This is a genomic window from Helicobacter pylori (genome assembly GCA_008032935.1).
GTDB lineage: Bacteria > Campylobacterota > Campylobacteria > Campylobacterales > Helicobacteraceae > Helicobacter > Helicobacter pylori_CX.
In genome coordinates this window covers 1,496,111-1,553,781 of sequence record CP032039.1, presented here as the reverse complement: position 1 = coordinate 1,553,781, position 57,671 = coordinate 1,496,111, and the positions used below count along the sequence as shown (strand labels likewise).

Annotated in this window: 41 protein-coding genes and 10 pseudogenes (2 of these 51 running past the window's edge); 47 read left to right on the top strand and 4 right to left on the bottom strand. The window is 40.0% G+C overall.

Annotated features, from left to right (window positions below):
* The 17 genes and pseudogenes from D2C78_07660 to D2C78_07580 all read left to right on the top strand — a co-directional run.
* Positions 1–1,476, top strand: a pseudogene (locus D2C78_07660) (AAA family ATPase); it begins 1,094 nt to the left of the window's first position.
* A gap of 53 nt (positions 1,477–1,529) precedes the next feature.
* Entirely contained in the window at positions 1,530–2,252 is a 723-nt protein-coding gene (locus tag D2C78_07655) for a cytochrome c biogenesis protein CcdA (protein QEF35724.1), read from the top strand.
* 9 nt (positions 2,253–2,261) lie between these two features.
* Positions 2,262–3,397 (top strand): annotated as a pseudogene (locus tag D2C78_07650) (dihydroorotase).
* Positions 3,382–4,611: a metal-dependent hydrolase gene (locus tag D2C78_07645; GenBank protein ID QEF35723.1), complete on the top strand. Its 1,230-nt coding sequence runs from the start codon at positions 3,382–3,384 to the stop codon at positions 4,609–4,611. The pseudogene D2C78_07650 and the gene D2C78_07645 overlap by 16 nt, the downstream one beginning before the upstream one ends.
* Before the next feature lie 60 nt (positions 4,612–4,671).
* The gene (locus D2C78_07640) at positions 4,672–4,914 is read left to right on the top strand and encodes a hypothetical protein (GenBank protein ID QEF35722.1); all 243 of its coding nucleotides are present in this window, start codon (positions 4,672–4,674) and stop codon (positions 4,912–4,914) included.
* Between the two features lie 9 nt (positions 4,915–4,923).
* Complete coding sequence (gene miaB, locus D2C78_07635; GenBank protein ID QEF35721.1) at positions 4,924–6,237, top strand: tRNA (N6-isopentenyl adenosine(37)-C2)-methylthiotransferase MiaB; 1,314 nt, start codon at positions 4,924–4,926, stop codon at positions 6,235–6,237.
* A 38-nt stretch (positions 6,238–6,275) separates the two neighbouring features.
* Positions 6,276–6,929, top strand: coding sequence for a DUF374 domain-containing protein (locus tag D2C78_07630; protein ID QEF35720.1), 654 nt, complete (start codon positions 6,276–6,278; stop codon positions 6,927–6,929).
* Positions 6,922–7,902 carry a hypothetical protein gene (locus D2C78_07625; protein QEF35719.1) on the top strand — a complete coding sequence of 327 codons (981 nt, stop codon included), beginning with the start codon at positions 6,922–6,924 and terminating at the stop codon, positions 7,900–7,902. The genes D2C78_07630 and D2C78_07625 overlap by 8 nt, the downstream gene beginning before the upstream one ends.
* Positions 7,892–8,424 (top strand): annotated as a pseudogene (locus D2C78_07620) (hypothetical protein). Before D2C78_07625 ends, D2C78_07620 begins: the two are co-directional and overlap by 11 nt.
* Entirely contained in the window at positions 8,421–8,960 is a 540-nt protein-coding gene (locus tag D2C78_07615; protein QEF35718.1) for a hypothetical protein, read from the top strand. Before D2C78_07620 ends, D2C78_07615 begins: the two are co-directional and overlap by 4 nt.
* Positions 8,961–8,975: 15 nt before the next feature.
* Positions 8,976–9,374, top strand: a complete 399-nt coding sequence (locus D2C78_07610; GenBank protein QEF35717.1) for a YkgJ family cysteine cluster protein — start codon at positions 8,976–8,978, stop codon at positions 9,372–9,374.
* A 36-nt stretch (positions 9,375–9,410) separates the two neighbouring features.
* The gene (locus D2C78_07605; protein QEF35716.1) at positions 9,411–10,706 is read left to right on the top strand and encodes an ATP-dependent nuclease subunit B; all 1,296 of its coding nucleotides are present in this window, start codon (positions 9,411–9,413) and stop codon (positions 10,704–10,706) included.
* Positions 10,694–11,236 (top strand): indole-3-glycerol phosphate synthase, encoded by a 543-nt coding sequence (locus tag D2C78_07600; protein ID QEF35715.1) that lies wholly within the window; start codon positions 10,694–10,696, stop codon positions 11,234–11,236. Before D2C78_07605 ends, D2C78_07600 begins: the two co-directional genes overlap by 13 nt.
* 70 nt (positions 11,237–11,306) lie before the next feature.
* Entirely contained in the window at positions 11,307–11,561 is a 255-nt protein-coding gene (locus D2C78_07595) for a 4Fe-4S dicluster domain-containing protein (protein QEF35714.1), read from the top strand.
* Between the two features lie 9 nt (positions 11,562–11,570).
* Positions 11,571–13,024: pseudogene (locus D2C78_07590) on the top strand (Ppx/GppA family phosphatase).
* A complete protein-coding gene (waaC, locus tag D2C78_07585; protein QEF35713.1) occupies positions 13,021–14,031 on the top strand; it encodes a lipopolysaccharide heptosyltransferase I in 1,011 nt (336 codons plus the stop codon). Before D2C78_07590 ends, waaC begins: the two are co-directional and overlap by 4 nt.
* Positions 14,028–15,014 (top strand): lipid A biosynthesis lauroyl acyltransferase, encoded by a 987-nt coding sequence (locus D2C78_07580; GenBank protein QEF35712.1) that lies wholly within the window; start codon positions 14,028–14,030, stop codon positions 15,012–15,014. Before waaC ends, D2C78_07580 begins: the two co-directional genes overlap by 4 nt.
* Before the next feature lie 173 nt (positions 15,015–15,187).
* Here D2C78_07580 and tgt read toward each other — a convergent pair whose 3' ends face one another.
* Positions 15,188–16,303 (bottom strand): tRNA guanosine(34) transglycosylase Tgt, encoded by a 1,116-nt coding sequence (tgt, locus tag D2C78_07575; protein ID QEF35711.1) that lies wholly within the window; start codon positions 16,301–16,303, stop codon positions 15,188–15,190.
* 50 nt (positions 16,304–16,353) lie between these two features.
* On the opposite strand from tgt, the gene D2C78_07570 reads away from it, so the two are divergent.
* From D2C78_07570 to D2C78_07510, 13 genes and pseudogenes are all read left to right on the top strand, one after another.
* Positions 16,354–17,796, top strand: a complete 1,443-nt coding sequence (locus D2C78_07570) for a potassium transporter TrkA (protein ID QEF35710.1) — start codon at positions 16,354–16,356, stop codon at positions 17,794–17,796.
* 4 nt (positions 17,797–17,800) lie between these two features.
* Positions 17,801–18,832, top strand: a complete 1,032-nt coding sequence (locus D2C78_07565; protein ID QEF35709.1) for a 3-dehydroquinate synthase — start codon at positions 17,801–17,803, stop codon at positions 18,830–18,832.
* Positions 18,823–20,393 (top strand): annotated as a pseudogene (locus D2C78_07560) (mechanosensitive ion channel family protein). The gene D2C78_07565 and the pseudogene D2C78_07560 overlap by 10 nt, the downstream one beginning before the upstream one ends.
* Positions 20,390–21,646, top strand: a complete 1,257-nt coding sequence (gene mtaB / locus D2C78_07555; protein ID QEF35708.1) for a tRNA (N(6)-L-threonylcarbamoyladenosine(37)-C(2))-methylthiotransferase MtaB — start codon at positions 20,390–20,392, stop codon at positions 21,644–21,646. Before D2C78_07560 ends, mtaB begins: the two are co-directional and overlap by 4 nt.
* Positions 21,633–23,285 (top strand): ATP-dependent metallopeptidase FtsH/Yme1/Tma family protein, encoded by a 1,653-nt coding sequence (locus D2C78_07550; protein QEF35707.1) that lies wholly within the window; start codon positions 21,633–21,635, stop codon positions 23,283–23,285. The genes mtaB and D2C78_07550 overlap by 14 nt, the downstream gene beginning before the upstream one ends.
* A gap of 2 nt (positions 23,286–23,287) precedes the next feature.
* Entirely contained in the window at positions 23,288–23,806 is a 519-nt protein-coding gene (locus D2C78_07545) for a hypothetical protein (protein ID QEF35706.1), read from the top strand.
* A 12-nt stretch (positions 23,807–23,818) separates the two neighbouring features.
* Positions 23,819–24,292 carry a DUF4149 domain-containing protein gene (locus D2C78_07540; GenBank protein ID QEF35705.1) on the top strand — a complete coding sequence of 158 codons (474 nt, stop codon included), beginning with the start codon at positions 23,819–23,821 and terminating at the stop codon, positions 24,290–24,292.
* Positions 24,293–24,354: 62 nt separating this feature from the next.
* A pseudogene (locus D2C78_07535) lies at positions 24,355–33,068 on the top strand (toxin).
* 47 nt (positions 33,069–33,115) lie between these two features.
* Entirely contained in the window at positions 33,116–34,333 is a 1,218-nt protein-coding gene (gene lysA, locus D2C78_07530) for a diaminopimelate decarboxylase (GenBank protein ID QEF35704.1), read from the top strand.
* A gap of 4 nt (positions 34,334–34,337) precedes the next feature.
* A complete protein-coding gene (locus D2C78_07525; protein QEF35703.1) occupies positions 34,338–34,628 on the top strand; it encodes a chorismate mutase in 291 nt (96 codons plus the stop codon).
* Positions 34,629–34,640: 12 nt separating this feature from the next.
* A complete protein-coding gene (locus D2C78_07520) occupies positions 34,641–35,513 on the top strand; it encodes a DUF2156 domain-containing protein (protein ID QEF35702.1) in 873 nt (290 codons plus the stop codon).
* Positions 35,514–37,192: pseudogene (locus D2C78_07515) on the top strand (bifunctional aminodeoxychorismate synthase component I/aminotransferase).
* 195 nt (positions 37,193–37,387) lie between these two features.
* The gene (locus D2C78_07510) at positions 37,388–38,407 is read left to right on the top strand and encodes an aliphatic amidase (protein ID QEF35701.1); all 1,020 of its coding nucleotides are present in this window, start codon (positions 37,388–37,390) and stop codon (positions 38,405–38,407) included.
* 97 nt (positions 38,408–38,504) lie between these two features.
* On the opposite strand, the pseudogene flgL reads toward D2C78_07510, so the two are convergent.
* Positions 38,505–40,990, bottom strand: a pseudogene (gene flgL / locus D2C78_07505) (flagellar hook-associated protein FlgL).
* A 241-nt stretch (positions 40,991–41,231) separates the two neighbouring features.
* Here flgL and rplU point away from each other — a divergent pair.
* From rplU to D2C78_07420, 17 genes and pseudogenes are all read left to right on the top strand, one after another.
* On the top strand, positions 41,232–41,546 hold the full coding sequence (gene rplU, locus D2C78_07500; protein ID QEF35700.1) for a 50S ribosomal protein L21: 315 nt from the start codon (positions 41,232–41,234) through the stop codon (positions 41,544–41,546).
* Between the two features lie 14 nt (positions 41,547–41,560).
* Positions 41,561–41,827: a 50S ribosomal protein L27 gene (locus D2C78_07495; GenBank protein ID QEF35699.1), complete on the top strand. Its 267-nt coding sequence runs from the start codon at positions 41,561–41,563 to the stop codon at positions 41,825–41,827.
* Positions 41,828–41,941: 114 nt separating this feature from the next.
* Positions 41,942–43,590: pseudogene (locus tag D2C78_07490) on the top strand (ABC transporter substrate-binding protein).
* A gap of 10 nt (positions 43,591–43,600) precedes the next feature.
* Complete coding sequence (locus tag D2C78_07485) at positions 43,601–44,605, top strand: ABC transporter permease (protein QEF35698.1); 1,005 nt, start codon at positions 43,601–43,603, stop codon at positions 44,603–44,605.
* On the top strand, positions 44,605–45,393 hold the full coding sequence (locus tag D2C78_07480; GenBank protein ID QEF35697.1) for an ABC transporter permease: 789 nt from the start codon (positions 44,605–44,607) through the stop codon (positions 45,391–45,393). The genes D2C78_07485 and D2C78_07480 overlap by 1 nt, the downstream gene beginning before the upstream one ends.
* Positions 45,394–45,472: 79 nt before the next feature.
* On the top strand, positions 45,473–46,336 hold the full coding sequence (locus D2C78_07475) for an ABC transporter ATP-binding protein (GenBank protein QEF35696.1): 864 nt from the start codon (positions 45,473–45,475) through the stop codon (positions 46,334–46,336).
* Positions 46,333–47,139, top strand: a complete 807-nt coding sequence (locus tag D2C78_07470) for an ABC transporter ATP-binding protein (protein ID QEF35695.1) — start codon at positions 46,333–46,335, stop codon at positions 47,137–47,139. Before D2C78_07475 ends, D2C78_07470 begins: the two co-directional genes overlap by 4 nt.
* Before the next feature lie 18 nt (positions 47,140–47,157).
* Positions 47,158–48,239 (top strand): annotated as a pseudogene (obgE, locus tag D2C78_07465) (GTPase ObgE).
* Positions 48,240–48,275: 36 nt separating this feature from the next.
* Positions 48,276–49,271: a hypothetical protein gene (locus tag D2C78_07460; GenBank protein QEF35694.1), complete on the top strand. Its 996-nt coding sequence runs from the start codon at positions 48,276–48,278 to the stop codon at positions 49,269–49,271.
* Positions 49,272–49,511: 240 nt separating this feature from the next.
* A complete protein-coding gene (locus D2C78_07455) occupies positions 49,512–50,066 on the top strand; it encodes a polyisoprenoid-binding protein (protein QEF35693.1) in 555 nt (184 codons plus the stop codon).
* A gap of 9 nt (positions 50,067–50,075) precedes the next feature.
* Positions 50,076–51,368 (top strand): glutamate-1-semialdehyde-2,1-aminomutase, encoded by a 1,293-nt coding sequence (hemL, locus tag D2C78_07450; GenBank protein QEF35692.1) that lies wholly within the window; start codon positions 50,076–50,078, stop codon positions 51,366–51,368.
* Positions 51,365–51,637 carry an AtpZ/AtpI family protein gene (locus D2C78_07445; GenBank protein ID QEF35691.1) on the top strand — a complete coding sequence of 91 codons (273 nt, stop codon included), beginning with the start codon at positions 51,365–51,367 and terminating at the stop codon, positions 51,635–51,637. Before hemL ends, D2C78_07445 begins: the two co-directional genes overlap by 4 nt.
* Before the next feature lie 15 nt (positions 51,638–51,652).
* Positions 51,653–52,054, top strand: coding sequence for a hypothetical protein (locus tag D2C78_07440; GenBank protein ID QEF35690.1), 402 nt, complete (start codon positions 51,653–51,655; stop codon positions 52,052–52,054).
* Positions 52,055–52,137: 83 nt separating this feature from the next.
* Positions 52,138–53,022 carry a carbon-nitrogen hydrolase family protein gene (locus tag D2C78_07435; GenBank protein QEF35689.1) on the top strand — a complete coding sequence of 295 codons (885 nt, stop codon included), beginning with the start codon at positions 52,138–52,140 and terminating at the stop codon, positions 53,020–53,022.
* 12 nt (positions 53,023–53,034) lie between these two features.
* Complete coding sequence (locus tag D2C78_07430; protein ID QEF35688.1) at positions 53,035–53,916, top strand: polysaccharide deacetylase; 882 nt, start codon at positions 53,035–53,037, stop codon at positions 53,914–53,916.
* 46 nt (positions 53,917–53,962) lie between these two features.
* Positions 53,963–54,328 carry a hypothetical protein gene (locus D2C78_07425; GenBank protein QEF35687.1) on the top strand — a complete coding sequence of 122 codons (366 nt, stop codon included), beginning with the start codon at positions 53,963–53,965 and terminating at the stop codon, positions 54,326–54,328.
* Positions 54,328–55,290, top strand: a complete 963-nt coding sequence (locus D2C78_07420) for a GTP-binding protein (GenBank protein ID QEF35686.1) — start codon at positions 54,328–54,330, stop codon at positions 55,288–55,290. Before D2C78_07425 ends, D2C78_07420 begins: the two co-directional genes overlap by 1 nt.
* Before the next feature lie 5 nt (positions 55,291–55,295).
* Here D2C78_07420 and D2C78_07415 read toward each other — a convergent pair whose 3' ends face one another.
* Both D2C78_07415 and hugZ read right to left on the bottom strand, forming a co-directional pair.
* Positions 55,296–56,441, bottom strand: a complete 1,146-nt coding sequence (locus D2C78_07415; GenBank protein ID QEF35685.1) for a YbfB/YjiJ family MFS transporter — start codon at positions 56,439–56,441, stop codon at positions 55,296–55,298.
* Positions 56,442–56,951: 510 nt separating this feature from the next.
* On the bottom strand, positions 56,952–57,671 hold the 3' portion of the coding sequence (gene hugZ / locus D2C78_07410) for a HugZ family heme oxygenase (protein ID QEF35839.1). The gene runs 36 nt beyond the window's last position; the window shows 720 of its 756 coding nt (coding positions 37–756); its start codon lies off the right edge, out of view; it ends in the stop codon at positions 56,952–56,954.

Here is a 57,671-nt window from a genome sequence, read left to right as displayed (position 1 = left end):
GCGCTCATAGCGAGCGCTAAACTCTCTAGCCGTTATATCACCGATAGGTTTTTACCCGATAAAGCGATTGATTTGATTGATGAGGGTGCGGCTCAATTAAAAATGCAAATGGAATCAGAGCCGGCCAAACTCTCTAGCGTGAAGCGCTCCATTCAAAGACTAGAAATGGAAAAACAAGCCCTTGAAATGGAAAAAAAAGAGAGCAATGCCAAACGCATGCAAGAAATCCTTAAAGAATTGAGCGATTTGAAAGAGGAAAAAATCCAATTAGAAGCGCAATTTGAAAACGAAAAAGAAGTGTTCAAAGAAATTTCACGCTTGAAAATGGAAATGGAGGGCTTGAAAAAAGAGGCTGAAAGGTTTAAGCGCAATGGGGATTACCAGCAAGCGGCTGAAATTGAATACTCTAAAATCCCTGAAAAGGAAAAGAAAGAAAAAGAATTGCAGCATAAATGGGAAGCGATGCAGCAAAACGGGGCGTTGTTGCAAAACGCTTTAACCGAAAACAACATCGCTGAGATCGTGAGCCAATGGACGCACATCCCGGTCCAAAAAATGCTCCAAAGCGAAAAAAATAGGGTTTTAAACATTGAAAGCGAATTGCAAAAAAGGGTGGTTGGGCAAGAAAAAGCAATCAAAGCGATCGCTAAAGCGATTAAAAGGAATAAGGCTGGGCTTAGCGATAGCAACAAGCCCATAGGGAGTTTCCTCTTTTTAGGGCCAACAGGCGTGGGTAAAACCGAGAGCGCTAAAGCTTTGGCGCAATTCTTGTTTGATAGCGATAAAAATCTGATAAGAATTGACATGAGCGAATATATGGAAAAGCATGCCATAAGCCGTCTTATTGGGGCCGCTCCTGGGTATGTGGGCTATGAAGAAGGCGGGCAATTGACCGAAGCGGTGCGCAGAAAGCCTTATAGCGTGGTGTTGTTAGATGAAGTGGAAAAAGCCCATCCAGATGTGTTTAACCTCTTGTTGCAGGTTTTAGATGAAGGGCATTTAACCGATAGTAAGGGCGTGAGGGTGGATTTCAAAAACACGATTTTGATTTTAACCAGCAATGTGGCTAGCGGCGCGCTTTTGGAAGAAGATTTGAGTGAAGCCGATAAACAAAAAGCGATTAAAGAGAGCTTGAGGCAATTCTTCAAGCCGGAATTTTTAAACCGCTTAGATGAAATCATCTCCTTTAACGCCCTAGATAGCCATGCTGTCATTAATATCGTGGGGATACTCTTTGAAAACATTCAAAAAAAAGCGCTTGAAAGGGGCATTAATATAACCCTAGACGAAAAAGCAAAAGAATTGATCGCTGAAGCGGGATTTGACAGATTTTATGGCGCTAGACCCCTAAAACGCGCGCTCTATGAAATGGTAGAAGACAAGCTCGCTGAACTCATTTTAGAGGATAAAGTTAAAGAGAATGACAGCGTGGCGTTTGTGGTAGAAAATAACGAGATTGTGCCTAAGATTAAGTGAGGTTTGGTTATCCTAAAAAAGATAAGAAATGGTTATTTTTAAAAAAGGATTGAATGATGTTTGATAACACGCTTGTTAATCTCTTTGACACAGCGCCTCTTTTAACTTCGCTTTTAGCTGGGATTTTAACTTTTTTAAGCCCTTGCGTGTTGCCTTTAATCCCGGCGTATATGTCTTATATTTCTCAAATTTCTTTAGAGGATATTAAAGATGGTAAGGCTAAAAGGGTTTCGGTTTTTTTAAAATCCTTGATGTTTGTGGTGGGGTTTTCGCTCGTGTTTTTGGGCGTGGGCATGTCTATGGCCAAGCTTATCCATAGCTTTTCGTTTTCCTGGGTGAATTATATCGCTGGGGGGATTGTGATCCTTTTTGGTTTGCATTTTTTAGGCGTGTTTCGTTTTTCATTTTTGTATAAAACTCAAAGCGTTCGTTTAGCGAGCAAATCTAATAGCATGCAGCGCTTTTACCCCTTTCTTTTGGGCATGAGTTTCGCTTTGGGCTGGACGCCATGCATCGGGCCGATATTCACTTCTATTGTGATCATGAGCGCGAGTAAGGACGCTTATGGTCTAATCCTTATGGTGGTGTTTGTAATGGGCTTGGCGATCCCTTTTTTATTAGTGGCTTTAATGCTAGAAAGAGCGCTTTTGTTTTTAAAATCCTTAAAGAAATACAACCGCACGATTGAAATCGTTTCAGGGTTGGTGCTTATTTTAATGGGAATATTGATCATGACAAATTCTTTAGAAAGCCTGACTAACTTCTTGCAAAAATAGGAGGGTTTGATGCTGTTAAAAAACGCTTCGTTTTATGATGGTGAGGTTTTAAAAAGAGCGGATATCCGCTTAAAAGATTCCCTCATTATAGAGATTGAAGAAAACTTAAGCCCTATTAATAATGAAGAAGTGATTGAGTGCGGCAATTTGTTCGTGCTGCCAAGCTTCATTGATTTGAGCGTTACTGGTTTGGAGGGTTATGAAAATTTGAAACAAAAGGCTTTTAAAGGGGGGTAGGGTTACTCAATGTTTTTAATTGCGACAAAAGTGGCATTAAAAATATTATGGCAATTAAAAACAACCAACTAGCCGACATCGCCACGCTTAAAAACAAAGGGGGGGAAATTTTAATCGCGCCATCTGACGCTTTTTTAGAACTCATCAGCCACTACGCCAAATCCTACAACTTGCCTCTTTTAGTCTCTTTAGAAAATTCTTTTGAAGCCCTAAATAGTGGGGAATTAGCCTATGAATTGGGGCAAAATTTTGTAGAAAATGCGTTTGAAAACACGCGCTTGGTGCGTTTCATGGAAGTTTCTAGAGCGTTACAAATCCCCATGCTTTTAGATAAAGTAAGTAGCACCGCCACGCTCAAACTCATCAAAGCCTTTAATGATTTAGGAGCGAAATTACAAGCCCAAACGCCCTTAAGCCATTTGATCTTAGATGAGAGCGTGTATGAAGATTATGAACCCAGATTTAAAATCGCCCCTCCTTTAAGGGATAAAGAAAGCCAAAACGCCCTAAAAGAAGCCCTAAAGAATGATGAAATTACCATGCTCACAAGCCTTCATGTCTTTAAAAATTCTAACGCAGAGCTTTTTGAAGAAAGCGCTTTTGGGTGTGAGAGCATAGAGGACGCTTTTAGCGTGGCTTATACTTTTTTAGTTCAAAAAAAGGTTATCAGCTTCCAACAGCTCATTAAAGTCATGGCGACCAATCAAGCGAGATTTTTAAAACTCAATGCAGGCGAGGTTAAAGAAAATCAATTGGCCAATCTCATGATTGTGGATTTGAACGCTCAAACAAGAGTTAATAATAAAAATTCGCCCTTTTATGGTTTAGAATTATATGGCGAAGTTCAAAGAATGATCTTAAAAGGGCAAACCACATTGATTAAGGAGAATATATGCAAGAAATCATAGGAGCGTCTTTAGTTTTTTTATGCAATGAAAAATGCGAAGTGTTAGAAGATCATGGCGTGGTCTTTGATGAAAAGATTGTTGAAGTGGGCGATTATAAAAGTTTAACGCTTAAATACCCCCATTTAAAGGCGCAGTTTTTTGAAAATTCCGTTCTGTTGCCCGCTTTTATCAACGCGCACACCCATTTTGAATTTTCCAACAACAAAGCGAGTTTTGATTACGGGAGCTTTTCTGGCTGGTTAGGGAGCGTGTTAAACAATGGGGGGGCGATTTTAGAAAATTGCCAAGGGGCTATCCAAAACGCTATCAGCGCACAATTAAAAAGCGGGGTGGGGAGCGTGGGAGCGATTTCTAACCACCTGATAGAAGTTAATTTGTTAAAAGAAAGCCCTTTGAGTGCTGTCGTGTTTTTAGAGTTTCTAGGGAGTAGCTATTCTTTAGAAAAACTAAAAGCGTTTGAGGCAAAATTCAAAGAGTTAAAAGATTTAGAAGACAAAAAGCTTAAAGCCGCTCTTGCTGTGCATGCCCCTTATTCGGTCCAAAAAGACATGGCTTTAAGCGTGATCCAATTGGCCAAAGATTCACAAAGCCTGCTTTCTACGCATTTTTTAGAATCGTTTGAAGAATTAGAATGGGTAGAAAACTCTAAAGGGTGGTTTGAAAATTTTTACCAACATTTTTTAAAGGAGTCTCATTTCAAATCGCTCTATAAGGGCGCGAACGATTACATTGACATGTTTGAAGACACGCACACTTTATTTGTGCATAACCAGTTCGCTTCTTTAGAAGCGTTAAAAAGGATCAAGTCTCAAGTCAAAAACGCTTTTTTAATCACATGCCCCTTTTCTAACCGCCTATTGAGCGGGAAAGCGTTGGATTTAGAGAGAGCTAAAGAAGCCGGTTTGAGCGTGAGCGTGGCCACTGATGGCTTGAGTTCTAACATTTCGCTGAGCCTTTTAGACGAATTAAGAGCGTTTTTGCTTTCCCATAACATGCCGTTATTAGAATTAGCTAAAATAGCCCTTTTAGGGGCGACTAGGCATGGGGCTAAAGCTTTAGCTTTGAATAATGGCGAGATAGAAGCCAACAAAAGGGCGGATTTGAGCGTGTTTGGTTTTAATGAAAAATTCACTAAAGAGCAAGCGGTTTTGCAATTTTTATTGCATGCTAAAGAAGTGGAACGCTTGTTTTTAGGGGGGAAAAGGGTGATCTAATTTGTTTTAAAGACAGAATGCGTTAAAATGAGAAATCTAAATCAATTAAGGAAAGAGTCAATGAAATTAGTTTTAGCCAAGAATACAAGAAAATCAGACGCTAAGAGCGTGGAATTAGAGGATTTGTATCGCAAATTCAGTGAAGACAAGCGTTCTATTTTCTATTTTGCCCCCACAAACGCCCATAAAGACATGCTCAAAGCGGTGGATTTTTTCAAAGAAAAAGGCCATACGGCTTATTTAGATGAGGTGAGGGTCAGCACTGATGAAAAAGATTTTCTTTATGAATTGCACATTATTTAAAGGCTTGTATTGAAAGTTTATATTGAAACCATGGGTTGTGCCATGAATTCTAGGGATAGCGAGCATCTACTAAGCGAACTATCCAAGCTAGATTACAAAGAGACTAGCGACCCTAAAATGGCGGATTTGATTTTAATCAACACTTGCAGCGTGCGCGAAAAGCCTGAACGGAAATTGTTTTCAGAAATCGGTCAATTCGCTAAAATCAAAAAACCCAACGCCAAAATCGGGGTTTGCGGGTGCACCGCAAGCCACATGGGAGCGGATATTTTGAAAAAAGCCCCAAGCGTGAGCTTTGTGTTAGGGGCTAGGAATGTGTCTAAAATCTCTCAAGTGATCCATAAAGAAAAAGCGGTTGAAGTGGCGATTGATTATGATGAAAGCGCGTATGCGTTTGAATTTTTTGAAAAAAAGGCTCAAATCCGATCGTTACTCAACATCTCTATAGGTTGCGATAAAAAATGCGCTTATTGCATCGTCCCGCACACTAGGGGAAAAGAAATTTCTATCCCTATGGATTTGATTTTAAAAGAAGCTGAGAAATTAGCGAATAACGGCACTAAAGAGCTCATGCTTTTAGGGCAGAATGTGAATAATTACGGCGCGCGTTTCAGTAGCGAGCATGCGAAAGTGGATTTTAGCGATTTACTGGATAAATTGAGCGAAATTCCAGGCATTGAAAGGATACGATTCACTTCGCCTCACCCCTTGCACATGAATGATGCATTTTTAGAACGCTTTGCCAAAAACCCTAAAGTGTGCAAGAGTATCCACATGCCCTTACAGAGTGGATCTAGCGCGGTGTTAAAGATGATGCGAAGAGGTTATAGTAAAGAGTGGTTTTTAAATCGGGTGGAGAGGTTAAAAGCCTTAGTGCCTGAAGTGGGCATCAGCACGGATATTATCGTAGGCTTCCCTAATGAGAGCGATAAGGATTTTGAAGACACGATGGAGGTGCTAGAAAAAGTGTGCTTTGACACGCTCTATAGTTTTATTTATTCCCCACGCCCTTTCACTGAAGCGGGAGCTTGGAAAGAAAGAGTGCCATTAGAGGTTTCATCTTCAAGGTTAGAGAGGTTGCAAAACAGGCACAAAGAAATTTTAGAAGAAAAAGCCAAGTTGGAAGTGGGTAAAACGCATGTGGTGTTGGTGGAAAATAGGCGTGAAATGGATGATCAAATCGTGGGTTTTGAAGGGCGCAGCGATACGGGGAAATTCATTGAAGTAACTTGTAAGGAAAAAAGAAACCCGGGCGAGCTTGTAAAAGTGGAGATTGTTTCTCATTCCAAAGGGCGCTTGATAGCGGCCATTAAAGGCAACTAATCAAAATAACCAATGAAGAGCGGGTTTAAAGGCGAGAATTGAGCTTAAAATTTTTCAGGAAAAATATCGTTTTAAAGGTTGTCCCTCGTTTGGCGTTTGGAGTCCTTTGGTTGTTGCATAAGACTTGTAAAAACCGCTATTTTTTAGCTCAAAATTTAAAAGAAAAACCCTTTATTGTAAGCTGTTGGCATGGGGAGCTTGGCATGATCGGGTTTGCGTATTTAAGGCTTGAAAAACCTTCTGTTTATGTGATCGCAAGCCAGCATTTTGACGGCTCTATTGCGGCGGGTTTGTTTGAAAGCTTTGGTTTTAAAAACATTAGAGGCTCTAGCAAAAAAGGGGGGGTTAAGGTTTTGATAGAGGGGCTTAAACGATTGAAAGAAGGTTGCGATGTCGCTATCACTCCTGATGGCCCCAAAGGCCCACGACACAGCATAGCGGATGGGGTGATCGCTTTAGCTCAAAAATCAGGCGTGGGGATTAGCGCTTGTCGGGTGGTTTGTAAAAACGCATGGCGGTTGAACACTTGGGATCAATTTGAAATCCCTAAGCCTTTTAGCGAAGTGCATTATCACATGCTAGAATCGGTAATCATCCCTAAAGAATGGGAGCTTTCAAAGGCTAAAGAATATTTAAAGACGCGCATGGATTCTGTTGAATTTGAAGAATCTCAAAGGGGTTTGGGTGCTTAAAGGGTTAAAAAAAGCGTTTAAGGAGAGGTTTTGCTCTCAAGTGTATATCTCTTTTAATGTGGATCACAATCTTTTATCCACTCAAGTCATAAGGATCAAAAACGATCGCATTAAAGAGAAATTTTTTAAAACTTTTGAGACTAAAGTGGAGACTAAAAATGGTGAAGTCCCTATTCAAGCCTTAAAAATCGCCAGAACTTATAGCCAAAAATACCCCTACACTTATTTTAGCGCGATGAGTAAGGCTAAAGAGGTTTTATGCGAAAAACAGGCGTTTGAACAAATCAAACAAGAAAATCAAGATTATCATGCTTGTGAAGTCAATCAAAAGTATTGCGTTTATGTGGAATCTAAGGATTTTTTAAAGGATTTCAAGCGTTTTAAAATCCAGGATGTGGATTTTTTGTTTTCGCCTTTTAGCCTTATTTATGATTTTGTGCGCGATCATTTAGAAAATAAGCCGTTGTTGTATTTGCTTTTGGAGCGTTCAAGATTTTATTTTTTGATTGCGGATAAAAAAGAGATTTTTTTAGCCAAATCCGTGTTTTTAGAAGAACAACCTGAAGAGTTTATAGAGAGCAAGGAAGAGGATTCTATGGAAATGGATAATGAGGCTGTGAATTTGTTTTTGAGTGAAATCCAAGAAGATATTGACAGCCTTGAAGAAGCGATGGGGCTAGATAGCAGTAAGGATAATAAAGAAAAAAATGAGGACGCTTATAGTTTGATTGAAGGCATGACGAATATCCCTTTGATTGCAAACGCCTTGCAAGAGGGATTGCGTGGCGTCTATCATTCTAGGGATATAGACTTTGTAGAAAAAGTGGTTGTTTTAGACAGCTGTCAAATCCACCACAAAGCGTTAATGCATTTGCAAGAAACTTTGATGATAGAAGTGGATAGGCTTGATTTTTCTTTAGTGGAGCGCTTGAACATTTTAGCGCGCATGGAGAATGAAAAGCATGCGTTTTAGCTATATTGAGCCAAGAGCGAAATACCTTATCAGCAAGCTTTCTAAAATTTGGGTTTTTTACATTTTTTTATCTTTTGTGGTGATAGGGGGTTAGTGTGGTTTATGCACAACGCCATTAAAAGCACTCAAGACAACGCGTCTGATTTGACGATCCAAGAAAGGCTCTACCGCCATGAAATCAGCCGCTTGCAGGTTAAGACTGATGAAACCTTAAAACTCATTAAAGAAGCCAAAAAGCGTTTGAATTACAATGATGATATACGAGATGTTTTGCAAGGGCTTTTGAATATTGTGCCGGATTCCATCACTATTAATAGCATTGAAATAGACCAGCAAAGCGTGGTGGTTAGTGGTAAAACCCCTTCTAAAGAAGCTTTTTATTTTTTGTTTCAAAACAAATTAAACCCCATGTTTGATTATTCTAGGGCGGAATTTTTCCCCTTAAGCGACGGGTGGTTTAATTTTGTCTCCACCAACTTTTCTAATTCCTTACTGATAAAAAACCCGGAGTCTATTAAATGAAACCATTGCATTTTTCACACTTAGACAGAGAACAATCAGGCGATGTAGGGTTTATCACCAAAAACCTTATTTTTTTAGGGGTTTTTTCCTTATTGGGTTGGTTGAACACCGAGTATTTTCTATGGCCTAGCATGCTGGAATTAAAAAAAATCCTTTTAGAAGAAAATCGTAAAAAAAGCGTTTTAGAATACGCGCAAAGGCATTTTGAAACAGCCCTAACAAACTATCGCAATCAAAAAGAAACCAGCGAATCCTTATTAAAGATTTTTAATGATGAAGAGTCCAGGCGGATTTTAGAAAAGATCTTAAAAAAATGTTTTGATGCCTATAAAATCAAACCCTTGCTCTCTCAAAATCCCTCCCAAAAAACCCAATTTTTTATCATGGCCAGAGCGAGCGAATTGGAAAAAACCTATCTTTTTTTCACCTTAATCAACAAGTATTTACCGAGCGCTCAAAGCCAATTGCCCTTAAAAATTTCTAAAGATGATGAAGGGCTGTTGGTGCAATTTAGCGTGAGTATTGATCTCCAATAGGATAGGGGTAGTTTGATGCAAGATTTTGATTTCAGTTTTAATCCTAAGGCATGCGAGGGTTGTGGGGCAAAGTGTTGCGTGGGGGAAAGCGGGTATATTTTTTTAAATATCCAAGAAATGCAAAAAATTAGCGCTTTTTTAAAATTAGAATTAGAAGAATTCAGTCAAAAATACGTTAAAAAGGTGGGGTATAAGTTCTCTTTACTAGAAAAAGACGCTAAAGAGTTGGGTTTGGCGTGCGTGTTTTTGGATTTGGAGACGAAAAAATGCCAGATTTATAGCGTGCGCCCTAAGCAATGCCAAACTTTTCCTTTTTGGGAGAGCGTGAAAACTTTCTCTAAAGAGCAAAAAGAAGCTTTTTGTCAAAGCTGTCCGGGCATCACACAAAAAACCAAAGAAACTAAAGTGCGCTAAAATTCACTTTAGTTACACAAAAAAGGAAATAAAATAATGGATATTCCAATAAAGAAAAGATTTTTAGCAAATATATTGCTTTTTAGCTTGTTTTCTTGCCTTAAGGCTGAAACCCTTTCAGAAGATCATCAAATCCTGTTGAGTTCAGACGCTTTCCATAGAGGGGATTTTGCCGCCGCTCAAAAAGGCTATATGAATCTTTACAAGCAAACCAATAAAGTGGTGTATGCTAAAGAAGCGGCCATTTCAGCGGCGAGTTTAGGGGATATTAAAACCGCTATGCATTTAGCCATGCTCTATCAAAAGATCACCAATAATCGTAATGATGTTTCTATCAATAAGATTTTAGTGGATGGCTATGCGCAAATGGGGCAGATTGATAAGGCGATTGAACTATTACACAAAATCCGTAAAGAAGAAAAGACCATAGCCACAGACAATGTGTTAGGGACTTTGTATTTGACTCAAAAGCGTTTGGATAAGGCTTTCCCGTTGTTGAATAAGTTTTATAACCAAGTGCATGATGAAGACAGCCTAGAAAAACTCATTACAATCTATTTTTTGCAAAACCGCAAAAAAGAAGGCTTGGATTTGTTGCAATCTCATATAGACAGGTATGGTTGCTCAGAGCAATTGTGCCAAAAAGCGCTCAACACTTTTACGCAATTTAACGAGCTTGATTTGGCTAAAACGACTTTCGCTCGTTTGTATGAAAAAAACCCTATTGTTCAAAACGCCCAATTTTACATAGGGGTATTAATCTTGTTAAAAGAGTTTGATAAGGCCCAGAAAATCGCAGAATTATTCCCTTTTGACAGGCGTTTGCTATTGGATTTATACACCGCGCAAAAAAAATTTGATCAAGCTTCCAAACAAGCTTCTTTGATCTATCAAGAAAGAAAAGACCCTAAATTCTTAGGCTTAGAGGCGATTTATCATTATGAAAGCTTGAGTGCGAATAAGAAAAAGCTCACCAAAGAAGAGATGTTGCCCATTATTCAAAAATTAGAGCAAGCCACCAAAGAGCGCCAAGCTTGGCTTGCTAAAACTAAAGATAAAGAAGACGCGCAAGACGCTTTCTTTTATAATTTTTTAGGGTATTCCTTAATAGATTATGACATGGATATTAAAAGGGGCATGGATTTTGTGAGGAAAGCCTTAGCGTTGGATTCTGGATCAGTGCTTTATTTGGATTCTTTAGCATGGGGTTATTACAAATTGGGGAATTGTTTGGAGGCTAAAAAAATCTTTTCTAGCATCGCTAAAGAGTCTATCCAAGCCGAACCCGAATTAAAAGAGCACAATAAGATCATTCAAGAATGCAAGAAATAGGGATTTTAGAAAATTTACAAAAAAGCTTAGCCTTAAAAGAGGGCATGCTTTCTTATGAAATGCTAGGTAAAAGCCTGTCGTATAACCCTTACTTGCCTAGAGTCATTCCTCAAACCAAAGATTGTGTTTTTGTAACCCCTGATGAGGTTTTAGAAAAGCTTTTGAAAGAAAACACCCACACCGATTGCGTCATTGTCAATTTTAAAGGATTATACGAAATAGGCGCACCAAGCGTGTTTGATTTAGAAGTTTTAGGGTTATTGCGCCGCCATGCGAGTTCTTTGATAGTCCATCAGGATCTTTTCATCAGCCATTACCAGCTTTTAGAATCGCTTGTTCAAGGATCTGATGGGGTCATTTTAGATGAAGAGCTTTTAAAAGAGGATTTAAAAGGCATGGTAGAATTCGCTTGGCGTTTGGGCTTAGGCGTGTTTGTAGAAACCCACAAACAAGACTACACCCATTTAAAAGATTTAGGGGTTTTAGGCGTGCTAGAAATTAGCCCCCATTCTTATAATCAAAAAAAATAGTCTTTTTAGATTGAATTTTAAGCTAATTTAGAGTAAAAATCGTATTCAAACTTTTTAAAAGGAGTTAGTCATGTCATTATTGGTGAATGATGAATGCATTGCGTGCGATGCTTGCAGAGAAGAATGCCCTAGTGAGGCGATTGAAGAGGGCGATCCTATTTATAATATTGATCCAGACAGATGCACGGAGTGTTACGGGTATGATGATGATGAGCCTCGTTGCGTGAGCGTATGCCCTGTAGATGCGATCTTGCCGGATCCTAACAATGCAGAGAGCAAAGAGGAATTGAAATACAAATACGAAAGCTTAAAAGAGCAAGATTAAAGGCTAGCAATGGCTAAAATCACAACCGTGATTGATATAGGCTCTAATTCAGTGCGTTTGGCTGTCTTTAAAAAGACGAGCCAGTTTGGGTTTTACTTGCTTTTTGAGACTAAGTCTAAGGTTAGGATTTCAGAGGGTTGTTATGCGTTTAATGGAATCTTACAAGAAATCCCCATGCAAAGAGCCGTTAAAGCCTTGAGCGAATTTAAAGAAATCGCCCTCAAATACAAAAGCAAAAAAATCTTGTGCGTGGCGACCTCAGCAGTACGCGATGCCCCTAATCGGTTAGAGTTTGTAGCGAGGGTGAAAAAGGCTTGCGGTTTGCAAATCAAAATCATTGATGGGCAAAAAGAAGCGCTCTATGGCGGGATCGCGTGCGCGAATTTGTTGCATAAAAATTCAGGGATCACGATAGATATTGGAGGGGGTAGCACCGAGTGCGCGTTGATTGAAAAAGGCAAGATTAAGGACTTAATCTCGCTTGATGTTGGGACGATTCGCATTAAAGAAACGTTTTTAGACAAAGACTTAGATGTCAAATTGGCTAAAGCCTTTATCCAAAAAGAGGTTTCTAAACTGCCCTTTAAGCATAAAAACGCCTTTGGGGTGGGGGGACGATCAGGGCGTTGAGTAAGGTATTGATGAAACGCTTTTGTTACCCTATAGATTCTTTGCATGGTTATGAAATAGATGCACATAAAAATTTAGCGTTCATTGAAAAAATCGTCATGCTTAAAGAAGATCAATTACGGCTTTTAGGGGTGAATGAAGAGCGTTTGGATAGTATTAGGAGCGGGGCGTTGATTCTATCAGTCGTTTTGGAGCATTTAAAAACTTCTTTGATGATCACTAGTGGGGTTGGGGTGAGAGAAGGCGTGTTTTTAAGCGATTTGTTGCGCCACCATTACCATAAATTCCCCCCCAATATCAACCCCTCTCTCATCTCTTTAAAAGATCGCTTTTTACCCCATGAAAAGCACAGCCAAAAGGTCAAAAAAGAGTGCGTGAAATTGTTTGAAGCCTTATCGCCTTTGCATAAAATAGATGAAAAATACCTTTTCCATTTAAAGATTGCGGGGGAATTAGCGAGCATGGGTAAGATTTTAAGCGTCTATTTGGCCCACAAGCACAGCGCGTATTTTATTTTAAACGCTTTGAGTTATGGCTTTAGCCACCAGGATAGAGCGATCATTTGCTTATTGGCGCAATTCAGCCATAAAAAAATCCCTAAAGACAACGCTATCGCCCACATGAGCGCGATGATGCCAAGCCTTTTAACCTTGCAATGGCTGAGTTTTATCCTTTCTTTAGCCGAAAATTTGTGCTTGACAGACAGCCATCATCTAAAATACACGCTAGAAAAAAACAAGCTTGTGATCCATTCTAATAATGCGCTTTACTTGGCTAAAGAAATGCTCCCCAAACTCGTTAAGCCCATTCCTTTGACGATAGAGTTTGCTTGAAAATAGCGATTGTCAGGCTTTCAGCGCTCGGAGATATTATCGTGAGCGCGGTGTTTTTAGCGGCAATTAAAGAGTGTCTGCCTAACGCCCAAATAGAATGGTTCGTGGATGAAAGATTTGGCGCGATTTTAGAGCATTCCCCTTATGTTGATAAATTACACTCCATCGCTTTAAAAAGCGCACTTAAAACCTTTAACCCTTTGAAGATTTTTAAACTTTTTAAATCTTTAAGGGCTTATGAATACGATATAATCATTGACATGCAAGGCCTAGTCAAATCCGCCCTCATCACGCAAATGTTGAAAGCCCCTAAAAAAGTCGGCTTTGATTACGCTTCGGCTAGAGAGGGTTTGAGCGCGTTTTTTTACTCGCAAAAAGTTTCTATCGCTTATGATGAGCCCATTTTAAAGCGCAATTTCACGCTCCTATCCCATGCCCTAAACTTGCCCAAAAACGAAATTTCAGAGAGCTTAAGCTCTAGATCTAAAGTGTTTTCTTACCAAGATTCTCCAAAAATCAATGCGTTAAATTTGAATCAAAATAAGCTAAAAATCCTTTTTGTTTTAGAAACTTCTAAAATCAATAAAACTTACCCCACAGAGCGTTTTAAAGAGCTAGCGTTAGCGTTAGAAAATTTTCAAATTTGCTTGTTATGGCATGCTGATGAATATAAGGCTAATGTGCTTTATGGTGCTTTAAAAAACCAATGCGATGTGTTATTGCTCCCTAAACTCACTTTAAACGAAGTTAAGGCGTTGCTTTTTAAAATGGATGTGATTATTGGGGGCGATACGGGTATCACGCATTTAGCATGGGCGTTGCAAAAAGCTAGCATCACCCTTTATGGCAACACGCCCATGGAGCGTTTTAAATTAGAAAGCCCGATCAATGTTTCGCTCACCGGTAATTCAAACGCCAGCTACCATAAAAAGGATTTTTCTATCCAAAACATAGAGCCTAAAAAAATTAAAGAATGCGTTTTAAACCTTTTAAAGGAAAAAGAATGACTTATAAAGAACGACTCATACACGAAAAGATATTGAATAAAGACGACAAGGGTTTGAAAACGGAATTACGCATTTTGAGTATTCTTATCGTGGAATCTTTAGTGAATATTCTAGGGTTTGTTTTAGCTAAAATGCCTCATTTGTGGTTTTTAAGGTGCATTAAAGCTTTAGCGTGGCTCATGAAAACCTTTGATAGGCGCCGTTATTTTGACGCTAAGGCCAATTTGGATTTTGTGTTTGGAGATTCTAAAAGCGAAGAAGAGAAAAAACGAATCATCAAAAAGGGGTATGAAAATTTTGCTTTCATTATTTTAGAAACCATTAGAGTGATCTTTATCCCTAAGGCTGAATACGACGCTCGTTTCACGCTCATCAATGAAGAAAATGTGTGGAAGTCTTTAAACAAAGAAGGCCAAGCGATCACTTTATGCATGCATTTTGGCTATTGGGAAGCGGTAGGCACGACTTTAGCGCAATATTATAAGGATTATGGTAGGGGGTGTTTGGGGCGTTTGACTAAATTCGCCCCTATCAATCACATGATTATGAGCAGGCGAGAAGCGTTTGGGGTGCGTTTTGTCAATAAAGTGGGAGCGATGAAAGAACTCATTAAAATGTATAATCAAGGCAATGGCCTTGTGGGGATTTTAGTGGATCAAAATGTCGTGCCTAAAGATGGGGTGGTGGTGAAATTCTTTAATAAAGACGCTACGCACACCACGATCGCTTCTATTTTATCGCGCCGCTACAATATAGACATCCAGCCGGTATTCATTGATTTTAATGATGATTATTCGCATTACACAGCGACCTATTATCCGAGTATCCGCTCTCAAATCACCGATAACGCTGAGAACGATATTTTAGAATGCACGCAAGCCCAAGCGAGTTTGTGTGAAGAAGTGATTAGAAACCACCCGGAAAGTTATTTTTGGTTCCACAGGCGTTTTAAAAGCACCCACCCTGAGATTTATCAAAGATAGGGTTTTGAGTGGAATGACAAATTAAGGCGGTCTTTTTGGGTTAGGGGGTTTTTAAGGGGGAGAATTATTTCAAAATACCCCCCTATCCCCTTAAGAAAATGAGTTTTACTATAAAAATAAAGTTAAAAATCCTATTTTTTTTAAAAAAGTTAAAAAGTTTTAGTTATTACCACTCAATGCGAACAAGAGTGGTATTTTTCTAAAAATTCTTTTTTAAAACTCAAAAACCGCTTTTCTAAAATGGCGTTTCTGGCGTTTTTAACCAGCTCTAAATAAAAATGCAAATTGTGCAAGCTGGCCAAACGAGCGTAGGTGAGTTCTTTAGCCCTAAAGAGATGGTGCAAATAGGCTTTAGAGTAGCGTTTGCAAGCATAACAAGCACAATTTTCTTCAATGGGGGTATCATCCAATTTATAGGGCGCGTTTTTGATAGAAATTTTGCCAGAATGCGTGAAAAGAGTGGCGTTTCTGGCGTTTCTGGTGGGCATCACGCAATCAAACATATCCACCCCTAAACTGATAGCGTCTAGGATATTTTCAGGCGTGCCTACGCCCATTAAATAGCGAGGCTTGTCTTTGGGGAGCAAGGGGGCGGTGTGTGCGATCGTTTCTAGCATCTCATCTACACTTTCCCCCACCGCTAAACCGCCTATAGCGTAGCCATCAAAACCTTTATGCGTTAATCCCACGCTAAGACTGCGCATTTTCAAATGCGTGCCGCCCTGGATAATGGCAAAAAGGTTGTTGTTGGGGCGGTTATTTTCTTTGTGGTATTCTAGGCTGAGATTCGCCCATTTGGCGCTTCTTTTAATGGATTCTTCAAGGCGTTTTAAGGGAGCGGGCAAGCCCACTAAATCGTCTAAAACCATCATAATATCGCTATTCAAAGAATATTGGATGTCCAAAACTTTAGCGGGCGTGAATAAATGCTTGCTCCCATCAATATGGGATTTAAAAACAATCCCGTCTTCTTGCAATTTGACGTTATCGCTCAAACTGAAGGCTTGAAACCCTCCGCTATCGGTTAAAAAACTCCCCTGAAATTGAGCGAAACGATGCAAGCCCCCTAATTGTTCAACCACTTTCTCGCCCGGTCTTAAATACATGTGATAGGTGTTGGCTAAAATGAGTTTAGCGCCTAAAATTTCTTGCATATCCATAGCGTCTAAAGATTTGATACAGCCTTGCGTGCCTACTGGCATAAAAACAGGCGTTGCCACTTGAGAATGGGCTAAATTTAAAAGACCAGCTCGCGCGTGTTTGTCAATAGCTTGGAGTTGAAAATCCATCGTTTAAGCCTTAATCTTGGATATAATGGCGTAATCATTTTTTAGGAAGTTTGGAATTGAAGAAAATCGCCCTTATTTTAGATGGCATTGTAGCAAAAAATTTTTTAGACTTGGTGCTAAGGCATTATTCTAATCATAATTTTTATATAGTGGTTGTCAAAGATGAGAGCCTTATCCCTAAAAATTACCCGAGCACTTTCGCTTTTTATTGTTTTGATGCGACTTCTAGTTTCAGGCTTTTGCAAGTGTTAAACGATGAGGTGAGCGATGCGTTTTTAATCATACAAGATTTTAAAGAACAGCGCATCATTCATAAAATCATTCAAACCCATTTCAAACGCATGCGCGTGGTTTTGAGCGTGAAAAGAGATGGTGAAAAGACTTTAGAAAATAATGAAGAAAATAAAGATGAAAAGCTTATTTTGATTGATGAATTTGAAGTTTTAGCCAATAAATTCATTTCTCGTTTGCCCAATATCCCTAGCACCCCTAGAGAGTTTGGGTTAGGCAAGGGCGAGATCATGGAGATTGATGTGCCTTTTGGGAGTATTTTTGCTTACAGGCATATTGGCTCTATCAGGCAAAAAGAATACAGGATTGTAGGGCTTTATCGCAACGATGTTTTGTTGCTCTCCACTAAATCTTTAGTCATCCAGCCACGAGACATTCTTTTAGTGGCGGGCAATCCGGAAATTTTAAACGCGGTGTATCATCAAGTCAAAAGCAATGTGGGGCAGTTCCCAGCCCCCTTTGGTAAGAGCATTTATTTATACATTGATATGCGTTTGCAGAACAGAAAAGCGATGATGCGCGATGTGTATCAAGCCTTGTTTTTACACAAACGTTTAAAGAGCTACAAGCTCTACATTCAGGTTTTACACCCCACTAGCCCTAAGTTTTACCACAAATTTTTAGCGCTAGAAACCGAAAGCATTGAAGTGAATTTTGATTTTTATGGGAAAAGTTTTATCCAAAAACTTCATGAAGACCACCAAAAAAAAATGGGCCTAATCGTGGTAGGCAGAGAGCTTTTTTTATCTAAAAAACACCGAAAAGCCTTGTATAAAACAGCCACCCCGGTTTATAAAACCAACACTTCCGGCTTGTTTAAAACCTCTCAAAGCGTGGTGGTATTGAATGAAAGCTTGGATATTAATGAGGACATGTCTTCAGTGATTTTTGATGTGTCTATGCAAATGGATTTGGGCTTGTTGCTCTATGATTTTGACCCTAACAAGCGCTATAAAAACGAGATTGTCAATCATTATGAAAATTTAGCCAACACGCTCAACCGCAAGATTGAGATTTTCCAAACCGATATTAGAAATCCTATCATGTATCTCAATTCTTTAAGAAATCCCATTTTGCATTTCATGCCTTTTGAAGAGTGCATCACGCACACGCGCTTTTGGTGGTTTTTATCCACTAAAGTGGAAAAATTAGCGTTTTTAAACGATGATAACCCTCAAATTTTTATCCCTGTAGCGGAGTGAAAGAATGCAAGAAATTGTAATCCCTTTAAAAGAAAAAAGCTATAAGGTATTTTTGGGGGAACTGCCCAAAATAAAATTGAAGCAAAAAGCCCTCATCATTAGCGATAGCATCGTATCTGGGTTGCATTTATCGTATTTATTAGAGCGCTTGAAAGCCTTAGAAGTCAGAGTGTGCGTGATAGAGTCCGGAGAAAAATACAAAAACTTGAATTCACTAGAGCGCATTTTAAACAACGCCTTTGAAATGCAATTAAACCGCCATTCTTTAATGATAGCCCTTGGTGGGGGAGTCATAAGCGATATGGTGGGGTTTGCGAGCAGTATTTATTTTAGGGGGATTGATTTTATTAATATCCCTACGACTTTGCTCGCTCAAGTGGATGCGAGCGTGGGGGGGAAAACAGGGATCAATACGCCTTATGGCAAAAACTTAATCGGATCGTTCCACCAGCCTAGAGCGGTTTATATTGATTTAGCTTTTTTAAAAACCCTTGAAAAAAGGGAATTTCAAGCAGGGGTGGCTGAAATCATTAAAATGGCGGTGTGTTTTGATAAAAGCTTGGTAGAAAGATTGGAAACAAAGGATTTAAAAGATTGTTTAGAAGAAGTAATCTTTCAAAGCGTTTATATCAAAGCTCAAGTCGTTGTTCAAGATGAAAAAGAGCAAAATATCAGAGCCGGGTTGAATTACGGGCATACCTTTGGGCATGCGATAGAAAAAGAGACTGATTATGAGCGGTTTTTGCATGGCGAAGCGATCGCTATTGGCATGCGCATGGCGAATGATTTAGCCCTTTCTTTAGGCATGCTCACTCTAAAAGAATACGAACGCATAGAAAATTTATTGAAAAAATTTGATTTGATATTCAACTACCAAATCACCGATATTCAAAAATTTTACGAACGCTTGTTTTTAGACAAAAAAAGCGAAAATAAGACAATCAAATTCATTCTGCCTAAAGGCATTGGAGCGTTTGAAGCGGTCTCTCATATCCCTAAAGAAACGATTTTAAAGGTGTTAGAAAAATGGCATTAAGGGTATTATTATTCTTTTGTTTTTTGTTTTTACAAGCAGAAGATAAAAGCCAAGAGCTATTGTCCATACAAAAACAAATGGCTTTGGTGGATAAAAAACTCGCCAAAGACGATAACGTGTGGTTGAAAAAATTTGAAAACTATAAGATCTACAACCAAATTTATACCGAAAAAGAGAGCGTGAGGCAGGAATTAAGGCGTTTAAAAAATAAAAAAAGCAAGGATTTATTAAAGATTAGCACCTTAGAGCATACCTTAAAGGCTTTAGAATCCCAGCAAAAAATGTTTGAAAGCTATGGGGTCAATCCTTTTAAGGACTTGATAGAGCGCCCCAATATCCCCAATATCCCTAATATCACTAACCCTATTGCGATCATTGATGGCATTTCTTTCATTAAAAGCATGCATTTAAAGCATGAAAGTCTTAAAAAAAACCAAACTGCTTTAGAAGAAGTTTTAAGGCTTTTAGATCAAAAACACCAGCTTTTAAATGAGTGGCACGCTTTGGATAAAAGCGCGAAATTAAGCGATGAGATTTATCAAACTCAAGCCAAACGCTTAGAATTGCAAGGGGCTCAAAACATTTTAAAAACCACGATTGGGATTTTCCAAAAAGACAGCGATGAAGCTATAAGCATTGTCAAATCTCAAGTTAAAAACCAGCTTTTTAAATTGGTTTATGTGTTTTTAGCAGCCCTTTTGAGCGTGGTGTTTGCGTGGATTTTAAAAATCATTTCCAGCAAATACATTGAAAATAATGAGCGCGTCTATACCGTGAATAAAGCCATTAACTTCGTGAATGTGAGCGTGATCATTTTGATCTTTCTTTTTTCTTATTTAGAAAACGTTACTTACTTGGTCACGGTTTTAGGCTTTGCGAGCGCGGGTTTAGCGATTGCGATGAAAGATTTGTTCATGAGCTTGCTTGGGTGGTTTATTATTTTGATTGGGGGAGCGTGCATGTGGGCGATAGGGTGCGTATCGCTAAGGGGACGGATATTTTTATTGGCGATGTGTTGGATATTTCTATGTTGCACATTACGATTTTAGAAGATGTAACCTTTACCACTTACACGAATAACAGGAGAGCGGGCCGGATTATCTTTGTGCCTAATAATTATATTTTCACCACCATGTTCGCTAATTACAGCCATTTTGGGATGAAAACGGTTTGGGATGGCGTGGATTTTTGCGTTACATTTGATTCTGATTTTAAAAAAGCTTCTAAAATTGCACTCAATATCGCTACGGAATTGTCTAAAGAATACACGGATATTACCTATAAACAGCTCAATAAAATGCGCGACCGGTATTCTTTAAGGAGTTTGAGTGTGAAGCCTCGATGCTTTTTGATGCCTGAAAGTAACGGGATAAAAATCTCGGTGTGGTATCAAACCAATTCGTATGCGACCATGTCTTTAAGGAGCAAGATTGTGGCTGAAATCGTTGAAGCTTTTTTGAAAGAAGAAAATATCCATATCGCTTATACGACCAGCAAGCTGCTTAAAGTGGATGCTGATTTTTTAGGCGATGGTTTTGGGAATAAAAGGGAACAAAAATGAAAAAAGTCTATTTCAAAACTTTTGGGTGCAGGACGAATCTTTTTGACACGCAAGTGATGGGCGAGAATTTAAAGGATTTTAGCGCGACTTTAGAAGAACAAGAAGCCGATATTATTGTGATCAATTCTTGCACCGTAACCAATGGGGCCGATAGCACGGTAAGGAGTTACGCTAAAAAAATGGTGCGATTAAATAAAGAAGTGCTATTTACTGGCTGTGGGGTGAAAACCCAAGGCAAAGAGCTTTTTGAAAAAGGGTTTTTAAAGGGCGTTTTTGGGCATGACAATAAAGAAAAGATTAACGCGCTTTTACAAGAAAAAAAGCGTTTTTTTATAGATGATAATTTAGAAAACAAGCACTTAGACACCACGATGGTGAGCGAGTTTGTGGGTAAGACTAGGGCGTTTATCAAGATCCAAGAAGGCTGTGATTTTGATTGCAATTATTGCATTATCCCAAGCGTGAGAGGGAGGGCTAGGAGTTTTGAAGAGAGGAAAATTTTAGAGCAAGTGGGCCTTTTATGCTCTAAAGGCGTTCAAGAAGTGGTTTTAACCGGCACTAACGTGGGGAGCTATGGGAAAGATAGAGGAAGCAATATCGCGCGATTGATTAAAAAAATAAGCCAGATTACCGGATTAAAACGCATAAGGATTGGGAGCTTAGAACCTAATCAAATCAACGATGAATTTTTAGAGCTTTTAGAAGAGGATTTTTTAGAAAAACATTTGCATATCGCTTTACAGCACAGCCATGATCTCATGTTAGAGAGGATGAATCGAAGAAACCGCACCAAAAGCGATAGGGAATTATTAGAGATAATCGCTTCTAAGAATTTTGCTATCGGCACGGATTTTATTGTAGGGCATCCGGGCGAGAGCGAAAGCGTTTTTGAAAAAGCGTTTAAAAATTTAGAAAGCTTGCCTTTAACGCACATCCACCCTTTTATTTACAGCAAACGAAAAGACACCCCCTCTAGCTTGATGACTGATAGTGTGAGTTTGGAAGATTCTAAAAAGCGTTTGAATGCGATTAAAGATTTGATTTTGCATAAAAATAAGGCGTTCAGGCAATTGCAATTCAAACTCAACACGCCCCTAAAAGCCTTAGTAGAAGCGCAAAAAGACGGCGAATTTAAAGCCCTAGATCAATTTTTCAACCCCATTAAAATCAAAAGCGATAAGCCTTTAAGGGCTAGTTTTTTAGAAATCAAAGAGTATGAAATTAAGGAGAGGGAAAACCATGCCGTTTTCTAAATTTTTAGAAAACCTCACCGCTCCCTTTAAACGCATCAAAAACCGCTCGCTTGTTTTGGCGTTAGGGTTTTTGATCCTTACTTTTTGCTTGCTTCTTTTTTTAATTTTGAGCGATGTCTCTAGGCTCATATCGGGTAAGGACTTTTTTTATGTGATCCAATCTCACCCTAAGCAAACTCTAATTGAAGATGAAAATTATTTTTATGCTAACAAGGGTCTTTATAAAACCAACAAAGAAGCTTTTTTAAGGGTTTATAAAATCCCAGAAAGCATGCCCATAGAAAGACGAGAAAATTTAAGCAAGGGTTCTAAAATGAATTTAGCGTTGCTTTTTTTCATTTCTAGCATGCTTTTTGGGATCTTTTGGCGCTTGCCTAAACGATTGGATACTAAAATGAGTTTAGAAAGCGCGTCTAAAAACGAATTAGAAAATACATTCCAGCGATACGATGCGTTGGGGGTGCGTTTTGAAGATATTGCAGGGGTGGATGAAGTTAAAGAAGAATTATTAGAAGTGATAGATTATTTAAAAAACCCTAAAAAATACCAGGATTTAGGGATTTTTCTCCCTAAAGGCGTGCTTTTAATCGGGCCTCCTGGAGTGGGGAAAACCATGATCGCTAAAGCCTTAGCGAGTGAAGCCAGAGTGCCGTTTTTTTATGAAAGCGGGAGCGCGTTTTCTCAAATTTATGTGGGGGCTGGGGCTAAAAAAGTGCATGAACTTTTCATGCATGCTAAAAGGCATGCCCCCTCTATTATTTTTATTGATGAAATTGACGCTTTGGGTAAGGCTAGGGGAGGGCATAGGAGCGATGAGAGAGAGGCCACGCTCAACCAGCTTTTAACCGAAATGGATGGGTTTTTACAAAACGATGAGGTGGTGGTGATAGGAGCGACTAACCAAATGGAAGTGATGGATGAAGCGCTATTAAGGAGCAAACGATTTGATCGGCGTATTTTCATTTCTTTACCGGATTTACTAGAAAGACAGAGCATTTTAGAAAAGCTTTTAGAAAATAAAAAGCACACGCTCAATTACCTTAAGATCGCTAAAATTTGCGTGGGTTTTAGCGGGGCGATGTTAGCGACTTTAATCAATGAAAGCGCTCTAAACGCCCTAAAACACCAACGAAATGAAATCACTGAGAGCGACATTTTAGAAGTGAAAGACAAGATCGCTTACGGCAAGAAAAAGCCCCAAACCTTAGACGAAAACCAAAAGGAATTAGTCGCTTTGTATCAAAGCGCGAAAGCCTTGAGCGCGTATTGGCTAGAAATTGAATTTGATAAAGCGCCAATATTAGGGGAATTTATCGCTTTTAATGAAAATAAAATCCATAGCGAGAGCGAGATTAAAAATTACATTAAAGTGTATTTGAGCGGGACGATTATTTTAGAGCTGCTCTATAAGGAGCGTTATAGTCTGTCTAAACAAGACTTGCAAAAAGCGAAATTTTTGAATGAATTTATGGCTAGTGAGCTTCTTTTAGCCCCTACAAAAGAGTCTTTAAGCGTTCTTTATGAAGAGCAACTGGAGTTTTTAAAGCCGCAAATTGCAGCTTGCAAGCGCTTGAGCGCTCTGTTATTGGAGCAAGAATATTTAGAACATTCTAATTTGTATGATTTATTGAACGGGTGAAAATGCGTTTTTTTAGTGGTTTTGGGTTCATCAATGAAAGCGTTTTGTTTGAAGAGTGGCTTTTAAAAGGGGCTTATGATGTGTCAGGCTTTTCTATGGGAGCGATCAAGGCGATAGAATACGCTTATAATGAAATCTTACAACAGCGCCGCATCAATTCTTTGTTATTGTTTTCGCCTTGCATGTTAGCGCATAAGAGTTTGGCGTTCAAACGCTTGCAACTTTCTTCGTTTCAAAAAGACCCGCAAAGCTACATGGATAACTTTTATGAAGAAGTGGGCTTGAGCGCTAAAATGGAGCGTTTTAAAAAAGAGGGTTCTTTAGAAGAATTAGAATTTTTATTGAATTACAAGTATAGTGATTCTATAATTAGAGTTTTATTAGAAAAAGGCGTGAAGATTGAAGCGTTTATTGGGTTAAAAGACAGGATCACTGACATTCAAGCCCTGTTAGAATTTTTTATGCCTTTAGTTCAAGTGTGGCAGTTTAAGGATTGTAACCATTTGTTGCAAAAATCTTAAAAAAGGTGGAAGATGAAAAAATTTGGTTTAGGGGTGTATTTGCTTCTTTTAGGTATTTTGGGCGGCTCTTTGATCATTCTAGGAGTGATAGTTGCACCCATTGTTTTCAAAGCTTCAAGCATTTTACCTGAATTGAATCTAACTCCCTTTGAGAGCGGGAAACTCATGGCGCAAATCTTTGTGCGTTTCAATTATGTTTTAGGCGCGATCGGTTTTGTAGTGTTACTTTATGAAATCATTTCGTTTATTTATTATAAAAGATCGTTAGTGTATTTGATCCTTGGCGTGGCGATAGGGGCGTTGTGTTTCCTCTTTGTTTTTTATTACACGCCTTATATTTTAAACGCTCAAAAAGTGGGCGAAGTCGCGCTACAAAGCGCTGAATTTGCCCGCTCGCACGCTCAAAGCGAATGGCTGTTTAAGGAATTGTTTGTGCTAGTGTGCGCTTTATTTTTTTGGCGTTTGTTTGGAAAAAATGCGTTTTGATTTAAAGGGGATGTTTTGTTACTATTTTTGTCACTATCTAGGAAATGAGAAGGTAGCATTTAATGAAAAAGTTTAAAAAGAAACCAAAAAGTATAAAACGATCGCAAAAAATCATCTTAAAGCGTCCTTTATGGCTTGCGCCTTTACTAATCAGTGGGTTTGCTAGTGGGGTGTATGCGGATGGAACGGATATTTTGGGGCTTAGTTGGGGGGAAAAAAGCCAAAAGGTATGCGTGCATCATCCATGGTACGCTTTATGGAGATGCGATAAATGGGAGGAAAAAACACAACAATACACAGGAAACCAACTCATCACAAAAACTTGGGCAGGGGGTAATGCGGCTAATTACTACCACACTCAAAACAACCAAAATATCACAGCCAATTTAAAAAATGATAACGGCACTTATTTTTTAAGCGGTCTGTATAACTACACCGGAGGGGAATATAATGGGGGGAATTTAGACATTGAATTAGGCAGTAACGCTACTTTTAATCTAGGTGCGAGTAGTGGGAATAGCTTCACTTCTTGGTATCCTAATGGGCATACTAATGTTACTTTTAGCACTGGGACTATCAATGTGAATAACAGCGTAGAAGTGGGCAATCGTGTGGGATCGGGAGCGGGCACGCACACCGGCACAGCCACTTTAAACTTGAACGCTAATAAAGTTACTATCAATTCCAATATCAGCGCGTATAAAACTTCGCAAGTGAATATAGGCAATGCTAACAGTGCTATTACCATTAATTCGGTTTCTTTAAGTGGGGATACTTGCAGTTCTTTAGCTAAAGTTGGCAGTGGGGCTAATTGCTCCACTTCAGGGCCTAGCTATTCTTTTAAAGGCACGACTAACGCTACTAATACGACCTTTAGCAATGCAAACGGCAGTTTCACTTTTGAAGAGAACGCCACTTTTAGCGGGGCGAAATGGAATGGGGGGGCATTCACTTTCAATAAAGAGTTTAAAGCCACCAATAACACCGCCTTTAATAGCGGTAGTTTTAATTTTAAAGGCGCAAGTTCCTTTAATGGCGCGTCGTTTAGTAACGCCACATACACTTTTGAGAATCAAGCCACTTTCCAAAACAGCTCCTTTAATGGGGGGACTTTTACTTTTAATAACCAAACCAATCAAAGCGCTCAGTACCCCCAAATTCAAAACAGCTCTTTTAGTGGTAACGCTATTACTCTTAAGGGTTCTGTAATTTTCCAGCAAGCCTTTAACAATTCAAACCACCAATTGACGATACAAAACGCTTCGTTTGATAACGCCACTTTCAACAATACCGGTAAAATCACTATAGAAAAAGAGGCGAGTTTTAACAACACGACATTCAACACTTCTGTTGATACAAACAACATGAGTGTTACCGGTGGCGTTACTTTAAGCGGTAAGAATGATTTGAAAAATGGCTCAACCCTTGATTTTGGGAGTTCTAAAATCACTCTCGCTCAAGGGACGACTTTCAACCTCACAAGTTTAGGGGATAAAAAGAGTGTAACGATTTTAAATTCTAGCGGTGGGATCACTTATAATCATCTTTTAAACCATGCGATCAACAGCCTAACAAGCGCCCTAAAAACGAGTGAAAGCTCTTCAAAGCCGCAAAGTTTCGCTCAAGGTTTGTGGGAGATGATCACTTACAATGGGGTTACCGGACAGCTTTTGAATGAAAGCGCTGCAACATCTAAAAACACTGACTCTTCGCCCTCTGCACCCACTAAAGACTCCCCACAAGTCTATCAAGTGGGCTACAAAATAGGGGATACTATCTACAAACTGCAAGAAACTTTTGGCCCTAATTCCATTATCATCCAGGCTTTAGAGAGCGGGACTTACACGCCACCCCCTGTCATTAACGGCTCCAAATTTGACTTATCCGCTTCAAATTATATCAATTCTGACATGCCTTGGTATAACCATAAATATTATATTCCTAAATCCCAAAATTTTACAGAGAGCGGGACTTATTACTTGCCGAGCGTTCAAATATGGGGGAGCTATACCAACTCGTTTAAACAAACCTTTAGTGCAAGTAATAGTAATCTGGTGATTGGGTATAATTCCACATGGACTGATCATAATGTTTCTTCTAGCGGCACGGTGTCTTTTGGGGATACTTCAGGGAGCGCTCTTAATGGGCATTGCGGGCCTTGGCCGTATTATCAATGCACAGGCACGACTGATGGCACTTATAGCGCTTATCATGTGTATATCACAGCGAATCTGCGTTCTGGCAATCGTATAGGCACGGGTGGGGCAGCTAATCTAATCTTTAATGGGGTAGATAGCGTCAATATCGCTAACGCTACCATCACGCAACATAACGCTGGGATTTATTCAAGCTCTATGACTTTTTCCACGCAAAGCATGGATAATTCGCAGAATTGGAATACTCTAAATCCTAACGGCACGCTTTCAGTGTATGGCACCACTTTCACCAACCAAGCCAAAGATGGGAAATTCATTTTCAATGCAGGGAAAGCGGTTTTTGAAAACACCAACTTTAATGGAGGGAGTTATCAATTCAGCGGCGATAGCTTGAATTTTTCAAACAACAACCAGTTTAATAGCGGTTCGTTTGAGATTAGTGCAAAAAACGCTTCGTTTAACAACGCTAACTTTAACAATAGCGCTTCTTTTAATTTCAATAATTCTAACGCAACCACTTCGTTTGTGGGGGATTTCACTAACGCTAATTCAAATTTGCAAATCGCCGGGAACGCTGTTTTTGGAAATTCTAATAATGGCTCTCAAAATAACGCTAATTTCAATAATACCGGCTCTGTGAATATTTCAGGGAATGCAACTTTTGATAATGTGGTTTTTAATAGCCCTACGAACATGAGCGTGAAAGGGCAGGTTACTTTAAATAGCATCACTTTAAAAAATCTAAACGCTCCTTTGTCTTTTGGCGATGGGACAATTACTTTTAACGCTCATTCGGTGATTAATATTGCTGAAGCCATCACTAATGGCAACCCTATCACCCTTGTAAGCTCTTCTAAAGAAATTGAATACAACAACGCTTTTAGTAAAAATCTATGGCAGCTCATCAACTACCAAGGGCATGGGGCAAGCAGTGAAAAGCTCGTTTCTAGCGCGGGTAATGGCGTTTATGATGTGGTGTATTCTTTCAATAACCAAACCTACAATTTCCAAGAGGTTTTTTCACCCAACAGCATTTCTATCCGGCGTTTGGGCGTTAGCATGGTGTTTGATTATGTGGATATGGAAAAATCGGATCACTTGTATTATCAAAACGCTCTCGGTTTTATGACCTACATGCCTAATAGCTATAACAATAATTTAGGGAATGCAAACAACACCATTTACTATTACGACAAGAGCATTGATTTTTATGCGAGCGGGAAAACTTTATTCACTAAAGCGGAATTTTCTCAAAAATTCACCGGGCAAAACAGCGCGATCGTTTTTGGGGCTAAAAGCATATGGACGAACACAAGCGATGCGCCGCAATCTAATACCATCATTCGCTTTGGGGACAATAAGGGAGCAGGGAGTAATGATGCGAGCGGGCATTGCTGGAATTTGCAATGCATAGGCTTTATCACAGGGCATTATGAAGCGCAAAAGATTTACATTACCGGCAGTATTGAAAGCGGGAATCGCATTTCTAGCGGTGGGGGCGCGAGCCTTAATTTTAACGGGCTTCAAGGCATTCTTTTAACGAACGCGACTTTGTATAACCGCGCCGCTGGCACGCAAAGCTCTTCTATGAATTTTATCTCTAACAGCGCGAACATTCAGGCTCAAAACTCCTATTTTATAGACGATACTGCACAAAATGGCGGCAACCCTAATTTTAGTTTCAACGCTTTGAATCTGGATTTTTCTAACAGCTCTTTTAGAGGCTATGTGGGGCAAACGCAGTCTGTTTTTAAATTCAATGCCGTTAATGCGATCAGTTTCACCAACAGCACGAATTTAAGCTCTGGTTTGTATCAAATTTCAGCTAATAGCGTGTCGTTTGACAATTCCAATTTAAGCGTTTCAGTGGGGACAAGCAGTATTAAAGCCAATGCGATCAATCTTTCTCAGAACGCCTCTATCAATGCGAGCAACCATTCAACCTTAGAGCTTCAAAGCGATTTGAATGTGAACGACACCAGCTCGCTCAATCTCAACCAAAGCACGATTAATGTTTCCAATAACGCCACGATCAACGATTATGCGAGCTTGATTGCGAGTAATAACGCTCATATCAATTTTAATGGGACAACCAATTTCAATTCAGCGAATATTACTACGAGTTTGAGTAATTCCTCTATCGTGTTTAAGGGAGCGAGCTCTTTAGGAGGGCAATTTAATTTAAGCAATAATTCTTCTTTAGATTTTCAAGGCTCTAGCGCTATCACCTCTAACACGGCGTTTAATTTCTATGATAACGCTTTTTCTCAAAGCCCCATCACTTTCCATCAAGCCCTTGATATTAAAGCGCCCTTGAGTTTGGGAGGCAACCTCTTAAACCCTAACAGCAGTAGCGTGTTGAATTTGAAAAACAGCGAGCTTATTTTTGGCGATCAAGGGAGTTTGAATATCGCTAACATTGATTTACTAAGCGATTTAAACGATAATAAAAATCGTGTGTATAACATCATTCAAGCGAACATGAATAATAATTGGTATGAGCGTATCAGCTTCTTTGGCATGCGCATCAATGACGGGATCTATGATGCTACTAATCAAACTTATAGTTTCACTAACCCCCTTAATAACGCCCTAAAAATCACCGAGAGCTTTAAAGACAACCAACTAAGCGTTACGCTCTCTCAAATCCCGGGCATTAAAAACACGCTCTATAACATTGGCTCTGAAATCTTTAACTACCAAAAAGTTTATAACAACGCTAATGGCGTGTATTCTTATAGCGATGATGCACAAGGCGTGTTTTATCTCACTAGCAATGTGAAAGGCTATTACAACCCCAACCAATCCTATCAAGCCAGTGGCAGTAACAACACCACGAAAAACAATAATTTAAGCTCTGAGTCTTCTGTCATCTCGCAAACCTATAACGCGCAAGGCAACCCTATTAGCGCGTTGCACATCTATAACAAGGGCTATAATTTTAATAATATCAAAGCGTTAGGGCAAATGGCCCTCAAACTCTACCCTGAAATCAAAAAGATATTAGGGAATGATTTTTCGCTTTCAAGTTTGAGCGATTTAAAAGGCGATGCGCTAAACCAGCTTACCAAACTCATCACGCCTGACGATTGGAAAAACATTAACGAGTTGATTGATAACGCAAACAATTCGGTCGTGCAAAATTTCAATAACGGCACTTTGATTGTAGGAGCGACTAAAATAGGGCAAACAGACACCAATAGCGCGGTGGTTTTTGGGGGCTTGGGCTATCAAACACCTTGCGATTATACTGATATTGTGTGCCAAAAATTTAGAGGCACTTATTTAGGGCAGCTTTTGGAGTCCAGCTCGGCTGATTTGGGCTATATTGACACGACTTTTAACGCTAAAGAAATTTATCTTACCGGCACTTTAGGGAGTGGGAACGCATGGGGGACTGGGGGGAGCGCTAGCGTAACTTTTAACAGCCAAACTTCGCTCATTCTCAACCAGGCTAATATCGTAAGCTCGCAAACCGATGGGATTTTTAGCATGCTAGGCCAAGAGGGCATCAATAAGGTTTTCAATCAAGCCGGGCTCGCTAATATTTTGGGCGAAGTGGCGGTGCAATCCATTAATAAAGCCGGGGGATTAGGGAATTTGATAGTAAATACGCTAGGGAGTAATAGCGTGATTGGGGGGTATTTAACGCCTGAACAAAAAAATCAAACCCTAAGCCAGCTTTTAGGGCAGAATAATTTTGATAATCTCATGAATGATAGCGGTTTGAACACAGCGATTAAGGATTTGATCAGACAAAAATTAGGCTTTTGGACCGGGCTAGTGGGGGATTAGCCGGACTAGGGGGCATTGATTTGCAAAACCCTGAAAAGCTTATAGGCAGCATGTCCATCAATGATTTATTGAGTAAAAAAGGGTTGTTCAATCAGATTACCGGCTTTATTTCCGCTAACGATATAGGGCAAGTCATAAGCGTGATGTTGCAAGATATTGTCAAACCGAGCGACGCTTTAAAAAACGATGTAGTGGCTTTAGGCAAGCAAATGATTGGCGAATTTTTAGGCCAAGACACGCTCAATTCTTTAGAAAGCTTGCTGCAAAACCAGCAGATTAAAAGCGTTTTAGACAAAATCCTAGCGGCTAAAGGCTTAGGGCCTATTTATGAACAAGGTTTGGGGGATTTGATCCCTAATCTTGGTAAAAAGGGGCTTTTCGCTCCTTATGGCTTGAGTCAAGTGTGGCAAAAAGGGGATTTTAGTTTCAATGCGCAAGGCAATGTTTTTGTGCAAAATTCCACTTTCTCTAACGCTAATGGAGGCACGCTTAGTTTTAACGCAGGGAATTCGCTCATTTTTGCCGGAAACAATCATATTGCATTCACTAACCACGCTGGAGCGCTCAATTTATTGTCCAATCAAGTTTCTAACATTAACATCACCACGCTTAATGTTAGCAACGGCCTTAAGATTAACGCTGCTAATAACAATGTTTCTGTGTCTCAAGGCAATCTGTTTGTCAACGCTAGTTGCGCACAACAAAGTGATCCAACTACAGCTAACATTGCAAACCCTTGCACGCTTAGCGCCCAAAGCCTAAATGACGCTTCTTCTAGTAATGCGTCAAATAACGCGCCAATCGCCTTGAACAATAACGATGAAAGCTTGATGGTTACGGCGAATGATTTCAATTTTTCAGGCAATATTTACGCTAACGGGGTGGTGGATTTTTCAAAGATTAAAGGCTCTGCAAACATTAAAAACCTGTATCTTTACAATAACGCTCAATTCCAAGCCAACAACCTTATTATTTCCAATCAAGCGGTGTTAGAAAAAAACGCCAGCTTTATGGCCAATAATTTAAACATTCAAGGGGCGTTTAACAACAACGCCACGCGCAAAATAGAGGTGCTTCAAAATCTAACGATCGCTTCAAACGCTTCTTTAAGCACCGGGATTTATGGGTTAGAAGTAGGGGGGGCTTTGAATAATTTGGGAACGATTAATTTCAATTTAGAAAATTCTCAAACGCCTGCAACGCCGCTCATTCAAGCAGAGGGGATCATCAATCTCAACACCGCGCAAACGCCTTTTATCAATGTCAATAACAGCATGGCCAATAACACGGCTTACACTTTATTAAAAAGCAGCCGTTACATTGATTACAATATTAACCCTAATAGCTTGCAATCGTATTTGAAGCTCTATACCTTAATCAATATCAACGGAAACCACATAGAGGAAAAAAACGGCGTATTGACTTATTTGGGCCAACGGGTTTTATTACAAGATAAAGGGTTATTGTTAAGCGTAGCGTTGCCTAGCTCAAACAACGCTTCTCCAAACAACATTTTAAGCCTTTCTGTTCTTCATGACCAGATTAAAATGGCTTATGGCAACAAGATCATGGACTTTACCCCCCCTACCTTACAAGATTACATTGTGGGCATTCAAGGGCAAAGCACGCTCAATCAAATTGAAGCGATAGGGGGGAATAACGCTATCAAGTGGCTTTCAACATTGATGATGGAAACGAAAGAAAATCCGCTTTTTGCACCGATTTATTTAAAAAACCACTCTTTGAATGAAATCTTAGGCGTAACAAAAGATCTTCAAAACACCGCAAGCTTGATTTCTAACCCTAATTTTAGGGATAACGCTACCAACCTTTTAGAATTGGCGAGTTACACCCAACAAACCAGCCGTTTAACCAAACTCTCTGATTTTAGGGCTAGAGAGGGAGAGTCCGATTTTTCTGAGCGCTTGTTGGAGCTTAAAAACAAGCGTTTTAGCGATCCTAACCCTGGAGAGATTTTTGTCAAACACTCTCAACTTAGCAAACACCCAAATAACCTTTGGGTTCAAGGGATTGGGGGAGCGAGCTTTATTTCTGGGGGCAATGGCACGCTTTATGGCTTGAATGTGGGCTATGATCGGTTGGTTAAAAATGTGATCCTTGGGGGTTATGTGGCTTATGGCTATAGCGACTTTAATGGGAACATCATGCATTCTTTGGGTAATAATGTGGATGTGGGGATGTATGCGAGGGCTTTTTTGAAAAGAAACGAATTCACTTTGAGCGCGAATGAAACTTATGGGGGCAATGCAAATAATATCAATTCTTCTAATCCTTTGCTCTCTGTGTTGAACCAACGCTACAACTACAACACCTGGACAACGAGCGTGAATGGGAATTACGGCTATGATTTCATGTTCAAACAAAAAAGCGTGGTGCTAAAACCTCAAGTGGGCTTGAGCTATCATTTTATAGGCTTGAGCGGGATGAAAGGCAAAATGAATGATGCCGCTTACAAACAATTTCTCATGCATTCAAACCCCTCTAACGAATCGGTTTTAACGCTCAACATGGGGCTAGAGAGCCGTAAATATTTTGGTCAAAATTCCTATTATTTTGTAACGGCGAGATTGGGTAGGGATCTTTTGATCAAATCTAAAGGCGATAATGTGGTGCGTTTTGTGGGTGAAAACACTTTATTGTATCGCAAGGGGGAAGTTTTCAACACTTTTGCGAGCGTGATCACAGGGGGCGAAATGCATTTGTGGCGTTTGATGTATGTGAATGCGGGGGTGGGGCTTAAGATGGGCTTGCAATACCAGGACATTAATATAACCGGGAATGTGGGCATGCGAGTGGCGTTTTAGCTTTTTTGCTATAATGCTTCGTTCAAATTTTATGGTTAGGTTTTTCTATGTTTAATTATGAAGAGCTGTTTCAAACTCACAAAACCCCTTTTTACCTCTATGATTTTGACAAAATCAAACAGGCTTTTTTGAGTTATAAAGAAGCGTTTAAGGGGCGTAAATCTTTGATTTGCTACGCTTTAAAGGCGAATTCCAATTTGAGTATCCTCTCTTTATTAGCCCATTTAGGGAGTGGGGCGGATTGCGTTTCCATAGGCGAGATATATAGGGCTTTAAAAGCTGGGATCAAGCCTTATAGGATCGTGTTTAGCGGGGTGGGTAAAAGCGGATTTGAAATAGAACAAGCCCTAAAACTCAACATTTTATTTTTGAATGTAGAGAGTTTTATGGAATTAAAAACGATTGAAACAATCGCTCAATCTTTAGGGATAAAGGCTAGGATTTCCATTCGAATCAACCCTAACATTGACGCTAAAACGCACCCCTATATTTCTACCGGTTTGAAAGAAAATAAATTCGGCGTGGGAGAAAAAGAAGCTTTAGAAATGTTTCTTTGGGCTAAAAAAAGCGCGTTTTTAGAGCCTGTTAGCGTGCATTTTCATATCGGATCACAGCTCTTAGATTTAGAGCCGATTATAGAAGCGAGCCAAAAGGTGGCCAAAATCGCTAAATCTTTGATCGCTTTAGGGATTGATTTGCGTTTTTTTGATGTGGGTGGAGGCATTGGCGTGAGCTATGAAAATGAAGAAACGATTAAGCTTTATGATTACGCGCAAGGGATTTTAAACGCGCTTCAAGGCTTGGATTTGACCATTATTTGTGAGCCGGGCCGATCGATTGTGGCTGAGAGTGGGGAATTGATCACGCAGGTTTTGTATGAAAAAAAGGCTCAAAACAAGCGCTTTGTGGTTGTGGATGCGGGCATGAATGATTTTTTACGCCCCAGTTTGTATCATGCTAAGCACGCCATAAGGGTCATAACGCCCTCTAAAGGGCGTAAGATCTCGCCTTGTGATGTGGTAGGGCCTGTGTGCGAGAGCAGCGACACTTTTTTAAAAGACGCCAATTTGCCAGAATTAGAGCCAGGCGATAAATTGGCTATAGAAAAGGTTGGGGCTTATGGCTTTAGCATGGCCAGTCAATACAATTCGCGCCCCAAACTCTTAGAATTAGCCCTAGAAGATCACAAAATCAGAGTGATTAGAAAAAGAGAGGCTTTAGAAGATTTATGGCGGCTAGAAGAAGAAGGCTTAAAAGGGGTTTGATCAGATGCAAAAGAATTTGGATAGTCTTTTAGAAAATTTAAGGGCTGAAATTGATGTGTTGGATAATGAATTGAGCGATCTTTTAGACAAACGCTTAGAAATCGCTTTAAAAATCGCTCTCATCAAACAAGAAAGCCCCATTTATTGCCCTAAAAGAGAGCGAGAAATTTTAAAACGACTCAGCCAAAGGGATTTCAAGCATTTGAATGGAGAAATTCTTACGGGTTTTTATGCAGAGGTTTTTAAGATTTCTAGAAAATTTCAAGAAAACGCCCTCAAAGAGTTAAAAAAATAAAAGAGAGTTGCTATGTTTGAAAAAATTACCCTAGCGCATAAGGACTTGTTTTCAAGGTTTTTACAAACTCAAAAAATCGTTTTATCGGATGTGAGTTTTACCAATTGCTTTTTATGGCAGCACGCAAGGCTCATTCAAGTGGCGGTGATTAGGGATTGTTTGGTGATTCAAACCACTTATGAAAATCAAAAACCCTTTTATTTCTACCCTATCGGTAAGAGGCCGCATGAATGCGTGAAAGAGCTTTTGAAATTAGAAAAAAATTTAAGATTCCACTCCCTGACTTTAGAGCAAAAAGACGATTTGAAAGACAATTTTGTAGGGGTGTTTGATTTCACTTACAACAGAGACAGAAGCGATTATGTTTATTCTATTGAAGAACTAATCGCGCTCAAAGGGAAAAAATACCATAAGAAAAAAAACCACTTAAACCAGTTTTTAACCAATTATGCGAATTTTGTTTATGAAAAAATTTCTCCTCAAAACAGAAAGGAAGTTTTAGAAGCCTCCAAAGAGTGGTTTTTAGAAAGCCAGACCGATGATATAGGGTTAATCAACGAAAATAAGGGCATTCAAAGCGTGTTAGAAAATTATGAAAGCTTGGATGTGAAAGGGGGGTTGGTTAGGGTTAATGGGGAAATAGTCTCGTTTAGTTTTGGAGAAGTTTTAAACGAAGAGAGCGCGCTCATCCACATTGAAAAAGCCCGCACAGATATTGCAGGCGCGTATCAAATCATCAACCAGCAATTGCTTTTGAATGAATTTAGCCATTTAACTTACGCTAACAGAGAAGAAGATCTAGGATTAGAGGGCTTAAGAAGGTCTAAAATGAGCTATAATCCGGTGTTCTTGATAGACAAATACGAAGCGGTTGCTAGAAATTAAATGATTTTTGGGGATTTTAAATATCAAAAAAGTATTAAAAAACTCACAGCCACTAATCTTAATGAGCTTAAAAACGCCTTGGATTTCATCTCTCAAAATAGGGGGAAGGGGTATTTTGTGGGGTATCTTTTATACGAAGCGCGCTTAGCGTTTTTAGATGAAAATTTTCAAAGTCAAACCCCTTTTTTGTATTTTGAACAATTTTTAGAAAGAAAAAAATATTCTTTAGAGCCTTTAAAAGAGCATGCGTTTTACCCTAAAATCCACAGCTCTTTAGATCAAGAAACTTATTTCAAGCAGTTTAAAGCCGTTAAAGAACATTTAAAAAACGGCGATACCTATCAAGTGAATCTCACGATGGATTTATTTTTAGACACTAAAGCCAAACCAAAGCGCGTTTTTAAGGAAGTGGTACACAACCAAAACACGCCTTTTAAGGCTTTGATAGAAAATGAGTTTGGGAGCGTTTTAAGCTTTTCGCCGGAATTGTTTTTTGAATTAGAGTTTTTGGACACAGCGATTAAGATTATTACAAAACCCATGAAAGGCACGATCGCTCGCTCAAATAACCCCTTAATAGATGAAAAAAACCGATTGTTTTTGCAAAATGATGACAAAAACAGAAGTGAAAATGTGATGATTGTGGATTTACTGCGTAACGATTTGAGCCGTTTAGCTTTAAAAAATAGCGTGAAAGTCAATCAATTGTTTGAAATCATCAGCTTGCCGAGCGTGCATCAAATGATAAGCGAGATTGAAGCTCAATTGCCCCTAAAAACCAGCTTGTTTGAGATTTTTAAGGCGTTGTTCCCTTGCGGCTCTGTGACCGGATGCCCTAAAATAAAAACCATGCAAATCATTGAAAGTTTAGAAAAACGCCCTAGGGGGGTGTATTGCGGGGCGATAGGCATGGTTGGAGGAAAAAAAGCCCTTTTTAGCGTGCCTATCCGCACTTTAGAAAAAAGAGCGTGCGAAGATTTTTTGCATTTGGGGGTAGGGAGTGGGGTAACTTATAAAAGTAAAGCGCTAAAGGAATATGAAGAGAGCTTTTTAAAATCCTTTTTTGTGATGCCCAAAATAGAATTTGAGATCGTGGAGACGATGAAAATTATCAAAAGGGATCAAAAATTAGAGATTAACAATAAAAACGCCCATAAAGAACGCCTTATTAGTAGCGCTCGATATTTTAACTTTAAATACGATGACAATCTTTTAGACTTTGAATTGGAAAAAGAAGGGGTTTTAAGGGTTTTACTCAACAAAAAGGGCAAGCTCATTAAAGAATACAAAACCTTAGAGCCTTTAAAAAGCCTAGAAATCCGTTTGAGTGAAGCCCCCATTGACAAACACAATGATTTTTATACCATAAGACCACTTATGCCCCTTTTTATCAAAAGGCTCGAGCGCTCATTAAAAAGGGCGTTATGTTTGATGAAATCTTTTATAACCAGGATCTAGAACTCACTGAGGGCGCTAGGAGCAATCTTATTTTAGAAATCCACAACAAGCTTTTAACCCCTTATTTCAGCGCGGGCGCGTTAAACGGGACGGGTGTTGTGGGGTTGTTAAAAAAGGGTCTTGTTGGGCATGCTCCTTTAAAATTACACGATTTGCAAAAAGCGTCTAAAATCTATTGCATTAATGCGCTATATGGCTTAGTGGAAGTGAAAATCAAATAACCATAAAAATAGAAGCACCTAAAACCTCATTTTTAGAAATAGGTTACCAAATAGAACAAAAAAGTTAAAACTCGCCCACAATAATTATAATGATTAAAGTTTTTATATTCATTATAAATCCGTTTACACAATTATTTTATAAATTCAGGTAGAGGGTTTGTAGGAACTCTCATCAAAAAAAACAAGGAACATAACATGAGACATGGAGATATTAGTAGCAGCCCAGATACTGTGGGTGTAGCGGTAGTTAATTATAAGATGCCTAGACTCCACACTAAAGAACAAGTGTTGGAAAATTGTCGCAATATCGCTAAGGTGATTGGTGGGGTCAAACAGGGTTTGCCCGGATTGGATCTGATTATTTTCCCTGAATACAGCACGCATGGGATCATGTATGACAGACAAGAAATGTTTGACACAGCCGCAAGCGTTCCTGGAGAAGAAACCGCAATCTTTGCTGAGGCTTGTAAAAAGAATAAGGTTTGGGGAGTGTTCTCTTTAACTGGGGAAAAACATGAGCAAGCTAAAAAGAATCCTTATAATACTTTGATTCTTGTCAATGATAAGGGTGAGATCGTGCAAAAATACCGCAAAATCTTGCCTTGGTGCCCTATTGAATGTTGGTATCCTGGGGATAAAACTTATGTGGTTGATGGGCCTAAGGGCTTGAAAGTTTCTTTGATCATTTGCGATGATGGGAACTACCCTGAAATTTGGCGCGATTGCGCGATGCGTGGGGCAGAACTCATTGTACGCTGTCAAGGTTACATGTATCCGGCTAAGGAGCAACAAATTGCGATCGTGAAAGCCATGGCGTGGGCTAATCAATGTTATGTAGCGGTAGCGAATGCGACCGGCTTTGATGGGGTGTATTCCTATTTTGGGCATTCTAGCATTATTGGTTTTGATGGGCATACTTTGGGCGAATGCGGGGAAGAAGAAAATGGTCTTCAATACGCTCAACTTTCCGTGCAACAAATCCGTGATGCGAGAAAATACGACCAAAGCCAAAACCAACTCTTCAAACTCTTACACAGAGGTTATAGTGGGGTTTTTGCTAGTGGCGATGGGGATAAGGGTGTGGCGGAATGCCCTTTTGAGTTCTATAAAACTTGGGTTAATGACCCCAAAAAAGCTCAAGAAAATGTAGAAAAATTCACTCGCCCAAGCGTGGGCGTGGCCGCTTGTCCTGTAGGCGATTTGCCCACGAAATGAAGGGCAAAAGGAGGGGGGCTTCATAGAAGCTTAAAAGAGACATTTTAATACCTCTTTTTAATATCTCTTTTAAGAACGCTTAAAAACCACCAAAAGATTACAAATACTTCGTTAAAGACAGATTATTGATTTTGTTCGTGGAAGCCAAAACGGCGTTATAGTTGTTAGTGAGATTGGAAAACTTGTTATAAGTTTCTGCCATATCCGTGCCGGTCGTTTCCCCACGAATGCTTTGAACTTGCGTTTTTAAAACTTCATTACGCCTGATAATGTTTTCAAACGCCTTGCCATGAGCGCCGTTTTTAGCGATCATTTTTTCTACGTGATCGCTCAAGTGATCTATAAGGGTGATGCCGTTTTGAATGCCTAAATTACGCATGTCGCTAGAATAAGTATCCCCTAAAGCGTCTGGGCGATAAATCCCTTTTCTTACAGAAGTGATAATATTTTCTAATTGATCAAAAAAATTCACGCTGGGCTTGTCAATAATGAGAGCGTTATTAGCGTTTAATTTAAGGCTTGGTTTGTCGCTGTGCAAGGCGTTTTGAGAAAAATCATTCGCGTCTTTATCAAAAAGCATGAACTGCATTTTGGTGTTTGAATGCATGTTGTCTTGGATAATGACTTTTCCCTCTTCATTCAAATTGACAGAAAGGTTGTCTTTAGCTTGTTTTAACAATTCAATAAAGCGCTCCTTGCTTTCTTTTGAAGTGGGGTTATCGCTGATTTGTTGGTAGAGGGCTGGGTCAGTGTTGCTGTAATTGAGCGCGATACTCATCGCATCCATAAGCTGCCTGTAAGTTACTTCATTGGGTTTAGAAGCTTGAATGTTAGCGGTTGTGGGGTCATAAAGCGGGATTTTAATGCCATTAGGGAGGCTCAAAAAAGCCCCATTATTATCCAAGTTTATTTGCGCTTCCAAAAATAAGCCATTCACATCGTTTAATTTCATGTTAAAAACGCTATTTTCCAAACTCCCCTTAGCGGCTTCACTCAGTTTAGTAGAGCCATTAGCCGCACCATTTTGAGCGATCTGAGCAACATTGCTTTCTAATTTCGCCCCTTCTTTATTGAAATAGGTTTTTTGGTATTCGCTCGCGTTATTAGTAGGGATACCGGCCACTTCTAGCCCTTTTTGATCTAGGGTGCTTAAAGCCAAAGAAATAGGCGATTCTTTAGAAGAATTGTCAATGATCCTCAAACGCCCGTTCGTTGCAATTTCCACATCCACTTCATTATTGAAGCGTTCTTTAATCGCGTCTTTCAAATCTTTAATCGTAGAGTTTTTTACATCTAAAAGAATGGGAATATCCAAATAAACAGGGAGGTTTGGGATTTTAATAGCACTTGAATTGTCCAAACGGCTGGCGTTGATTTTTAAAGTTTTCACCTTATCGCCAAAAATCTCGCTCAATTTAGTGTTTTTGTTGGCTAAAACATTGTCTTTAGTGACAAACACGCTAGGGATTTCAAGCACCTTGGGGTTATACATGTTAGGCACCGCTTTAACTTGGCTCAAACTCCTATCCGTTACAAACGCGCTTTTGACGTATTCAGTAACCCTTTTACCGCTAGATCGTAAGGCGTCTAAATCATCAAAATCCCCATCGCTAGAAATCAAATGAAAATCCAAATTTTCACTGCCAGGCGTTAGGTTTTTGATCTCAATTTGCCCCCAATTGTTCAAACTCACATCCACGACTTTATTTTGCGAAGTGTTCCCGTAAGCATGACCGATTTTATCTAACAAATCGCTCACTTTAGTCGCACTTTCTTGGTTTTGATAGGCTTTAGAGAGCGCGAATTTTTCTTTAAAACTAGAGCCATCAGGCCTAACGCCTTGCAAATAAAAAAACTCTTTAGGGTCATTAGTGGGATCTTTATCGTTATCGCCGATGAGTTCTCGCAAGGTATCGCTAGGTTTAATAAAAACTTCCTCAGGCAATGAAGAATGCTCTAAAGCGTCCATCACATCAGGGTGGAGCTTGTTTTGATTGAATAATTTAATGTTGGTGGTAACGATCTTGTGCTTGTCTTTATCCGTGCCTAAAAACAAATCTTGCCCGCTGATATTATAAGGCACAAGGTTATCAGAGCTAATAAGCGCGTTTAAATCTTCGCCATTGCCATGGTATTTCCCATTACTATCAATGGGAGGTCTATCCACTTTGCTGCCCCCAAATAAAAATTCCCCCCTATGGAGGTGTTAGCAACATTCATCATATGCTCCCTCAAGCGTTCTAAATCGTTAGCGATAGCGGCGCGAGAAGTTTCTGAATGCACATCGTTAGCGGATTGGATGAGTTTGGTTTTAAACGCCTCCATCGTTTTAGAAAATTCTTGCAAGGCTTTGTCGGTATTGAGCGTTGAAGTGTAAGCGTTTTGAGCCACATCAATGCCTTGATCTAAGGTGTTTTCTTCGTATTGGAATTTTAAATTCTGGTTGTTAATGTCGCTGTTTTGATAACCATAACGGATTTTTAGCCCTGAAGCGATCTGCGTGTTAGCGTCGTTGATTTTATTTTGTAAAGCGTTTTGATAATTATTCATTTGGTTGTATTTTGAGCCAAAGGTAACGCGCATGATCAAATCCTTATTGGTTTTTTAACAAACAAGCTAAAAGTATTCCAAAACAAGTTAATAGCAATTGTAAGTGGTTTGAGTGGGGCAATGCGGGTTAATAATGGTGGGTTAAATGGGGTGTTTTTGAGTAAAAAAATTCTTTTAATGTGGATTTAATCTCAATTTAAAGTTACATTTTAGCAAATACTCACTATAATAAGCGTTTATTTTAAAAAGAGCGTTCAATTTTTAAGGAATAGAAATGTCATACGCAATATTCAAACATGGCGGTAAGCAATATAAAGTCGTTGAAGGCGATATTGTTTTACTAGATAAAATGGATAAAGAGCCTAAGGCTTTAGTGGAATTAGTGGAAGTGTTAGCCGTATCCAAAGAGGGCAAGCTCTCTTGTGGGAAACCCTTTGTGAATGGGGCTAAAATTGAAGCGGAAGTGATCAATGAAGGGCGCGGCAAAAAAGTCATCACTTTCAAAAAACGCCGCCGAAAAGACAGCAAAACCAAGCGTGGTTTTAGAAGAGATTTCACTCGTGTGAGAATCACTAAAATTGTAGCCTAAAGGAGTATTAAACAATGGCACACAAGAAAGGTCAAGGGAGCACGCAGAATAACAGAGATTCTGCAGGAAGACGCTTAGGCGTGAAAAAATTTGGCTCAGAATTTGTGAGAGCAGGGAATATTATCGTGCGCCAAAGAGGCACTAAAATCCATCCCGGTAATAATGTAGGCATGGGGAAAGACCATACCTTATATGCGCTCATAGATGGCGTTGTGAAGTTTGAGCATAAAGACAGAAACCGCAAAAAGGTTTCTGTGGTTAGTCAAAATTTTGGGGAGTAGAGTAACCTTTAAAGGTTAATTAAACCTTTGGGTGTTCGTTAAACACCTATAAACGCCATAAAATATTTATAATTTAGATCTCTATCCTTTAGAATTTGTTGTGGAGACTGGCTTATGAATAATGTTTTTGTTAAGAGTTTGTTTTTTTTTCTTTTATTGTTTGGGTTCTTTTTGAAAGCTTCAGAAAACCCAAACGCTACTCTTAATCCCTCTAAAGAAAATGTTTCTGTTGAAGAGCAAAAGCGTTTTGGAGGCGTTTTAGTTTTTGCTAGAGGCGCTGATGGCTCAAGCATGGATCCGGCCTTAGTGACTGATGGCGAAAGCTATGTGGCAACGGGCAATATTTATGACACGCTCGTGCAATTCAAATACGGCACCACAGAAATTGAACCCGCCTTAGCGACAAGCTGGGACATATCCCCAGATGGTCTTGTATATACCTTTCATTTACGCAAAGGGGTTTATTTCCACCAGACGAAGTATTGGAATAAAAAAGTAGAGTTTAGCGCTAAAGATGTGCTGTTTTCGTTTGAGCGCCAGATGGATAAGGCTAAACGATACTACAGCCCAGGGGCTAAAAGCTATAAATACTGGGAAGGCATGGGCATGTCTCATATTATTAAGAGCATTGAAGCTTTAGATGATTACACGATTAGATTCACGCTTAATGAGCCAGAAGCCCCGTTTTTAGCGAATTTAGGCATGGACTTTTTGAGCATTTTGAGTAAGGATTACGCTGATTATTTGGCTCAAAATAATAAAAAAGACGAGTTGGCTAAAAAACCTGTTGGGACAGGGCCTTTCAAATTCTTTTTATGGAATAAAGATGAAAAATCATTATTCTAAAAAATCAGGATTATTGGGGGCCTAAAGCTTATTTGGATAAGGTGGTGGTGCGCACCATTCCTAATTCTTCCACTCGTGCCTTGGCGTTAAGAACCGGCGAAATCATGCTAATGACCGGGCCCAACCTCAATGAAGTGGAGCAGTTAGAAAAACTTCCTAATATCGTGGTGGATAAAAGCCCTGGGTTGTTGGCGAGTTGGCTTTCATTAAACACGCAAAAAAAGTATTTTAACAACCCTTTGGTGCGTTTGGCTATCAATCATGCGATTAATGTTGATGATTACATTAAAGTGATTTATGAAGGCTTTGCCCAAAAAATGGTCAATCCTTTCCCGCCCACCATATGGGGTTATAACTACAGCATCAAACCCTATGAATACGATTTGAAAAAGGCTAAAGAGTTATTGAAGCAAGCGGGGTATCCTAACGGCTTTAAAACCACCATTTTTACCACTTCCACTCGTAACCCAAAAGGAGCGGTGTTCATACAAGCGAGCCTGGCTAAAATTGGCATTGATGTGAAAATTGAAGTGTATGAGTGGGGGGCTTATTTGAAAAGAACGGGTCTAGGCGAGCATGAAATGGCGTTTGCAGGCTGGATGGCAGACATTGCGGATCCGGATAATTTCTTATACACCTTATGGAGCAAGCAAGCAGCCTCAGCTATACCCACTCAAAATGGTTCCTTTTATAAGAGCGACGCCTTTTCCGATCTGCTCATAAAGGCTAAACGGGTTTCGGATCAAAAGGAGAGGGAAGCCCTTTATTTAAAGGCTCAAGAAATTATCCATAAAGACGCGCCCTATGTGCCTTTAGCCTACCCTTATTCAGTGGTGCCGCACTTGTCTAAAGTCAAAGGCTATAAAACGACCGGAGTGAGCGTGAATCGCTTCTTTAAGGTGTATTTAGAAAAGTGAAAGGGGTTGTATGCTGAGTTTTATTATTAAGCGTATTTTGTGGGCGATCCCCACGCTGTTTGGGGTGAGTATCATTGTGTTTATGATGGTGCATTTAGTGCCAGGAGATCCGGCGTTAGTGATTTTAGGCGAAAAGGCCAATCAAGCCGCTATTGACGCTTTAAGGGAGCAATTTGGCTTGAATAAGCCCTTGATAGAGCAGTATTTTTTCTTTATCAATAACGTGTTGCATGGCAATTTTGGCACTTCTATCATGACCGGTGAGCCTGTGATGCATGAGTTTTGGCAACGCTTCCCGGCTACGGTGGAATTGGCTTTGATCGCTTTGTTTATGGCTCTTGTTTTGGGTATTAGCGTTGGCGTGTTAGCGGCGATCAAACGCTATAGCGTGTTTGATTATTCCAGCATGACTTTCGCTTTAGCCGGGATTTCTATGCCGGTGTTTTGGCTAGGGCTTATGCTGATTTATATTTTCAGCGTGCAATTGGGGTGGTTGCCTGTTTTTGGGCGTTTGAGCGATGTGTATTATTTAGATGGCCCCACAGGTCTTTATTTGATAGACAGCCTGATCGCAGGAGATTATGGGGCGTTTGTGGATACGATCAAGCACTTGATTTTGCCTAGCATTGTGTTAGCCACGGTTTCTACCGCTGTTATTGCGAGGATGACTCGCGCGAGCATGGCAGAAGTGTCTAAAGAAGATTATGTGCGCACCGCTAAAGCTAAGGGGTGCAGCTCCTTTAGGGTGATTTTTGTGCACACTTTGCGTAATGCGTTAATCCCTGTAACGACTATCGCAGGCTTGATGTTGGCCGGGCTTTTAGGGGGGAGCATGATAACTGAAACGGTTTTCTCATGGCCTGGGATTGGTAAGTGGATCGTCAATGCGCTCAATCAGCGCGATTTCCCCATTATCCAGTCCATGTCTTTGATTATCGCCATGATGTATATTGGGGCTAATCTCTTAGTGGATATTTTATACGCTTTTATTGATCCTAGAATAAGGTTGTCATAATGGAGTCTTTTAGAGAGTTTATCCAACAATTCAAAAAAAATAAGGCGGCGGTCGTTGGGGCATGGATTGTGCTTTTGTTGGTGGTTTGCGCTATTTTTGCACCCCTTTTAGCCCCGCATGATCCTTATGTCCAAAACGCACAAGATCGCCTTTTAAAGCCTATATGGGAGCATGGGGGGAATGCTAAATACCTTTTAGGCACCGATGATTTGGGGCGCGATATTTTGAGCCGCTTGATCTATGGGGCTAGGATTTCTTTAACCATAGGGATTGTTTCTATGGGGATTGCGGTCTTTTTTGGAACGATATTAGGGCTAATAGCGGGGTATTTTGGAGGGAAAACGGATGCAATTATCATGCGTATCATGGACATCATGTTCGCTTTGCCCTCCATTTTATTGATCGTGATTGTGGTCGCTGTGTTAGGGCCTTCACTCACTAACGCCATGCTCGCTATTGGGTTTGTGGGGATTCCTGGGTTTGCACGATTGGTGCGCAGTTCCGTGCTAGGTGAAAAAGAAAAAGAATACGTGATCGCTTCTAAAATCAATGGCTCTTCGCATCTTCGTTTGATGTGTAAGGTGATTTTCCCTAATTGCATTATCCCTTTGATCGTGCAAACGACAATGGGTTTTGCTTCCACGGTTTTAGAAGCGGCCGCGCTGAGCTTCTTAGGTCTTGGGGCCCAACCTCCCAAACCTGAATGGGGAGCGATGCTGATGAATTCCATGCAATACATCGCTACCGCTCCGTGGATGCTTGTTTTCCCTGGGGTGATGATTTTTTAACGGTCATGAGTTTTAATCTGGTAGGCGATGGCATCATGGACGCTTTAGATCCTAAACGGGCCTCTTAAAAGGAGCTTGCATGATTTTAGAAGTTAAAGATTTAAAAACTTATTTTTTCACCGATAAGGGCGTGAATAAAGCAGTGGATGGCGTGAGTTTTGGCTTGAAAAAGTCTCAAACGCTCTGCATTGTAGGGGAGAGCGGGAGCGGGAAGAGTATCACTTCGCTTTCTATTTTAGGGTTGATTGAAAAGCCCGGGAAAATTGTGGGGGGGAGCATTCAATTTTTAGGGCAGGATTTGTTGCAACTCAAAGAAAAACAGATGCAAAAAGAAATCAGAGGCAAAAAAATTGGCATGATCTTTCAAGAGCCTATGACAAGCCTAAACCCTTCCTACACGGTGGGGTTTCAAATCAATGAAGTGTTGAAAATCCACCACCCTAACCTCAATAAAAAAGAACGCTTAGAAAGGGTGGTCTATGAGTTAGAGCGCGTGGGCATTCCCCATGCAGGGGATAAATACCACGAATACCCTTTCAATCTCAGCGGAGGGCAGCGCCAAAGGGTGATGATCGCTATGGCTATGGTGTGTGAGCCTGAAATCTTGATCGCTGATGAGCCGACGACAGCGTTAGATGTAACCATTCAAGCGCAAATCTTGGAATTGATGAAAGAATTGCAGCAAAAAAAAGGCACTTCTATTTTGTTTATCACCCATGATTTAGGCGTGGTGGCGCAGATCGCTGATGAAGTGGTGGTGATGTATAAAGGGCATGTGGTGGAGCAAGCGAGCGCGAAAGAGCTTTTTGCTGATCCAAGACACCCTTATACCAAAGCTCTTTTGAGTGCGATCCCTAAACCGGGCAAAGAATACCGCAAAAAACGCTTAGAAACCGTGGATGAAAATATAGATTATTTGAGTTTTCCAAAGGAGTTGCGATGAAGCTCTTAGAAATTAAAGAATTGAAAAAATCCTATGCGATAGACAGGGGGTTATTCAAGCCTAAAAGAGTGATCCATGCGCTCAATGGGATCAGTTTTGAAGTGGAACAAAATGAAGTTTTAAGCATCGTGGGGGAGAGCGGTTGCGGGAAAAGCACGACAGCCAAAATTTTAGCCGGGATTGAAAGGCAAGATAGCGGGGCGATTTATTTCAATGGTAAGCGCCATTTGCATTTTAGCAAACAGGATTGGTTTGATTACCGCAAAAAGGTGCAAATGATTTTTCAAGACCCTTATTCTAGCCTGAACCCTCGGTGGAAAGTGGGCGAGATCATCGCTGAACCCTTGCTGTTAAATTCTCATTTTTCAAAAAAAGAAATCAAAACAAAAGTGCTAGAGATCATGCAGAAAGTGGGTTTGAAATTAGAATGGATCGATCGTTACCCCCACCAATTTTCAGGCGGTCAAAGGCAACGAATCGGCATTGCTAGGGCACTCATTTTGCATCCTAGCGTGGTGATTTGCGATGAGCCTGTGTCTGCGTTAGACGTGTCCATTCAAGCACAAGTGTTGAATTTGCTCTTGGATTTGCAAAAAGAAATGGGGCTGACTTATATTTTTATCAGCCATGATTTAGGGGTGGTGGAGCATATTAGCGATAAAATCATCGTAATGAATCAGGGGCAAATCGTAGAAACGGGGGATGTGGATAGCGTGATAAGCGCTCCAAAGCACCCTTATACGCAGAAATTACTCAATGCGGTGCCGCATTTGGAAAAATCCATGCAAAGATTTGCCAAATAAAAGAAAGGGTATTAAGCTGTGTTTGTAGATAGCGTGGAAATTATCATCGCTTCGGGTAAGGGGGGGCCTGGAATGGTGAGTTTTAGGCGAGAAAAGTTTGTCATCAAAGGAGGCCCTGATGGGGGCGATGGGGGCGATGGGGGCGATGTGTATTTTGAGGTGGATAACAATACCGACACTTTAGCGAGTTTTAGAGGCACTAAACACCATAAGGCTAAAAACGGGGCTCCAGGAGGTACACGGAATTGCGCAGGCAAAAAGGGCGAAGACAAGATCATTGTCGTGCCGCCAGGAACGCAGGTTTTTGTAGGTGATGAGTTGTGGCTTGATTTAGTGGAGCCTAAAGAAAGGGTGTTAGCCTTAAAAGGAGGCAAGGGGGGTTGGGGAATGCGCATTTTAAAAGCGCGACTAAACAGCAACCCACTTATGCGCAAAAAGGCTTGGAGGGGGTTGAAAAATGCGTGCGTTTGGAATTAAAGCTCATCGCTGATATAGGGTTAGTGGGCTTCCCTAATGCGGGTAAATCCACGCTCATTTCCACCATCTCTAACGCTAAGCCTAAAATCGCTAACTATGAATTTACGACTCTAGTGCCTAATTTAGGGGTTGTGAGCGTGGATGAAAAAAGCGGATTTCTAATGGCGGATATTCCTGGCATTATTGAAGGGGCTAGTGAGGGAAAAGGCTTAGGGATTAGCTTTTTAAAGCACATTGAACGCACTAAGGTTTTAGCCTTTGTTTTAGACGCTTCTAGGCTGGATTTAGGCATTAAAGAGCAATACCAACGCTTGAGATTGGAGTTGGAAAAATTTTCACCCGCTTTAGCCAATAAGCCTTTTGGGGTGTTGCTCAATAAATGCGATGTTGTAGAAAACATTGATAAGATGACTAAGGATTTTTGCGCCTTTTTAAATTTAGAAGCACAAAAATTAGAGGCGTTTGATTTAGAGCCGTATTTGGGGTTTTTGCACCCCAATTTAACCAGCGATTTTGAAAATGACCCTAATGAAAAATCAGCGCTCTTTGTCTTGCCCCTTTCAGCGGTTAGTGCTCTTAATGCGCATGCACTTAAATTTGTGTTGTTAAAAGCGTTACCCTAAAACGCTATTTTTAAACCATTCAAATAAAGGCGTGGAATGAAAAGATTTGTTTTGTTTTTATCACTCATGGGTGTTTGCGTTTGCGTTCAAGCTTACGCTGAACAAGATTACTTTTTTAGGGATTTTAAATCTAGAGATTTGCCCCAAAAACTCCATCTTGATAAAAAGCTCTCCCAAACAATACAGCCATGCGCGCAACTTAACGCGTCAAAACACTACACTTCTACCGGGGTTAGAGAGCCTGATAAATGCACAAAGAGTTTTAAAAAATCCGCTATTATGTCTTATGACTTAGCGTTAGGTTATTTGGTGAGCCAAAACAAACTATACGGCTTAAAAGCTATAGAAATTTTAAACGCTTGGGCTAAAGAGCTTCAAAGCGTAGACACTTATCAGAGCGAGGATAATATCAATTTTTACATGCCTTATATGAACATGGCTTATTGGTTTGTCAAAAAGGCATTTTCTAGCCCAGAATATGAAGACTTCGTTAAGCGGATGTGCCAATATTCTCAATCAGCTCTTAACACTAACCATGGGGCGTGGGGCATTCTCTTTGATGTGAGTTCTGCGCTAGCGCTAGATGATCATGCTCTTTTACACAATAGCGCTAATCGGTGGCAGGAGTGGGTGTTTAAAGCCATAGATGAGAATGGGGTTATTGCTAGTGCGATCACTAGGAGCGATACGAGCGATTATCATGGCGGCCCTACAAAGGGCATTAAGGGGATAGCTTATACTAATTTTGCACTTCTTGCGATAACTATATCAGGCGAATTGCTTTTTGAGAACGGGTATGATTTGTGGGGTAGTGGAGCCGGAAAAAGGCTCTCTGTAGCGTATAATAAAGTTGCAACATGGATTTTAAACCCTGAAACTTTCCCTTATTTCCAACCTAACCTTATCGGGGTGCATAACAACGCCTATTTCATTATTTTAGCCAAGCATTATTCTAGCCCTAGCGCAAATGAGCTTTTAAAGCAAGGCGATTTGCATGAAGATGGTTTCAGGCTGAAACTCCGATCGCCATGAATTGTTTTGTATTCAAGATGATAGCGATAGCCATGCGCTTTAATCTTTTTTATGAATGATTGAGAATGTTTGGTTCAGTCAGCATTATTTACAAAAAGAGTTTAAAATAAACGCAATTGTATCTCTTGAGTCGTCTTTAGAGTGCAAATGATTATCAAAATGAATCGTTTTAGTTGTAAGCGTGCTTGTTTACACTAAAATAATAAGCGTTATTGATAAGACCACATTAAAGGATAATGAATGAAAAAAATGGTTTTGGTATCGGTTTTACTAGCAGGGTTTTTGCAAGCGGTGAATTTGGATTTATCTTCAGCTAAAACGACATGGACAGCCTTTAAAACTAAGGCTAAAACACCTGTAAGTGGGAGTTTTGAAAGCATCACTTATAAATTGGGTAAATCTCAAGATAGTTTAAAAACCCTTTTAGAGGGAGCGAGCGCGAGCATGGATAGCCTGAAAGTCAATTTAGGCGATGACACTAAAAACAAAAATGTTAAAGAAGCTTTTTTCGCTCTTTTTAAAAACACTAACATCAAAGTAACCTTTAGAAATGTGATAGAAGGCGATCATGAAGGTTCTCTTACGGCTTATGTAAGGATGAATGAAAAGCTGGTGAAAGTGCCTATGCAATACACGATTGCCGAGGATAAGCTCGTGGTTAAAGGGGTCTTGGATCTATTGAATTTTGGCTTGAAAAACGAATTAGCGAGCTTGGCTAAACGATGCGAGAGTTTTCATGAGGGCTTGACTTGGTCGCAAGTGGAAATCCAATTTGAAAGCATGATTAAGGGATAATGTAAAATCATGGAGTTGTTGCACAGCATTAATGATTTTAATGAAGCCAAGCAGGTGATCGCTGGGGGGGTCAATTCACCTGTCAGGGCGTTTAAGAGCGTTAAAGGCACTCCCCCCTTTATTTTAAAAGGCAAGGGGGCGTATCTTTATGATGTGGATAACAACCATTATATAGATTTTGTGCAAAGCTGGGGGCCTTTGATTTTTGGGCATGCGGATGAAGAGATTGAAGAAAATATTATTAATGCATTAAAAAAAGGCACTTCTTTTGGCGCTCCCACAGAGTTAGAAACCACTTTAGCTAAGGAAATCATTTCTTGTTATGAAGGCTTAGATAAGGTGCGTTTAGTCAATAGCGGCACAGAAGCGACCATGAGCGCGATACGACTCGCTAGAGCTTATAGCCAAAAAGACGATTTGATCAAGTTTGAAGGGTGCTACCATGGGCATAGCGACTCCTTATTGGTGAAAGCGGGTAGCGGGTGTGCTACTTTTGGATCTCCTTCTTCTTTAGGCGTGCCGAACGATTTTAGCAAACACACTCTAGTGGCTCGTTATAACGATTTAAACTCCACAGAAGAATGCTTTAAAAAAGGCGATGTGGGTTGCGTTATCATTGAACCCATTGCCGGGAATATGGGGTTAGTGCCAGCTCAAAAAGAGTTTTTATTGGGCTTAAAGGCTTTGTGTGAAAAATACCAAGCGGTGCTGATTTTAGATGAAGTGATGAGCGGTTTTAGAGCGAGTTTGAGCGGTTCGCAAGAATTTTATGGCGTGGTGCCGGATCTGGTAACCTTTGGTAAAGTGATAGGTGCTGGGCTTCCTTTGGCGTGTTTTGGGGGGCGCGCGGAAATTATGGACTTGCTCTCACCCATTGGAGGCGTGTATCAAGCCGGCACATTGAGCGGTAACCCTTTGGCGGTGTGTGCGGGGTTGAGCGCACTTTATAAAATCAAAAGAGACAAAACCCTTTATGCTCGCTTAAACGCTTTAGCCGTTCGTTTGACTCAAGGCTTACAAAAGAGCGCTCAAAGCTATAACATCGCCTTACAAACGCTCAATATGGGGAGCATGTTTGGCTTTTTCTTTAACGAAAATGCGGTGCGTGATTTTGATGACGCTTTAAAAAGCGATACGGAGATGTTTGCAAAATTCCACCAAAAAATGCTCTTTAAGGGCGTGTATTTGGCATGTTCAAGCTTTGAAACCGGCTTTATTTGCGAGCCTATGAATGAAGAGATGATTGATTTAGCGGTTGCAAAAGCCGATGAAAGTTTTGATGAAATCATAAAAGGTGTGTGAATTTTTTGAAAAAGCCAAAGTATTATAAATTCATAGAGGGGGCGAATTATTTGAGCTTAGGGCTTTCTATGGTGGTAGCGATCCTTATGGGCGTGGCTATAGGCTATGGGCTTAAAAAACTCACTCACATTTCGTGGCTTTTTTGGCTTGGGGTTATTTGGGGCGTGTTAGCGAGCTTTCTCAATGTCTATAAGGCTTATAAAAACATGCAAAAAGACTATGAAGAACTAGCCAAAGACCCTAAATATACACAAAACAAAACAAAATAAATCCAATCAAATCCCATGTGCCAAATCCAATGCTTGCTTGTTTTACTTTTTATCAATATAGTTAGTGCGATCATCGTTTATTTTTTCCAAGCGTTTCAAGGGGTTTTGAATTTTGAAGGGGGGTTTTTAGGGTTTTTTATCGTGGCGTTGTCTTCGTATTACGGCGTTAAAAAGCGTTTGGATTTAAGGAAACAAACTGAAGAAAAAGAAGAAAAGCAAAAATTCCAAAAATTCGCCCTGGGCTTGGAAATGTCTTTCAATGTGTGGCGTTTAGGGGGGTATGGGGTTTTACTAGGCATTTTAGGAGCGCTTTTATTCTTGCATCTTTTTAACGGATTGTCGTTTCTTATTGGCGTGTTTGTGAGCTCGCTTTCTAGCGCGTTATTACGATTCTTAAACAATAATGGTAAGTTTTGACACAAACGCATGCGGATTTTAACCCCTTTAACCCTCTTTTAATTTTTAATCCTATACAATAAAAACAAAAATGGGAGTGGATCTTGAAAACAAAAAATCCCGCTAAAAGAATCCTAAAAACCGCCGTGATTCAAATGCAATCCAAACCCTACGCCTTAAATGAAAACCTGCAATTAGCACTCAATCTGGCCAAAGAAGCCCACGACAAAGGTGCAAATCTCATTATTTTACCGGAATTGTTTGATAGCGGTTATTGCGTGAATGATAAGGATGCGGATTTTGGGTTGGATTTTAAAGCGATAGAGCATGGAAAGGAAACCCTAAAAAACGAGTCGTTGAGAGCGTTAAGTAATTTTGCAAAATCTAATAAAGTACATCTAGTGGCGTGTAGCATTGAAAAAACCAATCAAAAACTCTACGATAGCGCTTATATCATTCCACCAAAAGGCGGGATCGTTGGAAAGCACCGCAAGATCTATTTGTGGGGCGATGAAAAATCGCGCTTCAAAAGGGGTAAAAAATACGAGGTTTTTACGCTAGATTTTGGGGATTTTAGCACGAAAGTGGGTTTGCAAATTTGCTATGAAATCGGCTTTGGCGTGGGCGCGAATCTTTTAGCGTTACAAGGAGCAGAGATTTTAATCTATCCTAGCGCGTTTGGCAAAGCTAGGGCTTATAACTGGGATTTATTGAGCAAGGCTAGAGCGTTAGAAAATGGCTGTTTTGTGTGCGCGTGCAATCATAGTGGGGAAGAAACTAATACTCAATTAAAACAAACGCTAGAATTTGCCGGCGATTCAAGAATCATCGCGCCCAACGGGAAAATCATCGCGCAAGCCACCAAACTCAATGAGGTCATTATCGCTGAAATGGATTTGAACGAAGTGGCACTGCAACGCCAAAAAATCCCTTATTTACAAGATTTTGACACCAAACTCACCAAAAAGGGGTTTGGAAAACTCACTTAAAAAGGAGCGATTATGGCAAAAGAAATTTTAGTGGCTTATGGTGTGGATATTGATGCGGTGGCTGGTTGGTTAGGGAGCTATGGTGGGGAGGATTCGCCTGATGATATTTCGCGCGGGCTTTTTGCGGGTGAAGTGGGGATCCCACGGCTTTTGAAATTGTTTAAAAAATACCATCTCCCTGCGACTTGGTTTGCGCCGGGGCATTCTATTGAAACTTTTCCTGAACAAATGAAAATGATCGTGGATGCAGGGCATGAAGTGGGCGCGCATGGGTATTCGCATGAAAACCCTATCGCTATGACGGCCAAGCAAGAAGAAGATGTTTTGTTAAAAAGCGTTGAGTTGATTAAAGATCTCACCGGCAAAGCCCCCACAGGCTATGTGGCGCCGTGGTGGGAGTTTTCCAATATCACTAATGAATTGCTTTTAAAACACGGCTTCAAATACGACCACTCGCTCATGCACAATGATTTTACGCCCTATTATGTGCGCGTGGGGGATAGTTGGAGCAAGATTGATTATAGTTTGGAAGCCAAGGATTGGATGAAGCCTTTAATCCGTGGGGTGGAAACAAATTTAGTGGAAATCCCTGCGAACTGGTATTTGGACGATTTACCGCCGATGATGTTCATCAAAAAATCCCCCAATAGTTTTGGTTTTGTAAGCCCGCACGATATAGGGCAAATGTGGATCGATCAATTTGATTGGGTTTATCGTGAGATGGATTATGCGGTGTTTAGCATGACAATCCACCCTGATGTGAGCGCCCGTCCGCAAGTATTGCTCATGCATGAAAGAATCATTGAGCATATCAACAAACATGATCATGTGCGTTGGGTAACATTCAATGAAATCGCTGACGATTTCTTAAAACGAAACCCTAGAAAAAAATAGCGGTAATGCCAAAAAGATTTTTGGCGTTTGATTAAAAGGTTGGAAGATGTGCGTTTTATGCGGGGAGCTTATCAGTTCTTTCCATTGGACCGATGGGAGCGGTAGTTATGAGAATGAGAATTTGAAAGGGCAAAATGCACTTATTAGCACTAATGAAAACGCCAGAGAACGCAAAAGAGCACGGCTCAAACGAGTGGGATTGCTCAATCAAATCCTAACGTTTTATGGGCTAAAAATTAATGATTGGCAAGGCACGAAGTTTGTGTTGCACGATAAAAAAGGGCAGAGCGTGATAGTGAATGATTTAGGCGATTTGTGGGATAAGGCGCAAAATTTAGCCAAAAAAGAGATGGATGCACTAGATTCTCATCTGTTAGCGTTTTTAAATCAAAATACAAACGCCATTCACTGATGCCCAAAATCCCTATCACGCTCATCACAGGTTTTTTAGGCAGCGGTAAAACGAGTTTTTTGAGCGAATATTTAAACCAAATAGATCACCAAGGCGTCGCTCTTATCATCAATGAAATCGGTCAAGCCGCCTTGGATCAACGCATCTTAAGCGTTCAATATTGCGGTGAAAAAATGCTCTATCTTAACGCAGGGTGCGTGTGTTGCAACAAACGCTTAGATTTAGTGGAGTCTCTAAAAGCCACGATCAACAACTATGAATGGCGCGGCGAAATTTTAAAGCGCATCATCATTGAAACCACCGGTTTAGCCAACCCGGCGCCGATTTTATGGACGATTTTGAGCGACACTTTTTTAGGGGCGCATTTTGAAATTCAAAGCATGGTGGCTTGCGTGGATGCATTGAACGCTAGAGAGCATTTAACCAACAATGAAGCTAGAGAGCAAATCGTTTTTGCTGATAGCGTTTTATTGACCAAAACGGATTTGCAAAACGATAGTGCGGCTTTAATCAAATTAAAAGAGCGCTTGTGGGCCATTAACCCTAGCACAGAAATTTTTGACAAGAAAAATATAGATTACGAAAGCTTTTTTTCACGCAAAAATAGAGCGCATCGTGTGATCTTGCCAACAAAAGATTCACACTCGCAAGGCTTTGAAACTTTAAGCATTAATTTTGAAGGGGCGATGGAATGGAGCGCGTTTGGGATTTGGCTGAGTTTGTTATTGCATAAATACGGCACACAGATTTTACGCATCAAGGGGATTATTGACATTGGAAGCGATCTTTTGGTGAGCATTAACGGCGTGATGCATGTGATTTACCCGCCTAAGCATATTTTAAAGGATCAAAACGGCTCTAACCTCGTTTTTATCATGCGCCATTTAGAGCGTGAAAAAATCTTAAATTCCTTAAAGGGTTTTAAGGATTTTCTCGGCATCAAGGGTTTTGAAACCCCATAATTTTTCTATTTATTGGTAGCTGTTTGCATTTTAATGGGGAAAAGAACGATGAAGCTTAAAACCAAACACACCCCACAAATAACAAAAATCAAAACATAGCCCAAATCCCCTAAAAAGATCGTAAAAAGATACGAGAAAAGCGCTTGGAAAATGCCAAAAGAAAACACCACCCACGAAGACGCTTGAGCGAAATGCTTCGCGCCTGCAATTTTTAAAGCCATCATGCTGAATAAATTGATATTGGCGGTTGTGGCCGCTCCCATTACAAAGATGCTCAAATTGAGTAAAGAGATTTGGTGGAAAAAAATGGGTAAAAAGCATGCGATAGATTTTAAAATAAGGATAAAGATATTGGCGTTTTTAGCCCCTAGTTTTTGAGCCATGGGGCCGCTGATTAAAGAGCCAAGCGTAGCGCCAAAACCAAAAAACGCCCATGAAGTTCCAGCGATAGTGGGGGAGATATTTAAATGACGGATCAAATAATCCACCCAAAAAAGCGTGTGCGGTAAAAAACCAATCGCATTGAGCGCGCAAGAAATGAGCAATAACCACAAATGAAAGGGGATTTTAAATGCGCTTTCTTCTTTTTTAACGGATTTTTTCCTTAAAGAACGGGTTTTTAACCCCACCAAGGAAAGGATAAAGGCTATCAAACAACTGCCCCCTAAAAAAATCCATGCCCATTTGATGTTATAAGAGCTAATCCATGGCAGAACAAACCCGCTAAAGACAGATCCAATGCCTACAGCGCTAAAAATAAGCCCTCCCACTAAGGCTTTTTTATGTTCTTTGACATAGGGTAAAGAGAGAGGAGCGACTAAAATCATTAACGCACTGCTGGCCACACCGGCGATAAAACGCCAGATCCAAAGCCAAAAGAAAGGGATACTATCAAAATAACAGACTAAAAAACTCAAAGCGATTAAGCCAAAACTGATTTTAGCGATGCTTTCTAATGACATTAACGGGCTTAAAAATTGGATTAAAAAACTCCCAAAAACATAGCCCATTAACACCGCAATACCCAGTTGGAAGCTTTGGTGTGGGGTTAAACTCCCTGATAAAATGAGTAGGGGGATTAAAACCACATAGCCAAAACGAGCCAAGCCGTTAGACACAAAAACCCCTAAAAAGCAAACAAACACGCGCATTTTGATCCTTAACAAAGTTATAAAAAAACAATATCTTATATTATATTGAAACTGGTTAATTGATAGCGCATAATAAAAGCAAAATAAGAATAAATTTTTAAGGAGCGTCCTTTATTAATACCCGTATTATTTACCCGTATTATTAAAGAGGCCCTACGATTGAATGAAAAAGAGTTGGTTATTAGCGTTATAGAGCTTGTGTCTAAAGCGCTTCATAAAAACAAGGCTTCTGCTAGAATAAGGCTTCTTTGCGGTGGTTTTCATTGTTGAAACAGAGATTAATAACTATGGGCTAGGCTTAAAAAGAGCATCACTGAATAGCATGAAAGCGTTTTTTTGTCATTTTGGAAAAATTTTGTCATTTTTTTGCTTTTGATGCTTTTTGTGTGGTGTTAGGCCATAAAAAGGCTTTTAGTATTTTTTAAGATTAAATACTAAAGAGCTTGATTTTGCCATAACCTCTTTAAAAAGCACTCTTTTGGGGCGTTTGCCCCTTATGAGTGAGAAAGTTTATTTCTTGTGAGCGAAATTGTGTGGGTTGCCTTTACCCCCAACATAAGCGATTTTGTCGCCTAAAATATCATAAGCCTGACCAAAGCCTTTCACAAAACGCCCTTCTTTGAAATCCAATGCGATCAAATGGAAATCTTGCATGGTGCGAATAGTTTTAATGCCCCCAGCACCACCGGTTTTTTCAATGAAAGAATCAAACGCTTTGTCAAACTCCGCCCCTCTTTCAATAAAACGAGCGTTGGTTTTATAACGCAAGCGTTTCCTCAAAATAGCTGATTTAGCCTTGCTCTCGTCTTCTAAAAACATCACTTCCACATTGTGGGGGTTGTTTTTAAGGCCGGCAAAATGTTCAGCCACTTCGCTCACATAAATGTAGTATTGTTTGCCATCTGTCATTAAAGGCGCATAAGAGCATACCACATGCCCATTAGGGTGTAAGGTCGCTAAACAAACGGAATCAAAGTCTTTTCTAAAGGCTTTAACTTCTTCTTCCACGCCTTTTAGATCATGGGTTTTTTCCACGCTTTGGCACAATTCAATGATCGCATTTTTATAGTCTTTGGGGTCTTTAACTTCGTGGTTAAATTCAATCCTTAAGGTTTGATTGTGGTTATAACCAATCACAATGCCTTGAGGATCCACGCTTTTAAAGGCGACATTTTCGGCGTGATGGACTTGCCCGAATTTTTTCAATAGACCTTTCATGTCTTCTACATG

Coding starts and splice junctions, on each gene's coding strand:
- D2C78_07655 (QEF35724.1), top strand. CDS start 1,530: ATGATGTTTGATAACACGCTTGTTAATCTCTTTGACACAGCGCCTCTT.
- D2C78_07645 (QEF35723.1), top strand. CDS start 3,382: ATGCAAGAAATCATAGGAGCGTCTTTAGTTTTTTTATGCAATGAAAAA.
- D2C78_07640 (QEF35722.1), top strand. CDS start 4,672: ATGAAATTAGTTTTAGCCAAGAATACAAGAAAATCAGACGCTAAGAGC.
- D2C78_07615 (QEF35718.1), top strand. CDS start 8,421: ATGAAACCATTGCATTTTTCACACTTAGACAGAGAACAATCAGGCGAT.
- D2C78_07610 (QEF35717.1), top strand. CDS start 8,976: ATGCAAGATTTTGATTTCAGTTTTAATCCTAAGGCATGCGAGGGTTGT.
- D2C78_07605 (QEF35716.1), top strand. CDS start 9,411: ATGGATATTCCAATAAAGAAAAGATTTTTAGCAAATATATTGCTTTTT.
- D2C78_07600 (QEF35715.1), top strand. CDS start 10,694: ATGCAAGAAATAGGGATTTTAGAAAATTTACAAAAAAGCTTAGCCTTA.
- D2C78_07595 (QEF35714.1), top strand. CDS start 11,307: ATGTCATTATTGGTGAATGATGAATGCATTGCGTGCGATGCTTGCAGA.
- D2C78_07580 (QEF35712.1), top strand. CDS start 14,028: ATGACTTATAAAGAACGACTCATACACGAAAAGATATTGAATAAAGAC.
- tgt (QEF35711.1), bottom strand. CDS start 16,303: ATGGATTTTCAACTCCAAGCTATTGACAAACACGCGCGAGCTGGTCTT.
- D2C78_07565 (QEF35709.1), top strand. CDS start 17,801: ATGCAAGAAATTGTAATCCCTTTAAAAGAAAAAAGCTATAAGGTATTT.
- mtaB (QEF35708.1), top strand. CDS start 20,390: ATGAAAAAAGTCTATTTCAAAACTTTTGGGTGCAGGACGAATCTTTTT.
- D2C78_07550 (QEF35707.1), top strand. CDS start 21,633: ATGCCGTTTTCTAAATTTTTAGAAAACCTCACCGCTCCCTTTAAACGC.
- D2C78_07545 (QEF35706.1), top strand. CDS start 23,288: ATGCGTTTTTTTAGTGGTTTTGGGTTCATCAATGAAAGCGTTTTGTTT.
- D2C78_07540 (QEF35705.1), top strand. CDS start 23,819: ATGAAAAAATTTGGTTTAGGGGTGTATTTGCTTCTTTTAGGTATTTTG.
- lysA (QEF35704.1), top strand. CDS start 33,116: ATGTTTAATTATGAAGAGCTGTTTCAAACTCACAAAACCCCTTTTTAC.
- D2C78_07525 (QEF35703.1), top strand. CDS start 34,338: ATGCAAAAGAATTTGGATAGTCTTTTAGAAAATTTAAGGGCTGAAATT.
- D2C78_07520 (QEF35702.1), top strand. CDS start 34,641: ATGTTTGAAAAAATTACCCTAGCGCATAAGGACTTGTTTTCAAGGTTT.
- D2C78_07510 (QEF35701.1), top strand. CDS start 37,388: ATGAGACATGGAGATATTAGTAGCAGCCCAGATACTGTGGGTGTAGCG.
- rplU (QEF35700.1), top strand. CDS start 41,232: ATGTCATACGCAATATTCAAACATGGCGGTAAGCAATATAAAGTCGTT.
- D2C78_07495 (QEF35699.1), top strand. CDS start 41,561: ATGGCACACAAGAAAGGTCAAGGGAGCACGCAGAATAACAGAGATTCT.
- D2C78_07485 (QEF35698.1), top strand. CDS start 43,601: ATGCTGAGTTTTATTATTAAGCGTATTTTGTGGGCGATCCCCACGCTG.
- D2C78_07480 (QEF35697.1), top strand. CDS start 44,605: ATGGAGTCTTTTAGAGAGTTTATCCAACAATTCAAAAAAAATAAGGCG.
- D2C78_07475 (QEF35696.1), top strand. CDS start 45,473: ATGATTTTAGAAGTTAAAGATTTAAAAACTTATTTTTTCACCGATAAG.
- D2C78_07470 (QEF35695.1), top strand. CDS start 46,333: ATGAAGCTCTTAGAAATTAAAGAATTGAAAAAATCCTATGCGATAGAC.
- D2C78_07460 (QEF35694.1), top strand. CDS start 48,276: ATGAAAAGATTTGTTTTGTTTTTATCACTCATGGGTGTTTGCGTTTGC.
- D2C78_07455 (QEF35693.1), top strand. CDS start 49,512: ATGAAAAAAATGGTTTTGGTATCGGTTTTACTAGCAGGGTTTTTGCAA.
- hemL (QEF35692.1), top strand. CDS start 50,076: ATGGAGTTGTTGCACAGCATTAATGATTTTAATGAAGCCAAGCAGGTG.
- D2C78_07440 (QEF35690.1), top strand. CDS start 51,653: ATGTGCCAAATCCAATGCTTGCTTGTTTTACTTTTTATCAATATAGTT.
- D2C78_07430 (QEF35688.1), top strand. CDS start 53,035: ATGGCAAAAGAAATTTTAGTGGCTTATGGTGTGGATATTGATGCGGTG.
- D2C78_07425 (QEF35687.1), top strand. CDS start 53,963: ATGTGCGTTTTATGCGGGGAGCTTATCAGTTCTTTCCATTGGACCGAT.
- D2C78_07420 (QEF35686.1), top strand. CDS start 54,328: ATGCCCAAAATCCCTATCACGCTCATCACAGGTTTTTTAGGCAGCGGT.
- D2C78_07415 (QEF35685.1), bottom strand. CDS start 56,441: ATGCGCGTGTTTGTTTGCTTTTTAGGGGTTTTTGTGTCTAACGGCTTG.